Below are 57,671 nucleotides of genomic sequence, written 5' to 3'. Positions count from 1 at the left end.
GGTCGAGTTCGTCGATTGATCCTGGAGCCTGCCCGGCGAAGGGCATGCTCTCCTCCCTCGTGATCCCATCCGGAAGCGGCCCTCCAAGAGTGCGCAAGCAGGCGATTTCCTGATCGCATTTTGCGGCGGCCAGCCGGCATTGCACGTCTTCATGACCTCATGAAACATTGTCATGAAAAACTTTGTGACAATGGTTCTATCACTGGCGAAAAGTTTTCCATCACGATCAATCGGTGCAGGATATGATGGGTTTGCGGCCCTTCTTGTCCCGCTTCGAAGACAAAGGAATGTCCGCAATGGCAACGGAGCGTGCTCTCCCCAACCTCTGGCATGCGACGGCACCGGCCGCGCCTGAAACCGGTCCGCTGACCGGCGACCTGAGCACCGACGTAGCGATCATCGGCGGCGGCTTTACCGGTCTCTCCGCCGCGCTGCATCTTGCGGAAAAGGGCGTGAAGGCAACCGTGGTCGAAGCGCGGATGATCGGCTTCGGCGGCTCCGGGCGCAACGTCGGTCTCGTCAATGCCGGCATGTGGGTAAAGCCGGACGATCTCGTCGCAACTCTCGGCGCTGACGCAGGAAACCGCTTGTTGAAGGAACTCGGCGACGGTCCGTCGCTGGTCTACGATCTGGTCGCGAAACACGACATGCAGTGCGAAGCCGTGCGCAACGGCACGCTCCACATGGCTGTCGGTGCCGAAGGACTCAAGGACATTAAGGATCGCGAGGCGCAGTGGAAGAAGCGCGGCGCGCCCGTCGAAGTCCTCTCGGCCGACAAGACGCATGTGGTTTCCGGCGCCGAGGGCTTTGCCGGCGCCCTCCTCGACCGCCGCGCCGGAACGATCCAGCCGCTCGCCTACGCGAGGGGACTGGCCCGTGCAGCGCTCGCGGCCGGCGCGAGCATCTTTACCGATACTCCGCTCGTTGCCGCCACACGCCAGGGGGATCTGTGGAAACTGAAGGCCGGCCGGGGTACCATTATCGCCCGCCATGTCATTCTGGCGACCAACGCCTATGGCGGGCTCGTTCCCGACGCGCCGTGGAAGGCGCATACGCAGGAATTGACGATCCTCCCCTATTTCCAGTTCGCCACCAATCCGCTTCCCGAAAAGGTCGCAGCACGAATCCTGCCGGAGCGTCAGGGTACCTGGGACACCGGGCTCGTGATGACCTCCTTTCGCATGGACCAGCAGAACCGGCTGATCTTCGGTTCGATCGGCCGCCTCGACGCCATCGCGGAGGGCACGCATCGCGCCTTCGCAGCCCGCTCGTTGCGCAAGCTCTTCCCCTATATCGGCGATTTCCGCTTCGAGTACTGGTGGGACGGCAGCATCGGCATGACGACCAACAACCTGCCCGCCATGCACCTGCTCGCGCCAAACGTCGTTTCGGTGAGCGGCTACAATGGCCGCGGCATTGCGCCAGGAACTGTCTTCGGGCGTGCGCTCGCCGGCCACGTGATGGGCGACGACTCGGCAATCCCGCTTTCAGAAACGCCGATTACGCCCGATCCGTGGCGGACCGTAAAATCGGCGTTTTATCACGCCGGCGCGCAGGCAAAGCACTTCGTCGATCGGCGTTTTTGAAGAGCACCCATTTCTGCTATGACCTCCTGGAGGCCGGTCGCCTGCTCGGCGGTGCCGGTGCGTATTGCGCCGAAGATCGAGCTCGCCTCGTCCACGTGCGCCGGGATCTAAGGAAGCCTCCGCTTGCCAGCCATTCGGCGCAGGGCGGGAACGCTGACTACGCGGCGCGCAATTGCGCCCAGGACGGCACCCGCGCAGCCCAGGACCGCTGATAGCGAACGGGCAGCAGCGCCAGAACCTCCTGAGCGAGCGCAAGCGCATTCTCGCGCGCTTTGTCGAGATTGCTGACGCGGCCGGCGTCCATCGTCTGCAGCGTTCCGCCGCATTCGAAAATCTCGCGGTAGGCGGCGCGTTCGACGATCGGCGTTTCGAGCATCGCAACGCCGCGCGACGCAAGCAGCGTCTTGATGGTCTGGAGCGCACGTGTGGTCACCAGCGAGTTGACGCGCGTGAGCACGACTGAATGCTTGATGCGAACCGTCGCCTTTTGTTCGATGTGGCGGATCAGTTCCAGGATCTGGACGGCGCCCTGCGCGTCCATCGCGCACCCTTGGACCGGGATCAGCACCTGATCGGAAAGGCCGAGCGCCAGTGCGACGATTGCATCCTTGGCTCCGGCGAGATCGATGACGATGAAATCGACCTCGTCCTTCAGTTCGCGGATATGGCAGGGCAGCGAAGCTGGTGTGATGTGCGAAATCACTTCGAGATTGGCGACACGGCCGGAAACTTCCGACCAGCGCGTGATCCAGCGCTGTGGATCCGCGTCGAGCACCACCACCCTGTTGCCCTGTCTCGCCAGTTCCGTCGACAGGATCAATGCCGCCGTCGTCTTGCCGGCGCCGCCTTTTGCGTTGGCAAATGTGATGACCGCCATCTTCCACCTCATTCCGTCATTGTTTCAAAGCCCCGCTCGAAGCATCGACGGCGCCCTTAACAGAGCCTTTCAGAACATGGTTAACGAAATGGAAATTTTTGGCAGGCAAAGATTAACCGCGGATCTGAGAACCGAAGGCAAGGAAATGAAAAGCCCGGAAAACTAAGGCTCTCCGGGCTTCGGAAAAATTAACGCGATTCCGGCTCAGATGCTTTCTCTGAACAGTTTTTTCGCCGCGTCGAGGGTCAGTTCCACCGGGTTGCCGCCGGCAGTCGGGTCGACGATCGCCATTTCCGCCATTTCATCGATGCGGTCGGTGCCGACGCCGAGCACGGAAAGCTTGTCCGGCACGCCGAGTTCTTCGCGCAGCTTCAGCACGTAGTCGTAGAAACCGTCGAAACCGCCGGCGATGCCGAGATAGGCGGCAGCGCGGGCGATCTTGTCCTCGATTGCCGGGCGGTTGAAGCGCAGCACCGGCGGCATTACGACGGCATTGGTCATGCCGTGATGGGTGTTGTAGATCGCGCCGACCGGATGGGAGAGCGAATGGATCGCGCCGAGTCCTTTCTGGAACGCGACCGCACCCATCGCTGCGGCACTCATCATGTTGGCGCGCGCTTCGATATCTGTGCCGTCCTTGTAGGCGCGCGGCAGGTATTCCTTGACGAGCCGCATGCCTTCGAGCGCAATGCCCGCCGACATCGGATGGTAGAAGGGCGAGGAATAGGCCTCCAGGCAGTGGGCGAAGGCATCCATGCCGGTACCGGCCGTGATGACCTTGGGCATGCCGACCGTCAGCTCCGGATCGCAGATCGTCACTCCCGGCAGGAACTTCGGGTGGAAGATCACCTTCTTCACGTGACTCGCCGAATTGGTGATGACGCTGGCGCGCCCCACTTCCGAACCAGTGCCGGCCGTCGTCGGAACAGCGACGATCGGAGCAATCCCTTCCACGCTCGCGCGCGTCCACCAGTCGCCGATATCCTCGAAATCCCAGACCGGCCGCGTCTGGCCGACCATGAAGGCGACGCATTTGCCGAGATCGAGGCCGGAACCGCCGCCGAAGGCAACGACGCCGTCATGGCCGCCGTCCTTGAATGCCTTCACGCCGGCTTCCAGGTTCTTGTCGTTCGGATTCGGGTCGACGTCCGCAAAGATGGCGCGGCCAAGGCCGCCAGCCTCGAGGATATCGAGCGCATTCTGCGTGATCGCCATCGGCGCAAGGCCACGGTCGGTTACGAGCAGCGGCTTTTTCATGCCGAGCGCCTTGCAATGGTCGGCAAGCTCCTTGATTCGGCCGGCGCCGAACTTGACGGCGGTCGGATAGCTCCAGTTGGCGGTGATGGTCATGCGGTTGCTTTCTTCAGGTGATAGGATTTCGGACGGGTAAGGTTGTGGAAGCCGAGGATCGAGAGCGAGCCGCCGCGGCCCGTTTCCTTGACCCCCGTCCAGCAGAGCGCCGGATCGAGATAATCGGCGCGGTTCATGAAGACAGTGCCGGTTTCAAGGTCGCGGCCGATGCGCGACGCGCGGTCGGCATCCTTCGTCCAGAGCGAAACGGTGAGGCCATACTGGCAATCGTTCATCAGCTCGATCGCCTCGGCGTCGTTCTTCACCTTCATGATGCCGACCGCCGGCCCGAAGGTTTCCTCCCGCATGAATTCCATCGAGTGATCAACATCGACGAGGACCTGCGGCGCGAGATAGGCGCCGCCGTCATCCTGCGGGAAAAGCTTGGGATCGATCAGCGTCTTGGCGCCCTTGGAAACGGCATCGGCGATCTGGTGGCGCACGGTTGCAGCAAAGCGCTTGTTGGCCATGGGCCCTAGCGTCGTCTCCGGATCGAGCGGATTGCCGAGTTTGTAGTTGGAAACCCACGCGACCGATTTCTCGACGAAGGCGTTGTAAAGCGATTCATGCACATAGATGCGCTCGATGCCGCAGCAGCACTGACCGGAATTGTAGGTTGCGCCGTCCATCAGCGTGTCGACAGCCGCATCAAGGTCCGCATCTTCCATTACATAGCCCGGATCCTTGCCCCCAAGCTCGAGGCCAAGGCCGGTGAAGGTACCGGCTGCGGCGCGTTCGATCGAGCGCCCCCCTTCGACTGAGCCGGTGAAATTGATGAAGTCGAAGCTCTTGGCCGCTATCAGCGCCGCCGTCGTGTCGTGATCGAGGAATAGGTTCTGGAACACGTCCGCCGGCACGCCCGCCTCGATGAAGGCGCGCACCATGCGTTCGCCGACCAGGATCGTCTGGCTCGCATGCTTGATGATGACCGTGTTGCCGGCCATCAGCGCCGGGGCGACCGTGTTGATCGCCGTCATGTAAGGGTAGTTCCAAGGCGCGATGACGAAGACGACGCCATGCGGCTCGCGCTCGATGCGCCGCTCGAAGCGTTCGCTCTCTTCGACAATGATTGGCTTCAGCGCATCGGCGGCGATAGAGGCGACATAGTTCGAACGCTCGTTGAAACCCCTGAACTCGCCGCCATAGCGCACCGGCCGGCCCATCTGCCAGGCGAGCTCGGGCACGACCTCGTCGACCATCTCGTTGAGCCGCGCGACGCCCGCGAGCACGAGCTGAACGCGCTCCTCGATCGGGCGCTTCGCCCAGCTTTTCTGGGCCAGACGCGCGTGGGCCACGGCCTGTCTGGCGAGTTCCAGCGGCATCGCGGGGCGCTCGGCGTAGACCTCGCCGTTAACCGGGGAAATGCATTTGATCATCGTCATGATCGTCATCCTGTTTCTGCCTAATTAAAACTTTCCCCGCCAGTTTCCCCTCCCCAAGGGGCTTGCTGACGGCATCGCTTTCGCCCAACCCAACGTCTCCACGAGTGGGGACGTTTCGGGCTACCGAAAGGGACGCGGCAAAGGAGCCCCTCCCCTTGTGGGAAGGGGTTGGGGAGGGGTCACATTTACGCTCTTTCGAAACCGCGTGCGACCTCCCAGTCGGTCACCCGCCGGTCATATTCCTCCTGCTCCCAGCGTGCCGCGCGGGTATAATGGTCGATGACGTCGTCGCCGAAGGCGGCGCGCAGCATCTTCGAACCGGTCAGCGCCTCGGTTGCGTCCCTCAGCGTGTGCGGGATCTCGCGTATATCCGTGCCGTGATAGGCATCGCCGACGAACGGCGCTTCGAGTTCCATCTTGCCCTCGATGCCGGAAATGCCGGCGGCGATCAATGCGGCAAAGGCAAGGTACGGGTTGAGGTCGGAACCGCCGACGCGGCATTCGATGCGGATCGCCTTGGTGTCCTCGCCGCAGAGGCGATAGCCGGCGGTACGGTTGTCCTTGCTCCAGATCGCCTTGGTCGGCGCGAATGTGCCCGCCATGAAGCGCTTGTAGGAATTGATGTAAGGCGCCAGGAAATAGGTGATCTCGCTCGCATGGGTCAGAAGACCAGCCACGTAGTGCCGCATCAGTTCCGACATGCCGTAATGCGCGCTCTTGTCGAAGAAGAGCGGCGTCTCGCCCTCGGCACTCCAGAGCGACTGGTGGATATGCGAGGAAGAGCCGGCAGCCGAATAGTTCCACTTAGCGAGGAAGGTGATGGCCTTGCCGCGCTGCCAGGCGATTTCCTTGCAGCCGTTCTTGATGATCGCATGGCGGTCGGCCATGGTCAGCGCATCGGCATAGCGGACGTTGATTTCCTCCTGGCCGGCCGAGGCCTCGCCCTTGGAATTTTCGACCGGAATGCCGGCCCCCTGGAGACCGTTGCGGATCGCCCGCATCACGTCCTCTTCCTTGGTCGTCTGGAAGATGTGATAGTCCTCATTGTAGCCGCTGGCGAGCTGCAGGTCGCGATAGCCGGACTGGCGCGCATCGTCATAGGATTGGTCGAAGAGGAAGAATTCCAGCTCGCTCGCCATGAAGGCCTTTAGGCCCATCGCCTCCAGCCGTCCGATCTGCTTCTTGAGGATGGCCCGGGGCGAATGCGGCACCTCTTCGTGCGTGTGGTGGTCGAGCACGTCGCAGAGCACCAGCGCCGTGCCTTCGAGCCACGGAATGCGCCGAAGCGTCGCGAGATCCGGCCTCATCGTATAGTCGCCATAGCCCTTCTCCCAGCTTGTCGCCTTGTAGCCGGAGACGGTCTCCATCTCGATGTCGGTCGCAAGCAGATAGTTGCAGCTATGCGTTTCCTTCCACGCGCTTTCGACGAAATATTCCGCATGGAAGCGCTTGCCCATCAGGCGCCCCTGCATGTCTACCTGGCAGGCAAGCACCGTGTCGATGCGGCCGGCGGCAACATCCTCTTTCAGTTCCTCGAACGAATAGCTCATGAAAGCACCATCCCATGTTTCGGTGCGGCCGTTCCCGTGGCCGCAAAAATGAGGCGGAAGCCGCAGCCGCGGCCCCGCCCTCTTGTTGTTTGATCAAGCTTCCCCGACAGCCTTTTCGGCTGCGGCGATTTCGGCCTGGCGGCGCGCAACTTCTTCGCCGATCGGCGGCCCACGGAACCGGCGGCTCTCGAAGCCGAACCAGACAATGCCGGTTACGATCAGGAAGCCGACGGTGATGTAAAGCGCCCAATCGTTCGGCGGCTGAATGCCGAGCACGAAGATCAGCACCATCGCGATGATCGACAGGACGGCGAAGAGCTTGAATATGCCTTCGCCGAGGTTCCACGGCCCCATTTTGTCCCACTTCGATGTTCCCCAGGCAAAAAAGCCGAGCGTGATCGGGATCGCGAAGGAGAAGAACAGGAAGATGACCGTGCACGAGACGACGATCGTGTAGACAGGTGTATCGCCGATCGAGACGAGCGACGATCCCCAGACGAAGAGCACGGCAAGGATCGACCCGGTCCAGATCGCCGCAACCGGCGTACGGTAGGTCGGGCTGACCTTGGCGAGCGCCTTCGAGGCTGGCAGGCCGCCGTCACGCGAGAAGGCGAAGATCATGCGCGAAACCGAAGTCACCGTCGCCAGGCCGCACAGCCACTGGCTGACGAAGATGGCGAGATAGAGGATGTCCTTGATGATCGGATGCACCTGTGCGTCCATCGCCCAGAAGAAGACGTTCCATCCTTGCTTGGCGGCCTCGTCCATATTCGGGATCATCAGCACGAAGGCGCACAACATGATGTAACCAAAAAGCGCCGACCAGAGCACCGACGAAACCATGCCGCGCGGCACGGAATGCGCAGCCTTCACCGTTTCCTCCGACGTATGCGCCGAAGCGTCGTAGCCAGTGATCGTGTAGATCGGCAGAAGCAGGCCAAGCAGGAACACCCAGGTCCCCGATGTCTCCGGCCAGACGCTGCCGCCGGCCTCGCCGGAATAGTTCGCGAAGGTGAAGAGCCTGCCGATTTCGTAACTGTCGGCGACTGCGAGGCAAACGACGGCCAGCAGAATCGAGGTCGCGAAGATCAGATAGCCCGAGAAGTCGGTAAGCTTCGCCGTCAGCCCGATACCCATGTGGTTCACGAGCGCCTGCAGGCCGGTGATGATCGCGAGGAAGACGATGCGTGTCGTCGTCGTGTCTTCGAGGCCGAAATAGGGTGTCCCGAACGAGCCCATGAAGAAGTAATAGGTGCCGACGTTGATGGCGCCGAGAACTGTAACGAGACCGAGCAGGTTGAACCAGGCGGTCAGCCAGCCGGTGAAGCGGTTGCCGAGAATCGAGCCCCAATGATAGAGACCGCCGGCCGTCGGATAGGCCGAGCCGATCTGCGCCATGGCAACGGCGAAGACGAGCGAGATGAAGCAGCCGAGCGGCCAGCCGATGCCGATCGAGGCGCCACCGGCGCCGGAGGTCGCCTGCGCCAACGAGTTGATGCCGCCCGACAGAATGCAAATGATTGAGAACGATACGGCGAAGTTCGAGAACTGGCTCATGCGCCGCTCGAGCTCCTGGGCGTAGCCCATCGAATGCAGGACCTGCATGTCCTGCTTCTTATCGACATCGGTATAGTCTGACATCTTCTATCCCCTGTTTCTCCTCGACCTCGCGCGCCATTGCAGGAGGCCCATCACACCGTTCGCATCGGAACGGGACCGCGGCTTTGCCGCTCCCCAGGGTCTTTTTATTGTGCCGGAAGGGCGGCCGCGCTCTTTGCGAGCAGCCCCTCCAGATAATCAGCCATGACCCTTTGGCTGATCTCGTCGCGAATGAGATCGTTTCTGATCTCGATCATCACGTTCGGCAGTCCGTTTCGCACGCCGTACTCCACCAGACTGTGCGTTACGCCGTCCGCTGGCCCATAGGGCTCATTGCGGCGGATGTCGTAGGCGACCTCCCCGTCCGTCGCGATCTCAAGCATGCGGTCGGCAAGCCGGCTGTCGGCATCGTGCAGGATGCCGATTTCGACAGCGCGCGGGTTGCCGAAATAGACGGGCGTGAAACTATGCATGGTGACAAGGACGACGCGCCGCCCGGCGGCCTTGCGCTCGCACACGAACCGCGCCACGGCATCGCGAAACGGCAGATAGATCTCCTCCACCCTCGCCTGCCGCTCTGCGGCCGACATCACCCTGTTGCCCGGCACCTCGTAGATTTCGCTGATGGCCGGCATTGCCGCGTCGGACTCGGGTGGCCGGTTGCAGTCATAGGCGAGGCGCGAAAAGCGTTGATGGATGAGTGTCCCGTCGAGCCTCGCGGCAAGATGCCTCGCCACCGCCAGCGCGCCAGGGTCCCAGGCGATGTGGCTCTCCAGTGCTTCTTTTGAAAGGCCGAGCGTCCCCAGGCGCTCCGGCAGGACGCGCGACGCGTGCTCGCAGACGAAGAGGAAGTCTCCCTTCCCGTCGGCATTGTCGATGGCGACCGGATCGCCCTCTGCCTGCGTCAAAAGCCCCGTCAAAACCGGCACCCCCAAATTGCCTCGTCAGACGATCTTAATGAAGAGAATTCTTCACGAATCAGGGAGTGTCAACGAAAATCTGAAACGATCTCTTCAAAAAGCCGATTGACTCCGATTGTGACAGCGATGTTTAATTCGTCACAAGCTGGCGCAGACCAGTTCAGGGGCAACGACATTGACCAGCAAAGCGGCATCCATGACGGTGTCGGATGTGATCAACGCACATTTCCCGGCGCTGACGCGCGCCGAGAAGCGATTGGCGGAAACACTTCTCGACAACTATCCCGTCTCCGGACTCGGCTCGATCACCACGGTCGCCGAGAACGCCGGCGTTTCGACGCCAACCGTGGCACGTATGGTTCAGAAGCTAGGTTTCCGCGGATTTCCGGACTTTCAGACAAGGCTCCACCAGGAACTCGAGGCGACGATCTCCAATCCGATCGCCAAGCACGATCGTTGGTCCGCGAGCGCCCCTGGCACGCACACACTCAACCGGTTCGCCGATGCGGTCATGGGAAATATGCGCCAGACGCTGTCCCAAATAGAACCGCGCGAATTCGACCAAACCGCCACCCTGATCGCCGATTGCAAGCGCAATATCTATCTCGCAGGCGGGCGCATCACCCGATCGATTGCGGACTACTTCTTCACCCATCTCCAGGTCATCCGCACCGGCGTCACCCAGATTGCCGCCAACCCGAGCTCCTGGCCGCACTACGTCCTGGACATGAAGCAGGGCGACGTTCTGATCCTGTTCGATATCCGCCGGTACGAACAGGAGATGGAAACGCTTGCCCGCTTCGCCCGAGATCGGGGGGTCGAAATCGTTCTCGTCACGGACCAGTGGGGTTCACCGGTCGCCAAATCCTCTTCCAAAGTCTTCCGCGTACAGATCGAGGCGCCCTCGGCCTGGGATAGTTCGGTCATGCTTCTCTTTCTCGTCGAGGCGCTGATCGAAGCCGTGCAGAACACGAACTGGGACGAGACACGGGACCGGATGAAGATGCTTGAAGGCCTGTTCGATTCGACACGCATCTTCCGCAGGCCGGTCTAGGGAGGAACCGGCTGTTTATGGACCAGCCTTCACAGGATACCAGCGGCTGCTGTGCAAATCGGAGCGACCGCCGTCCAGCGACCGACACGCATGGCGCGAACGGGACAGAGCCTGTCACACAGGTTTCATCGCGCCTCATTAACAGCATCGCCGAAATTACAACGAACGAAAGCACATAAGGAGAACGTCAGTGATTTCAAAGACTCAACGCCTGCTCTCGCTTTCCACCGCCATGCTGCTCGCAACGTCGGCGATCGCCGTCGCCGAGCCGAGCGAGGAGCTTATCGCCGCCGCCAAGAAGGAAGGCACGCTGACCACGATCGCGCTTCCGCACAACTGGTGCGGTTATGGCGACGTCATTGCCGGCTTCAAGGCCAAGTACGGCATCGAAGTCAACGAACTGAACCCGGACGCCGGTTCGGGCGACGAAATCGAAGCCATCAAGGCCAACAAGGGCAACACCGGCCCGCAGGCGCCCGACGTGATCGACGTCGGCCTCTCCTTCGGCCCGTCGGCAAAGGCCGAAGGCCTGATCCAGCCCTACAAGGTCTCGACCTGGGACTCGATCCCGGATAGCGCCAAGGACGCCGACGGCTACTGGTACGGCGACTATTACGGCGTTCTCTCGTTCGTGGTGAACACCGACATCGTCAAGGACGTGCCGAAGGACTGGGCCGACCTCAAGAAGTCGGACTATGCAAACTCGGTCGCCCTTGCCGGCGATCCGCGCGCGTCCAACCAAGCCGTGCAGGCCGTCTATGCCGCCGGCCTTTCCGCCGGTGAGACGGATGCCGCCAAGGCTGGAGAGGCTGGCCTCGGCTTCTTCGGCGAGGTCAACAAGGCAGGCAACTTCGTTCCGGTCATCGGCAAGTCGGCCTCGCTCGCCCAAGGCTCCACCCCGATCATCATCGCCTGGGACTATAACGGTCTCTCCTGGCGCGACAGCCTGAACGGCAACCCGCCGGTCGAAGTCGTCGTTCCGGCTTCGGGCGTCGTCGCCGGCGTCTACGTCCAGGCTATCTCGGCCTTCGCACCGCATCCGAATGCTGCCAAGCTCTGGATGGAATACCTCTATTCCGACGAAGGTCAGCTCGGCTGGCTGAAGGGCTATTGCCACCCGATCCGCTTCAACGATCTCGCCAAGAACGGCAAGATCCCGCAGGAAATGCTCGACAAGCTGCCGCCGGCAGCGGCCTATGAAAAGGCCGTCTTCCCGACGCTCGAAGAGCAGGAAGCCGGCAAGACGGCAATCACCACCAAGTGGGACGCCGTCGTCGGCGCCAACGTACAATAATTGCAAGACCGGCCTCCCCTCCGCACGCGCGGCGGGGAGGCTTCCCTTGATGCCGGGACGGCCAAAACGCGATGACCACGACAACAGCAATAGCAGCACCTCGGATCAGCAAACGGGCGATTATCGACTGGCTCGGCATCGCGCCGTTCATGATTTTCGCGCTGATGTTCCTGATCGTCCCGACGCTTTATCTCGTGACCGGCGCCTTCCTGACGCCGGAGGGCGAACTTACTTTCAAGAACATCGCCGACCTCTTCACGCCTTCGATTCTCTCTGCCTACTGGATCTCCATCCGAGTCTCGGTCGCCTCCTCGCTCGGCGGCGCGCTGATCGGTTTCTTCCTCGCCTGGGCGATCGTGCTCGGCGGCGTCCCCGCCTGGGTCCGCTCCGGCCTTCTCACCTTTTCCGGCGTCGCCTCGAACTTCGCCGGCGTGCCGCTGGCATTCGCGTTTCTCGCGACGCTCGGCCGCACGGGCCTCGTCACGGTTTTCCTGCGCGACTGGTTCGGCTTCAATCTCTATTCGACCGGCTTCAACCTCCTGAGCTTCTTCGGCCTGACCATCACCTACATGTATTTCCAGATCCCGCTGATGGTGCTGATCCTGACGCCGGCGCTCGACGGCATGAAGAAGGAATGGCGCGAGGCATCCGAGATCCTCGGCGCCTCGACCTGGCAATACTGGCGCATGGTGGCCCTGCCGATCCTCTGGCCGAGCCTGCTCGGCACGACGCTGCTGCTCTTCGCCAACGCCTTCGGTGCCATCGCCACGGCCTACGCACTGACCGGCAGTTCGCTCAACATCGTCCCGATCTTGCTCTATGCGCAGATCCGCGGCGACGTGCTGCACAACGCCAACCTCGGTTATGCGCTGGCGCTCGGCATGATCGTCATCACCGGCATTTCCAACATTCTTTATATCTGGCTGCGAATGCGCGCCGAACGGTGGCAGAAATGAAAGCACAACGCCTCGGCGCCTGGATCGCCATCGCCATCGGAGCGGGCTACTTCATTATTCCGCTGCTCGGCACGCTGGAATTCTCGCTACGCATGCGGCGCGGCGCCTATTCCTTCGACGCCTATCAGTCGGTTTTCTCCGATATCCAGTTTCGCGAGACCTTCGGCTATTCGATGCTGATGGCGTTTTTGACCATCGTCTTCGGCATGCTGCTCGTCGTGCCGACCGCCTACTGGGTGCGGCTCCGCCTGCCGCAAGTGCGGCCTGTCGTCGAATTCATCACGCTGCTGCCGCTCGTCATTCCGGCGATCGTCATCGTCTTTGGCTATCTGCGCCTTTATAACTCCTCGTCGGTGCTACCGCTGACCGGCTCGACTTCCGGGACGAACGCGCTCCTGATGTTTTCCTATATGACGTTGTCGCTCCCCTACATGTACCGCGCCGTGGATACCGCGATGCGGGCGATCGATGTCCGGACGCTGACGGAAGCGGCCGAGAGCCTCGGCGCCAAATGGCCGACGATTCTCTTCCGCTGCATCTTCCCGAATGTGATGAGCGGCGTGCTGTCTGGCTCCTTCATCACCTTCGCTATCGTCATGGGCGAATTCACGATGGCGGCGCTGCTCAACCGGCCGGCCTTCGGCCCCTACCTGCAGCTCGTCGGCGCCAACAAGGCCTATGAGCCTTCGGCGCTCGCCGTCATCGCATTCGCCATCACCTGGCTCAGCATGGGTCTGATCCAGCTCGTGTCCCGCTTCCAGAAATCCGCTCCGGCCAAGGCTTGATCACATGGCATTCCTGACACTGACCAATATCCAGAAGTCCTTCGGCCCGGTTCAGGTCGTGCACAACTTCAACATGGGCATCAACAAGGGTGAGTTCGTTTCCTTTCTCGGCCCTTCGGGTTGCGGCAAGACCACGATCCTGCGGATGATCGCCGGCTTCGAGACTCCCTCGGGCGGCACCGTCCTGATCGACGGCAAGGACCAGGGCGCACTGAAGCCAAACCAGCGCAACATCGGCATGGTGTTCCAGGCCTATGCACTGTTCCCGAACATGAACGTGCACGACAATGTCGCCTTCGGCCTCAAGGTCGCGGGGGCTCAAAAAACGGAAATTGATCAACGGGTGAAGCAGATGCTCGGGCTTATTAAGCTCGAGCACCTGGCGGACCGCTTCCCCTATCAATTGTCCGGCGGTCAGCAGCAACGCGTGGCGCTTGCCCGCGCCCTCGCCGTCAAGCCGCAAGTATTGTTGCTCGACGAACCGCTCTCCGCCCTCGACGCGAAGATCCGCGTTTCGCTGCGCGAGGAAATCCGGCAGATCCAGCAGCAGCTCGGCATCACCACCGTCTTCGTGACGCATGACCAGGAAGAGGCGCTGTCGATCTCCGACCGCATCGTCGTCATGAATGCCGGACACGCCGACCAGATCGGCACTCCGTTCGAGATCTACAACACGCCGGCGACCCGTTTCGTCGCCTCCTTCGTCGGCACGCTGAACATCATCGAGGGCAAGGTTGCGGATCCGGCAAGCGGTGCCGTCACCATCGGCGGTCAACGGATTTCGCTGAAGGAGCCGGTCGCCGGCATGAAGGGTGGCGACAGCATCTCGCTCGCGCTGCGCCCGGAAGCGGGCTCGATTGCCGAAGGCGCCAAGGGCGACACGGCCCTCATCGGTGAGGTCGTCGCGACGAGCTTCCTCGGCTCCGTCATTCGCACAAAATTGCGCGTCGGTAACGACATCATCTCATTCGACACGTTCAACGATCCGGGCCTCACCCCGCCGGTCTCCGGCGAAAACGTCACGCTACGCTTCGCCGCCAAGGATCTACTCGTCATCCGCGAATAGGTCCCGCTGATCGCCAGAATGATTTGTTCCGGCTAGGGGCCCGCCTTGGAAAAATCTGTCGCGATTTCCCGTTTTTCCGTCGCAGCGCGCGTTTGACCGCGCCCTGCCGGCCTATATAGTCGCAAGCGTTCTCAGGGCGGGGCGAAATTCCCCACCGGCGGTAGCAGCCAAGCGATCCGAAAAGATCATGCGGCTGGAGCCCGCGAGCGCTTCGGAAGCTGCCACGCATCCGAAGGTCAGCAGATCCGGTCAGACTCCGGAGCCGACGGTTACAGTCCGGATGGAAGAGAGCAAGCAGGAGCGGAGTCCCTTCTCGGGCTCTTCGCGCGTGCATGTTCGCCCGACGGGATCATTGGAAAACGCCAAACCCTGAAAGGCTTGAGACCATGACCATTCTTTCCCAACCCTCCGCCAGGATTGCAATTGTCCGCGCCCGCTGGCATGCCGACATCGTCGATCGCTGCGTCGATGCTTTCGTCGCGCAGTGGACGAAGCTCGGCGGCAACTCGGCTGACGTCGAGATCTTTGACGTCCCCGGTGCTCTCGAAATCCCGCTGCATGCACAGACGCTTGCCAGGACCGGCCGCTATTCCGCGATTCTCGGAACGGCCTTCGTGGTCGACGGCGGCATCTACCGCCACGACTTCGTCGCCGGCACGGTGCTCGACGGCATGATGCGCGTGCAACTCGACACTGATGTGCCGGTCCTTTCCGCCGTGCTCACGCCGCATAATTTCCAGGAAAGCGCGCCGCTGATCGCCTTCTTCCGTGATCATTTCGTCATCAAAGGCGAAGAGGCCGCCAATGCCTGCGCCCAGATCCTCGACGCCCGCGCCAAGCTGGCCTTGATCGACGCCTGAGGCTCCGTCCGAACAAACATGTCGAGGGGCACGACCGGTACCGGTCGTGCCCCATTTTTTTCCTGCAAAGCTCGAATGCCTGCTGCGTGGTCGGCGCAATTGAAAATTCCGATGCACTGCGATATCGAAACTTGACTCTAAAGCGAAAGATTATGCACTTCGTTGGGCCGTAAGGCCCAGCGAGCCAGGGATGTGACAATGACATTTCAGCCGCGCATGCAGAACAAGATCAGCGGTTTCTCTGTCGTAGGCGGACTCCACCGGCGTCATTGGAATGGTGTTGTTGCCGATGTGTGGGACGTCGAATGCATTCCTCACGCGGGCGGCTACTACGTCGCGGAAGATCCGCGCCTGTTCATCGTGCTCGACGCCAGGGGCGGAGGCAATTGCCGCGTCAAGCTCGCTTCGAACGGCAGAAGCGCCGTCCAGAACTATCATCGGCAGGCCCTCTCCTACATACCGGCCGGCGTGGAGCTCTGGACCGACGTCGTCGATATCCAGTACCTGCGGCATCTCGACCTGCACTTCAACGTCGATGCGCTCAGCCGACGTCTGATGGAAGATCTCGATCCCAGCGCGGTCGAGACGCCTCGGCTGATGTTTCAGGAGCCTCGTTTTCTCCACCTCGCAGAATTGATCGCGGCCGAATGCCTCAATCCGCAGCCGCTGCACGACCTCTACGGCGATGGACTGACGCTGGCGCTGTTCATCGACCTGATGAAGATCAACAGGCGCGAGAGCCGCAAGCGCAGCCAGTTGGCAGCCTGGCAGCTGCGCCGCGCGGTGGACTACATCGGGGAAAACATCGCCCGCAATATCCGGCTCGAAGAACTGGCAAACATTACCGGTCTGTCGCAATCGCATTTCAGCCACGCCTTCAAGGCATCGACCGGCATGGCGCCGCACCAGTGGCAGACAAACGCCCGGATCGAACGCGCCAAGGAAATGCTGATCAAGGACGACCGGTCGCTGACGACTGTGGCGGCCGAAAGTGGCTTTGCGGATCAGGCACATTTCACCCGCGTCTTCAGGAAGACGGTCGGCACGACGCCGGCGCTTTGGAAAAAGAGCCGTCTCTCCTGAAAACGGCTCCGCCGACCGCCTGGTGCAATGCGGAAATTTGCCCAGGATCGTTCAATTTTCCCGGATCCGGACAAGCCCGGTCGAAATACTTGAGATAAATACTCATCTTATTAATGGGACGACTGTCCAGGTCGCGTTCTTCGGGGGTGAAGCGCGGCAGGGCCGATTTCGGGGCAAGAGATACGATGCAGAACAATGGCAACGGGGTCCGCTTGAAGGACGTCTTGGCGGGCGGCGTGGCATTTGCGGTACTGCTGGTCGCCGGAGCGGCGCAGGCGCAGGGCGGCAGCGCCACCCAGCTTGACAAACTGGTGGTCGAAGGCGGAGCGTCGGGGAACGGCGGCGCAACAGGCCCGGTCGACGGCTACGTGGCCGAGGCAACCGCGACGGGATCGAAGACCGCGACGCCGCTGACCGAAATCCCGCAGTCGGTCTCGGTCGTCGGTCGCGAGGAACTGGACGATCGCGCCGTGGTCAACAAGGTCGATGAAGCCTTGCGCTATACGCCCGGCGTCATGGCCGCGCCCTTCGGCGTCGACGCCGATACGGACTGGTTCTACATCCGCGGCTTCGATGCGGCGCAGACCGGCGTCTTTCTCGACGGCCTCTCCCTCTTCAGTTACGCCTTCGGCAATTTCCAGATCGATCCCTTCATGCTGGAGCGGATCGAGGTGCTGAAGGGGCCTGCCTCCGTGCTCTATGGCGGCGCCAATCCGGGCGGCATCATCAATCTGATCAGCAAGCGGCCGCTCGACGAACCGCTCTACTACACGGAAATCGGCATCAACAGCGATGGCAACGCCTTCACCGGCTTTGACGTCAATGACCGGCTGACCGAAGACGGAACCGTTCGCTACCGCCTGACCGGCAAGATCGCCGGCGGCGACAATTACTCGGATTTCTCCGAAGACCTGCGGGGCTTCATCCTGCCGCAAGTAACCTATGCCCCGGACGACGCGACCAGCCTGACGGTATTCGGTCTGCTGCAAGGGCTCGACCAGGTCCATGTCGGCAACGGCTTCCTGCCCTATGTCGGAACGGTGGTCGACGCCCCATTCGGCAAGATCGACCGGAATGCCTACTTCGGCGAACCCGATATCGACGAGGGAACCTACGCCCAGCAGATGCTCGGCTATGAGTTCAAGCACGATTTCGACAATGGCTGGACCTTTAGCCAGAACGCGCGTTACGCCCACCTGCACAAGCACGAGCGGTACCCATACCCCTACGGCTATGTCGGTCCGGGCTTCGGCAATGTCGAGCCCATCGGTCCGGACTACCTTCTGAACCGCATCGGCTTCGAGGCGACATCGAAAGTCGGCAGCTTCTCGATCGACAACCGGGCGGAGACGGATTTCGATCTCGGCGCAACGAATCACACTTTCCTCGCCGGGCTCGACTACAAATACTACCGGCTCGACCATATCGGAGCGTCGGGAGGCGCTACACCGATCAGCCCCACCGATCCGGTCTATGGTGCGCCCCAGGGGCCGACGGCCGTCTATATCAACCAGATCTTCACGCAACAGCAGATCGGCATCTATGCCCAGGACCAGGTGCGCTTCGGCGACGGCTGGCTCGTAACGCTCAATGGGCGCTACGACTATGTCGACACCGACCTCAAGAACGGCGCGACAGCCTGGGCCGGAGCTTCCAACTTCAGATATGATGACGGCGCGCTCAGCGGCCGGGCCGGCCTCGCTTACGAGTTCGACAACGGCTTCACGCCCTATGTGAGTGTCGCGACCTTCTTCAACCCTCTCGTGGGTTCACGCGACTCCAACCCTGATCCTGCTGTCACGACTTTGGTGCCACTGAAGCCCGAAGAGGGCTACCAGTACGAAGCGGGGATCAAATACGAGCCGACGTTCATCGACGGGTTGTTCACCGCATCCATCTTCGAGATCACCAAGCAGAACGTCCAGGTGACTGAGCCCATCCTTGGGCTCTCCACCCAACGCGGCGAGGTGCGCTCCCGCGGGATCGAGCTTGAAGGCAAAGTCAACCTTGATGAAAACTGGAAGGTCATCTCCGCTTTCAGCTATACCGATCTCGAGATCACCGAAGACACCAATCCGTCGCAGCTCGGCAAGTCGCCCTATCTCATACCCGAAACGCAGGCTGCGCTGTGGCTCGACTACACGGTGACCAGCGGCGCCCTCGAAGGCGTGAGTCTCGGCGCCGGCGTCCGTTACCAGGGCGAATCCTGGGCCGATGCAGAAAACACGAAGAAGGTGCCAGACGCCACGCTCGTCGATGCTGCGATCCGATACGAGAAGAACGATTGGGCCGCCTCCCTCAACGTCGCCAACCTCTTCGACAAGGAATATGTCAAGGGATGCCAGGGACTCTTGACCTGCGGTTACGGCGAAAGCCGGACCTTCACGCTGAAGCTTAGCAAGACGTGGTGATCGGCTATGCCCATAACGCCGGAGCGAATTGAATCACCTCGTGAAGCGCTTGAATCGAATCTACAGGCGTCTCTCGCAAAGCCTTGATGCGACTCGGCAATTGCACGCCGAAGCAGGACCTCAATGCGCGCCCTGCCCGCCACCGAACGCGCGTTCGAGTGCACGCGCCTTATGGCGATGGCCGGCGCGTTCGTAACCGATGACGGTGATCACCGGCGCGAACATCAGGATGATAAGGCAGACCGCCATGTCGATGCCCGCCATCGCCGCCCCCACCGATGCGGCCAGCACGAGGACCGTGGCGCAGAACTGCCAGACGTGGCGACGCTCCATCGCCCTGACCAGATAGACGTACATGGCGTAGATCAAGCCTATGTAGACCGCAACGGGAACGGCGACCGTCATCACCGCCGCCACGGACGAGATATGTGCCTTATGCTCGATGTAGTAGGCAGCGACGTGCAGTCCCGCACCCGTCGCGATGATGGCGGCGAAGATCACCATGTGCCCATAGCCCCAGACGAAGGCGCGCTTGCGAAACTTGTGAAGGATTTCTGCGCTCGGGAGCGTGAAATAGATCCACCACATGCCGAAGGTCAGTCCGGTGCCGGCGATGCAGACAAGGGCGACATCGACATTCCAGCCGCTTCCCTCGACGACGGCCGTCACGGAAGCGACGGTTCCAACCACGCCTTCACCGAGTGCGATGATCGCAAGCAGGCCGTAGCGCTCGGCAATATGGTGCGCGTGCCAGGGGGTACCACCCTGCAGCGACTCCGCAATCACCGGCCCGGCCATTTCGACCAGGGTCAGCACGACGACGAACACGAAGGTGACGAGCAGGGAGAAATCGATGAAGATCAGCACGATCCAGCCGATCTGGGCGATCGAGACCGCCGCCGCATAGGTGGTGCAGGCCTTGCGGCGGAGCGGATCCTCGCGCGCCGCCCTCAGCCACTGGAACACCATGGCGACCCGCATCACGACATAACCGAGCACCATGACGCCGTTATTCAGATTTTCGCCCTTGTCGATCGACTCGAACATCGGCGGCAGCCCGATGGCGAGTATGAGCACGCCGACCATCTGCACCATCGTTACGCAGCGAAACACCCAGTCGTCGGTATCGTAGGCCGAAGCGAACCAGGAAAAATTCACCCAGGCCCAGCAGATCGCGAAGCTCGCGAAACCGAAGCCAATCAGCCCGGCCTTGAAGTGCCCCTCAGCCAGGAGATGCGCGAGCTGTGCGGCAGCAAGACTGAAGGCGATCACGAAGGTCAGGTCGAAGAGCAACTCCAACGGTGTCGCGACGCGATGTCCCTCGTGCGGATCCCGCCCGCTCATTCTGGCGACATGATGAGCAACCGAAGGCGGCTTGTGTTGCGGGATCTCGGACATCGAACGCTCCGGCTCTTCTACACCGCCGTGCGGCTTTTCAGACGCACGAAGGTCGCTGTAGCACTTTGAGTTGCTGCATCTTTCCTTAAACCGCTCCGGTTTAAGGAAAGATGCAGAAGGAAATGCGCGCATCCTCAAATATTCACCGGAAGGCAGTCAAGGCCGCAACGTCGAGACGGGAACCGAAACCAGCTCCTCGCCCCAGGCCTTACTGGCCGAGATTCCTGAGGTAGAGCGAAAGAAGCTGGGTCTGAGAGGAGATGCCGAGCTTGCGATAGACGTTGCGCCGGTGAACCTTGACGGTGCCCGTCGAGATGCCGAGCTTCAGGCCAATTGATTCCGACGAATGCCCCTGAAGCACCAGTTCGATGATCGCCGCCTCCCTTTCGGTCAGGTTCAGGTGTTGCCAGACGCCGTCGGCGGGCGGATGCGTCGCCTTCCGCCGGCCTCGCCCCGTCTTCGCCAGCGCCGCGTCGAAGCGGCGGCCGAGATCGGCCCAGTGGTGGCGTACAAGCGCCGCCACCAAGGGCTCGGCCCTCCTGAGCAAAGCAAATTCCGCTGCGCTGAAGGTGCCGGTCGCCTCGCGTCGCATCAACGAGAGGACGACAGTGATCTCACCGCTGATCGGGACGAAAAAGCCGATCTCCTCCGCAAGCCCGGTCTGGACGTAGTAGGTGCGGTAGTATTCGCTGGAGAAAAAGCGGTCCGGCGCCAGTTCCCGCATCCGCCAGACGCCGGGCTTCGGCGCGCATGCGGCGTGATAGAAGGGGTCGAGCAGATAGGGCCCGGCCTGATAGAGGCTGACGAAGAGAACGTGATCCTTCGCGTCGAAGGTGCTGTAGAGATCGATCGGGCGCTCCTTGCCGCGATAGGCGAAGACGACGACATAATCGAAGTTCATCAGGGTCGACATCAGCCGACGAAATGCGCCACCGACGGCTTGATCCTTCATCGGCACGCCGTCGACCAAGGGTGCCAGCGCCTGAAAAAGTCCATCGAGGTCGATACTCAAATCGCACTCCCCGCCCGTTTTTGCCGCTTCAGGGTATACTCCTTCCACAGGGCAATCCGGGTTGAAATACCTCTCTTGGGGTATATACCAGCGCCACCGCATTTGACTAGGCTGCTTGGCAATGACGGTGGAAGATGGGGCCAGGAGTGCCACATCCTCGAAGAACAACCGCAGGGAACAGACGTGACATCCGCTTCGACGAACGACATCGAATTCCGTTCGGTCGCCAAACGCTATGGCAGCGTGACGGCCGTCTCGGACATCAACCTCGCAGTGCCGAAAGGCGCGTTCGTGGCGCTGCTTGGCCCTTCCGGCTGCGGCAAGACTACCTGCCTGCGCATGATCGGCGGCTTCGAGCAACCGAGCGAGGGCACGGTCTATGTCGGCGGTCAGCCGATGAACGGCGTGCCCGCCTATCGCCGGCCGGTCAACATGGTGTTCCAGCAATATGCACTGTTCCCGCATCTCGATGTCGAGCAGAACGTCGCCTATGGCTTGAAGCAGATGCGCCCACGCATCGCCGCTACGGAAATCGCCCGTCGGGCACAGGAGGCGTTGGAGATGGTGCGCCTCGGCGGCTTCGGCAAGCGCCGCATCCACGAAATGTCTGGTGGCCAGCAGCAGCGCGTGGCGCTCGCCCGCGCTATCGTCAACAAGCCGAAGGTGCTGCTTCTCGACGAGCCGCTGGCCGCCCTCGACAAGAAGCTGCGGACGGCCATGCAGATCGAGCTCCAGAGCCTGCAGCGCGAACTCGGCATCACCTTCGTGTTGGTCACCCACGACCAGGAAGAGGCGCTATCGATGAGCGACCTCGTTTGTGTCATGAGCACCGGCCGTATCGTCCAGATCGGTCCGCCGCAGGAGATCTACGACCATCCAGCGAGCCTCTTCGTCGCCGACTTCGTCGGCAAGACCAACCGCATCGCCGCCACCGTCGACGCGGGCACGAATTCGATCCGGCTGGCGAACGGCGTCGGCCTTGCGAAACCCGCGAGCGCCAACGGCACACTCGGCGCGGCCATGGTTGCACTCCGCCCGGAAGCGATCAGCCTCGTCCGCGATGGCGCGGCGACGCTTCAGGGCACAGTCACCCACCGCATCTTCCTGGGCTCGTCAGTCGAATATTCCGTCGAGGTCGACGGCCTCGGCGACTTTCTGGTGACCGCCGACCGCCGGAGCCTCAACGAAAGCGATCTCGCGGAGCCCGGCGAAAGAATCGGGCTCGCCTTCGATCCCAACGCGCTTCACGTCTTCCCGGCCTGAACCGCCGGACCTGCTGCCATCACTGCACGTCAACGATAAGGGAACAGCATCATGAACAAGTGGTACAGAGAGAATGCCCCGATTACTGCCGAAAAGCTTGCCGACGAGCTGATGCGCCTGAAGCGCGGCTCGGTTACGCGCCGCCACTTCCTCGGCGTGACCGGTCTCGGCCTTGCAGCCGCCGTCTTCGCGCGCCAGCCTGGCCTCTTCAATTCCACGGCCTTCGCCGGCGACCTCGGCACGCAAATGTCGATCGCGACCTGGCCGAACTATCACGATCCCGCCACCTTCGAGGCCTTTACGGCCGCAACCGGCGTTGCCGTCGAGGTCAACGTTTTCGGCTCGAACGAGGAAATGCTGGCGAAGCTCCAGGCGGGCGGCACCGGATGGGATCTCTTCGTCCCGACGAACTACACGATCTCGACCTATGTGAAGCTCGGCCTGATCGACGAGCTCGATATGTCGAAGCTGCCGAAGTACGACGCCTCGACCGAAAACGCCCGCTTCACCAACGAGGGTATCGTCGACGGCAAGACCTATGCCGTGCCGAAGAACTGGGGCACGACCGGCATCGCAGTGAACTCCAGCAAGATCAAGACCCCGGTCACGAGCTGGAAGGAGTTCTTCGACGTGGCGATGACCGAGGCGGACGGCCGCGCCATGGTGCACGACTACCAGCTCACCACCATCGGCAATGCGCTGGTCTCGCTTGGGTTTTCCTTCAACTCCGTCAAGCCGGACGAACTCGCCAAGGCCGAGGAACTGCTGATCAAGGTGAAGCCCCACCTCTATGCGATCAACAGCGACTACCAGCCGTCGATGCGGGCGACCGACGCCTGGATGACCATGTGCTGGACCAATGACGGCGCGCAGCTCAACCGCGACATGCCGGAAATCCAATTCGTGCTCGGCAAGGACGGCGGCGAGATCTGGTCGGATTTCTACGCCATCCCGAAGAGTGCGGCCAACAAGGCCGCCGGCTACGCGCTGCTCAACTACCTGATGACGCCGGAAAACGCCGTCAAGGAGCACATTGCCAACGGCGCGCCGACGACCGACAGCCGCGTCCTGAAACTTCTGCCGGCCGACGTCACTTCGAACAAGATCGTCTATCCGGACGAGGCGGCGCTCACGCCGCTCGAATTCGGCGCCGCCGTGACGCTCACCGATCCCGGCCGCGCCGAGCTGATGGCGCGTTTCAAGTCGGCGTGATTCCGAGATTCGCCCCTCACCCTATCCCTCTCCCCGCCAGCGGGGAGAGGGGACAAGCTAGTGCCATTCGTGCCATTCGTCCCCTTCTCCTCTTCGCCATGGGCGAGAGGGAACGAAGCGGGCGCCACGAGTCACCTTCGCCCCGCTTGCGGGGAGAAGGTGGCCCGGCAGGCCGGATGAGGGCCTTCGATCTAAGTGCATTTTGACGGACCGAACTTCATGCGAGCGGCAATGAACACGAAGAGGAACCTGGTGACGGCGGCGCTGGTTGCGCCGGCGGCGGCATGGCTCTGCGTCTTTCTCGTGCTCCCCTTCATCGCCATGCTCGTCTTTGCCTTTGGCGAACGCGCGCCGGAGGGCGGGTATCAGGCCGCCTTCACCTTCGCCCAGTTCGCCAACCTGCCGACGCGGGCAGCGGCGTTCTGGAACACGCTGGTGCTTGCACCCGCCGGCGCCATGCTCTGCCTGCTGGTCGCCTATCCCGTCGCCTATTATCTCGCCGTCCGGGCGAACCCGCGCTATCGCCTCATCCTCGTTTCGCTGGTGGTCGTGCCGTTCTGGACGAGCCTGCTCGTGCGCACCTATGCCTGGATGTACATCCTCGGTTCGCGCGGCATTCCCAATCTGCTCTCGATGATCGGCATCGAGGACGTGCGGATGCTCAACACGCCCGGCGCCGTGCTGCTCGGCATCGTTTATGGCTATCTGCCGCTGATGATCATGCCGATCTATGTGAGCCTGGAAAAGCTCGACCGCCGGCTCTTGGAGGCCTCCGCCGATCTCGGCGCCAAACCGGTCTCCACCTTCTTCGGCGTCACCTTGCCGCTTTCGCTACCCGGTGTGATGACCGGCGTCGCGCTCGTCACCATCCTGCTCCTCGGCGAGTACCTGATCCCGCAGCTTCTCGGCGGCGGCAAGGTCTTCTTCATCGGCAATGCGCTTGTCGATCTCTTCCTGCAATCGCGCAATTGGCCGTTCGGCTCGGCGATCGCCGTCACCCTCGTCGCCGTCGTCGTCGTGGTGCTGATGGTGGCGATGCGGATCGCCTGGAAGGTCGCGGGCACAAGACAGGTGGACCTCGTCTGATGCGCGCCTTCATCTCCTCCGTCTATCTCTTTCTTTACGCGCCGATCGCGCTGGTCGTGCTGTTTTCCTTCAATGCCGGCCGCAATGCGAGCGAGTTCACCGGCTTCTCGACCGCCTGGTACGGCAAGGCGCTTGGCAACACGTTCCTGGTCTCGGCGCTCGAAAACAGCCTGATGATCGCCTTCACCAGCGCCGCACTCGCCGCCATCTTCGGCACCATGGCAGCACTCGGCATGGAGCGGCTCGGCATGCGTACACGCGCCGTCTTCGACGCCTTGTTCGCCGCGGCGATCGTCGTGCCGGGCGTCGTCATCGGCATCGCCACGCTGGTCGCGCTCGTCGCCGTCTTCTCCTTCGTCAATCCCGCGCTCGCGACGATCTGGCCAGGCGATCAGCCGCCGCAGCTCGGCCTCGGCTACGGCTCGATCATCGCCGCCCACGGGCTCTTCTCGATGGCGCTGGTGACGATGATCGTCAAGGCGCGGATCGCGAGCCTCGGCCGTGACATCGTCGAGGCGTCGAGCGATCTCTACGCGACGCCGCTCACCACCTTCCGCCTGATCGTGCTGCCGCAGATCCTGCCGTCGATCCTCGCCGGTTTCCTGCTCGCCTTCACCTTCTCCTTCGACGATTTCATCATCGCATTCTTCGTCGCCGGCTCGAAGACGACCCTGCCGATCTATGTCTTCGCCTCGATCCGCCGCGGCGTGACGCCGGAAATCAACGCGATCGCGACTCTGGTATTGGTCGCCTCGCTGCTCCTGATCCTGACAGCGCGCCTTCTCATGCGCGAAAAGAAAAGCAAATCCGGGGAGTGAAACAATGATCCTGAAAGACCGGGTCGCGATCGTCACCGGAGCAGGCTCTGGCATCGGTCAGGCAGGCGCTGCCATCATGGCGCGCGAAGGCGCCCATGTCGTGGTTGTCGACCGCAGCCGGAAGGCCGCGGAAGCGACCGTCGCGGCGATCGCCGGCACCGCAGGCAGCGCCGAGCCGCTGGCGATCGACGTGACCGACGACCAGGCGCTTTCCGATGGCATTGCCGACGTGCTTTACCGCCACGGCCGGATCGACATCCTGCACAATCACGCCGGTGCCCAGGTTGCCGGCGATCTCGAAGGCGTCGACGTGGCGGGCTTCGATCGCTCCTGGAGCCTCAACGTCCGCGCCCATTTCATGGCCGCCCGCCTCGTCATGCCATCGATGAAGGCGGTGGGCCGCGGCGTCATCCTCAACACCTCCTCGTCCTCCGGAGTTCTCTACGACCGCGAGATGATCGCCTACACGACGACGAAACACGCCGTCATCGCCATGACCCGCCAGATGGCCGGCGACTATGCGAAATACGGTGTGCGTGTGAATGCGCTCTGCCCCGGCTGGGTGGATACGCCCTTCAACGAACCCTTCATTGCGCAAATGGGCGGGCGCGGCGCGATCGAGGCCTATATCCGCGAGAAGGTGCCGCTCGGCCGTTGGGCGAGCGTCGACGAAATCGCCGAGTCGATCCTCTTTCTCGTCTCCGATCGGTCGTCCTACATGACCGGGCAGATTCTGGTGGTCGATGGCGGGGAGACGGTCGTCTGACACGCCATCGAGGCACCATCAGACCTTCACATGACCGATGCCCTTTGCGGCGATTTCCTCGAAGGACTCGTCGTAGCCCGCATCCGCATAGCGGATGACTCCGAGTGACGTGTCGTTAGTCAGCGCGTGGTCGAGCCGCTCGTCGGCGGCCTTCGTGCCGTCTGCAACGACCGTCACCCCGCAGCTCGTCATGTAACCGGCATAGCCGCCTCCGCCCGAATGGACGACGACGAGATCGGCCATCGAAGAACAGAGCAGCATCGCGTCGAGCAGTGGCCAGTCGGCGATCGCATCCGACCCGTCTTTCATCCGCTCGGTCATGATATTCGGATGCGCCATTGCGCCAGCGTCGAGATGGTCCCGCGAGAAGGCGACGGGCCCCTTGAGCTCGCCGCTTGCGACCAGTTGATTGACGCGCCGTGCAAGCGCCGTGCGTTCGCCGTGGCCGAGCCAGGCGATGCGCGCCGGCAGACCCTCGAAGGGAATGTGCTGCCGCGCAAGCCGGATCCAGTTGGTGATGATGCGATTGTCCGGGAACATTTCAAGGAGCAGGTCGTCGATCACGGCGATGTCGCTCGCCTCGCCGGAAAGCGCCATCCAGCGGAACGGGCCGATCGCGCGGGCAAAGAGCGGCCGCAGATAGGCCTCGGTGAAGATCGGAATATCGAAGGCGTTGGCAACACCCCCTTCCCGCGCCTGCGTGCGGATCAGGTTGCCGTTATCGAAGACTTCCGCGCCCTCTTTCTGGAAGTCGAGCATGGCCTTCACATGCTCGACGATCGAGGCGCGGCTCGCCGCCATCAGCTGCCCCTGCCCGTCTTCGCGCAGCGACCGCACCTGGTCGAGGCTCATGCCCTTCGGCACATAGCCATAAACGAGATCATGAGCCGAGGTCTGGTCGGTGACAACGTCGGGCACGATGCCGCGCCGGGCGATCTCCGGATAGATTTCCGCCGCGTTGCCAATGAGCCCTACGGACAGCGCCCGCTTCTCCTTGACCGCCGCGTCGATCATCGCGAGCGCCGCGTCGAGGTCGGGCGCGATCTCCTGAAGATAGCCGACCTGCTGGCGCTTCTTTGCCCGCTCGGGATCGATGTCGACGCAGAGGATGGCCGCACCCGCCATGCGGCCGGCGAGCGGTTGCGCGCCGCCCATGCCGCCGAGACCCGCGGTCAGCACGAAACGGCCGGAAAGATCGCCGCCGAAGCGGCGCTCGCCAATCCGCATGAAGATCTCGTAGGTGCCTTGGATCACCCCCTGGCTACCGATATATTGCCAGGCGCCCGCCGTCAGCCCGCCCCAGCAGATCAGCCCCTTGCGTTGCAGTTCGTAAAAGACCTCCGCCTTCGCCCATTGGCCGACGATGTTGCAGTTGGCCATGATGACGAGCGGTGCCTTGGCATGGGTCTTCAACAGGCCGACGGGCTTGCCGGACTGGATGACCAGCGTCTGGTCCTCGTCCATCTCGATGAGCGCCTTGACGATCGCTCGGTGTGACGGCCAGTTGCGCGCCGCCTTGCCCAGCGCCGCGTAAACGACGAGATTATCCGGGTCCTCGCCGACCGAAAGGACGTTCTCGAGCAGCCGTAGCAGCGCCTCCTGCCGCCAGCCCCTGGCGCGCAGCTCCGGCCCGCCGGGAATCGGAAAGTTCGGATGACGGGGATTGGATTTGGGCATTGTGGTCGTCCTTTGTTGCGTGGACGCAGAATTTGCCCCTCACCCTAACCCTCTCCCCGCTTGCGGGGAGAGGGGACATCGTGGCCATCGCGTCCGCCGGCACTTGCGGCAACCGGTGCGGCCGTTCCCTCTCCCCGCGAGCGGGGAGAGGGCTAGGGTGAGGGGCAAGCTGCGCCCTCCTTCATTCACTTCGGCGGCAAAGCTTCGACGAAGGCGAGCGCCGCATCCAGCAGGCGCTGGCGCAAGGCGTCGTCGCCATAGGACTCCGCGCTGGCGCGCACCCAGCCGTGCATCCGGCGCTCGCCCATCACCATCTGCACGATGCCGGGCAGCGCCAAGGCCCAATCGTCATTGCCCTTGCCAAGCCGCACCAGCATTCCATCCTCGCGGGCGCCGCAGAGCAGATTGCCGTTCACGAGAAAGGCCAGACCACCGAACATCGGCTTTTCCGAAAGCCCCGGCCGATCGCCGAGGTCTTGCCTCACCAGTTCCTCAAGCCCCGGATCGCGCGCCACATCGCCCTCCCGTCAACGCTTCCCCGCCAAGGCGTAGCGTGCAATCTCGATCCCCATCGCCTTTTCGACCGGCGGATAGACGGACGGGTCGAGCACACTGGAGGCGAGCGGGATCACCGACTTCGGCACATGCAGCACGAAGACCGTCATGCCCACCTGCAACTGCCCGACGCTCAAGGGTTCGCCTTCCGGAGACAGCGTGGTGATGACATCCGGGAAGGTTGCAAGGCGAGTGCCGTCCGGCGTTTCCACGGCCATGTATTCGTTCATCACATGGAGTATCGTTGAGTCATCGCCCTTCCCGAGCGTAACAGTGCCGATATCGAAGGCTTCCTTGGTATAGACGACGGTTTTGTCGGTGATGGTTCCCTCGGCAAGAATGGAGCCGTTGGTGGTGTTTGCGATTGCATCGATGACGGCACTGCCGCCCTTGCCTTCCGCAGCGATAATCGCCTCGCCCAGAGTCAGCGCCATGGAGATGCCGCCGAGCGCGGCATTGGCCTTGACGTAGGACGCGTGGACAGGATTGCGGCAGGAGGCGATAAAGCCGCCTGACATGTCCGCAGCGGTCCTCAGGATCGGCGACACCTTGGCCGTTGCACCCCGGACCACGAGTTCGATATAGCGGTTTTCCTCGCGGTTTCCCCCAACCGCCGTCTGGATCATCGGTTCAGGCGAACCGGCGAGACCGATCGATCCCATGTCGCCTGTCGGATGGGCGCGGATATCGCCGACGGCATCAACCACCTTGGTGCCGAGGATCGCCGAGGGCAGCCAGCCATTCAGCGTCGAGGACTTGCCGTTCTGCCCGATGATCAGGCCAGTAAGCTTTTCGCCGAGCGCCTCCTGCAGCAGTTCAACCGCCTTCACGTAATCGACACCGCGCATCTCCCACGGCGTGGTGGAGGCCGGCGCGCCGATTGCAGCGGCGGTCGCCACCCAATCGTCCGGCTCCAGCTCGTTGATCGAGACCAACTCCGGCTTGCCGATCGAGACCGCCGCAAGCCCCAGCATTCGCCCGTGATCCGCCCAGCCGCCACCGCCCGCCGCGTAGACGGAGCCGCCCTTGACTGCCGCCTCGACATCCTTTTCCGTCAATATTCGGCCCATCTACGTCTTCTCCTGCAATTGTCCGTCGAGCCGGAGCACTGCCTCGAGCAGCACCGCCGCGCCAAGCGCGATATCGTCGTTTTCCGCCCATTCCTCGGGCGCATGCGACCGGCCATCGCGACAGGGAATGAAGATCATCGCGGATCTCGTTATCCGGCCCATCCAAGCCGTGTCGTGCCCGGCGCCAGAAGCCATGAGTCGATGCCGCGCGCCGACGCGCCCGCAGGCCGCTTCCAGCGTCGCGAGAACCAATGGATCGCCAGGTGTCGGGTGATTGTCGGAGATCACCTTCGGCGTGATTGTGACACCGACCTCCTCGGCGATGCGTGCGGCAAGCGCTTCGACCTCCGCGATGAACACGTCCATCTGCGGCCGCAACTCGGCGCGGGCATCGATCAAGAGCCGCGCCCGCGAGGGCACGACATTGGCGGCATTCGGCTCGATTTCGAATTCGCCGACGGTCGCGGTGAAGTGCCCCTCGCCTGCCGCATGGGCAAAGCCGAGCTTCTCGATCTCCAGCACAAGCCGCGAGGCGGCGACAAGCGCATCGCGGCGGCGCCCCATCGGGGTCGTGCCCGCATGATCCGCCTGCCCCTCGACGATGATCTCGATGCGGGTAATCCCGGAGATCGCCGTCACCACGCCGATATCCAGGCGCTCGGCCTCGAGCACCGGCCCCTGCTCGATATGCAGCTCCAGGAAGGCCTTGACGTCGGAGCGCTTGGACGAAGGCAGACGGGAAGGATCACCGCCTACTTTGACGATGCCTTGGCGGAGCGTCAGCTCGTCGTGCGCACGGCTCAGCCAGCCATCCGGAACGACCCCCGCCATGCCGCGGCTGCCGACGCAGGAAACGCCAAAGATCGACACCTCCTCGGCAAGGAAATCGACGATCTCCAGATCATGGTCGAGCTCGATACCGGCGTCAGAAAGGGATCGCGCCACTTCGAGCGCCGCCGCAACGCCGGCGATCCCGTCGAAGCGGCCGCCTTCAGGCACCGTATCGGAATGCGAGCCGAGCATGATCGTGCCGAGCGCCGGTTTGCGACCCTTGCGCCGGCCGATGAGGTTGCCGGCCGCATCGATCCTCGTATCGAGACCCGCGGCGCTGAACCGTTCTTCGAGGAAGGCGCGACCTTCGAGAAATAGCGGCGTGAAGGCGCGGCGGGTGTAGGGGTGGTCGGGCTCGGTTATGCGCTCCAGGCCCCTGACGATATCGGCGATGCGGCGCGCATCGACCGGCAGATTGGTTTGCGATGCGGTCATTGCCGCGGCTCCCGAAGCGGCAGGCTCGGCAACGGCCGCACGAAGGCACCGGTGCCCGGCTCCGCGACGACCCGACTGCCATCACAGACGAGGCGTCCGCGCAGATAGGTGGCGGAGACCCGCCACGGCAGGCGAATGCCGTTATAGGGCGACCAGCCGACGACATTGTTACCGCTTGTCGCCGCATCATAGACATAGGATTCCGGCGTCATGACGATAATATCGGCATCCTTGCCGGCTTCGAGCGCTCCCTTGCAGTGGTTGATTCGGAAATGCCGCGCGGGGTTGAGCGCCATAAGCTCAGCGGCGCGCGTCAGCGGAATGCCGCGCTCCAGCGCACCCTTGACGAACAGCGGCACCATCACCTCAAGGCCCGGCACACCGGACGCATTGGCAAGCATATCCGGATTGGTCTTGCGATCCTCCGACCAGCTCACATGATCGGTCGAAACCAGCGTCACATTGCCGTCAGCCACATGCCGCCAGAGTTTTTCAACCTCCGCGCGCGGGCGGATCGGCGGGTTGATCTTGGCCTTGCCGCCGAGGCGGCGGACGTCGTTCTCCTCGTCCAAAGTGAGATAATGAATGCAGCACTCGATCGTCGCGGCATGGCCCTGCGCCCGATAGGCAGCCGCGATTTCGTAGCCGCGGCCAAGCGAGCAATGCACCACATGCGCTGGACAGCCGGTTGCGGCACCCGTCTCATAGATCTGGTTGGTCGCAAGAAGCTCGGTCAGCGGCGGCCGCGAAAGACCGTGGGCCCGATAGTCGCTGATGCCGGCGGCCTTGACCTTATCGATCGCGGCCCGTACCGCCTCGTCATCCTCATTGTGAACGCCGGCGGTCAGTCCTGTCGGGGCGATCGCCCGGAAGCACTCCTCCAACAATCCAGCGGGAATTCGCGGGAACCGTTTCGGGTCCGTTCCAAACGTCGAGAACTTGAAGGCGGCAACACCGGCCTCCACCATCTCGCCAATCCGCAACGCCCCCTCCTCGGGATCGATGGTACCGTAGAGCGCAAAATCGACGCGGGCCTGCGGGCTCGCATGGGCGATCTTCCGTCTGACCGCTTCCGCCGAGCAGACGAGATTGCCCTCGTCAAAGGGCATGTCGACGATCGTCGTCACGCCGCCGGCGGCAGCCGAGCGTGTCGACCAGATGAAATCCTCCTGGTTCTTCTGCGACAACGAATGCACCTGGGCATCGATCGCACCGGGGAGGATCAGCGCCCTGCCGAGCTCGTGCCGTTCTCGTGCCGACGGGGCTGCTCCCTGCCCGACATGCACCACCTTGCCGTCTCGCACCGCCACATGTCCGCCTTCGACGACGCGATGCGGCAGTACGACGGTGCCCTTCAGAACGAGATCGAAGTCGGACATTGCTCTTCCCTTCCCGTTCATTTTGCCAGTTCATTTGGACAACGCGAAGAAATCGTCGAATTCCGGCATCGGCGCAGACTCGACGAAGGCGCGCAACAGGTCATGGTCGGTGAACGCCGCCTGCAGCGCTTCGATCTCCTTCGAGAGCGGCCGGTCCTTGAGATAGATCGGGCTGACCGAGCGGGTGCGATCATAGGCGAGCCTGACGACGCCTTTTGGTTCGTCGCCGACGAGATCGATGGCTTGTGCCGACAGCATCGCCTCGATCGCCGCCAGTTGCCGGAGGTCGCGAACCTGCGCCTCCATGCGTTCGACGATCAGCGGCAGGAAGGTCGCCTCTTCCTCCAGTCCGCCCGCAACGACGATCGACTGCGCAGACAAGGGTACGGCAAGCGACTGGACACGCATGTAGAGTTCGACCGCGAGCTTCATCAGCGGCCCGAGCCCGGTGGCGACCTCCCCGGGGGCAACGAGATTGACCGAGAGATTGCGCCTTCCGCCGTTCGAAAGCAGGATGCAGCGGTTCAGTACATTGCGCGCCACATGCGAAAAGGCAATCTGCGCCGCCTCGATATAGAGCGTCGTCGTCAGCGGCAGCGACGCGCCGGATGAATGCACCTGGCCGCCGAGCACCACGGGATTGTCGTCCGAGAGATAGGTTGCCTCGACAAGCCGGCCAGCGGCCACCAGCAGCGTGTCGACGACGGCGCCGAAGACCTGGGCGGTCATGCGCAGACTTAGCGGATCGTGGATCGCCGTCGGCAAGGGCCAATCCGCCATGCCCGACTGGCCGTAGAGCCAGGATCCGACGAGTGCCTCGCCGCGCGTCGAAAGCGTCGCCGCCACCAGCCAAGGATCGGCCGAGGCGCCGAGCGCGCGAGACGACATGACGCCAGTCACGAGCAGGACGCGGATCGCTGACGCCGCCTCGCGCAGGACGTCGCCCGCCGCCGCGTAGGAGATGGCGTTGACACTCAGCGCGGCGAGCGCATCGCGCGCCCGCATGACGAAGGGGGTGAGCCCCGCCTCCGTCAGCGCCGACTCCGCCGTCATCAGCTGGCCGTTGTAATAGGCCTCGCCGACGCCCGTCAGAACGGAGGCAACCTGGCCCATCAGGCCGATATCGGCGCAGCCCATCGAGCCATGACGGCGCACGGCCGGGACGATGCCCCGCTCGAGAAGCGCGACGAAGGCATCGATAAGTTCCGGGCTGCATCCCGTGTGCCCGCGCATCGCGGTGTTGACCCGGATGGCGATCGCCTTGCGGATGATCGGCGCGGCAAAGAATTCGCCAGTGCCGAAGTGATGGGCGCGCACGAGCGAAGTGTTGAATTCGGCGAGGTCGTCCGCCGTCCATAGCCGGTCCTTCATCGAGCCGACGCCGGTGTTCGAGCCATAGACCGGCAGGCCCATCGCGACGCGGTCGGCAACAACCTTGTGCGTAGCGGCCACCCGCTCCATGCCGGCATCATCCGCGACCGGTCGCGCCAGCCCGGAGCCGATCTCTTCGAGGAGCCCGAAGTCGAGCGGTTTTCCGCACAGGACGATGGTCTTGACCGATTGCAGCATGTTGAAACGAAACCTCTTTTGCGAGCATGCTATGCGCACAGTGCCGATGCGTGGTATATCCCAAATTCGGAACGAATGATGCCGAAACTCGAACAGATCGATCGGCATCGCTGGTCAAGGCGCGGGTAGGTTCGTGGATATTGCGACGATCGTCCTTGTTGACGCGACGCTGCGGGAAGGTGGCATACGACGTGCGGCGAAGCTCTGCAGGCGCCCGCCGTCGAGCGTCAGCGCCGCCGTCCGGCGCTTCGAGCAGACAATTTCAGTGCCGCTGCTTCGCCGCGAGGGCGCCATGCTCGTGCCGACGCTAGAGGCGCAGGCGCGCATCGCCGACATCGCGGAGGCGGCGGAAACCGCAACGCTTCTCGCCAGCCGCCTCGGGAGCCCTGCGCCTGGCCCGATCCCGCCCGTCAGCCTGGCGGCGCTCGACCGTTTCGTGAAGATCGCCCGCAACGGCAGCATTCGCTCGGTCGCACGGATGCTCGCCCTCGGCCAACCCCAACTGACCCGCCAGATGGCGGACCTCGAACGCCACCTCGGATATCCACTGTTCGAGCGCGCCCATCACGGGGTGGTCTGTACAGAAGAAGCGCTTGCCGCCATCCCTCTTGCGGAAAAACTGCTTCAATGCTGGGGACGCCTGACGCGCGCGTCGGACGACCGTTTTCGCCGCGACGCGACGACATGGCGTCTCGGTGCGGTGATGCCGCTCGGCCCCGAGAGCGAGATCGCGCGCATGCTGGCGGCGCTGACGGCCGCCTGGCATGCTTCCCGCCCCCGTCAGCACCTGTTCATTTCAAGCACCACGGCGGACGAACTCATCGCCGGGCTGAAGAGCCGGCGCTTTGACGCCGCACTCCTCGACGTCGCCGACTTCCCCAGCGAATTCGATGGCCGGCTCGTATCGGAAACGCCACTGGCGCTCGCTGGCGCCGCGGCGATACTTTCCGAAATGGACGGCGACTTCGCGCGCCTGCTGTGCGCCTCCCCGATCGCAATGCCGAGTGCCAAGAGCGGACTGAGGCGCGAGGCGACGCGTTTTCTGGAAGATACGCTGAGCGAAAGCGAGCGGCGGCGCCTGACCCTGATCGATGTAGACTCGATCCCTGTGATCATCAATCTCGTCAGCCACCATGGCTACCTCTCGATATTGCCGGAAAGCTCGCTCTCCCGAGTCCATCGCCCGCCCGCGATGATCCGCCTCGCGCCCCGATACAAACAATCCCTCACCCTCGTCTGGCCCAGAAAGGCGCTTTGGGCCCAGGCTGGCGAAGCCATCTTCCGGATGATGAAGACGGGCACGGCGCGGACCTGAATCGTCTTCTAACGAGGTTGCACGAAGCTGCTGATTCGATTCGCCGATCCGTCGGCGATTGAATCTTCGTCTGAAACTTTTGAATCAACTCTTGAGCTTCAGTCGCCGGCGCGTTTCGCTGGGGCTTTCGCGGTAGTGCGCGCGGTAGCTGCGCGAGAACGAGGATGATGAGTTGAAGCCGGTGATCGCGGCGATATCGGCGAACTCCATTCGCGTCTCGATCACCTTGCGGCGCGCGGCATTGAGACGGAGAGCGAGATAGTGCTCATGCGGAGCAACGCCCATCGTATCCTTGAAGAGGTCCTGTAGATGCCGGGCGCTGACACCGACTCGGCGTGCGAGCCGCGCGAGCGTCAGCGGCGCCTCGACGGTCTCCTCCATCAGCTTCACCGCCGCGCCGACCCGGGCATCGAGAATCCGCATGTTGCCGATCGCCGGAACCTGCAGCAGATCGCCGCGCGTGCGTTCCTGCTCGTAGATGAAGAGGCGCGAGACCTCTAGCGCCAGCGAATAGCCATGCGCCCGGCGGATCAATTCCAGCATCAGGTCGAGCGTCGGCAGCGAGCCTCCGGTGGTAATCCGCTTGCCGTCGATGACGAAACGCTCGCGCACCATAGTCACATGCGGATAGGCGGCGGCGAAATCCTCAAAATCCTCCCAGTGGGTGGTGACGGAAAAGTTGTCGAGTAGGCTGGTCTCGGCAAGCAGCCACGAGCCGGATTCGATTCCCGCCATGACTTCCCGATGCCGCGCCGTCTGCGACAGCAGCATCTTGAGTTGCGAGGTGGCACTGCGCTCCCAGTTGTAGCTCGAAAGCACGAAAAGCGGCGCCGTCTCCCGCTGCGGCCGGAAGGGACCGGAGACTGGAATCGGAATGCCGCTCTTGGTCTCGATCGCCTCGCCGTTCGGGCTGAAGATCGTCCAGGTATAGAGCGCCCGCCCGGCAATCCGGTTGGCGGCACGTAGCGGCTCGATGACGGAAGCGACGAGGATCAGGTTCGTCTCCGGCAGCACCAGCAAATCGATATGCTGCGCCTGCGTAACGATCTCGTCCATGGCAAAACTTCCTCCTCATACTGCCGATAATGTATAGCGTAGAACCGATAATGAAAAGCAATGGCGGCCTTTCTGCCTCGTAATAGCTCCCAACAAAAAGGGAGACAGCAATGCCGCTCAGCATGAACCGCGAGGTATTCATCACCTGCGCCGTCACCGGTTCGGGAGACACCGTTTCCAAATCCAGCCACGTCCCGATTACACCAAAGCAGATTGCGGAAGCCGCAGTCGAGGCCGCCAAGGCTGGTGCGGCGATCGTCCATTGCCACGTCCGCGATCCGGAGACCGGCGCACCCGCCCGTCGCCTCGACCTCTACAAGGAGGTGACCGACCGCATCCGCTCCGCCGACATCGACATCGTACTCAACCTGACCGCCGGCATGGGAGGGGACCTCGTTTTCGGCAATGTCGAAAGCCCCTTCCCCGTCAACGAGAAGGGCACCGACATGGCCGGCGCCACCGAGCGTGTTGCCCATGTCGCCGAATGCCTGCCCGAGATCTGCACGCTCGACTGCGGCACGATGAACTTCTCGCTCGGCGACTACGTCATGACCAACACGCCGTCGATGCTGCGCGAGATGGCGCGCCAGATGACAGCACTTGGCGTGCGCCCCGAGATCGAGGCCTTCGATACCGGCCATCTCTGGTTCGCCAAGCAGCTCGCCGAGGAAGGCCTGATCGAGGACCCTGTGCTGATCCAGCTCTGCATGGGCATTCCATGGGGCGCGCCGGACGACCTCAACACCTTCATGGCGATGGTCAACAACGTGCCCTCGAACTGGACTTTTTCTGCCTTCTCGATCGGCCGCAATGCGCTCGCCTATCCGGCCGCGGCGATCCTTGCCGGCGGCAACGTCCGCGTCGGCCTTGAAGACAACCTCTATGTCGGCAAGGGCCAGCTCGCGACCAATGGCCAGCTCGTCGAAAAGGCGGTCTCCGTCATCGAGGGTATGGGTGCGAAGATTATCGGGCCTAAGGAGGTCCGCGAAAAGCTTAAGCTGACGAAGAGATAAGAAGACCCCTCCCAACCCTCCCCACAAGGGGAAGGGCTTAACGTGCGGCGCCGCCGAACTCCCACCGAAACGTCTGTGTCCGTGGAAGTGTTTGCATCAAGGCGCCGGCGAAGCGGCAGAATAGCTGCCAGAGTGGGATGTACAGGATCCGGAGCCGCTCATCCCTCCCTCATTGGGAGGGTGGCCCGCAGGGCCGAGAGGGGTTCCGCGGCAACAGTTGGATGGAGAGGGAATGAGCATCATCACCAAGGCCGCCTGCGTCGGCGGCGGCGTCATCGGCGGGGCCTGGGCGGCGCGTTTCGCGCTTGCCGGCATCGACGTCAACATCTTCGACCCGCATCCGGAAGCCGAGCGCATCATCGGCGAGGTCATGGCCAATGCCGAGAAGGCCTATGGCATGCTGACCATGGCGCCGCTGCCGCCGCGCGGCAAGCTTACCTTCTGCAAAAGCATTGAGCAGGCGGTCGAAGGCGTTGACTGGATTCAGGAAAGCGTTCCCGAGCGGCTGGAGTTGAAGCGCGGCGTGATCACCGAGATCGACGCCTTCGCCCGCCCCGACGCGCTCATCGGTTCGTCGACCTCCGGCCTCCTGCCCTCGGACCTGCAGGCCGACATGAAATACCCCGAACGCATGTTCGTGGCGCATCCCTATAACCCTGTCTATCTCTTGCCACTGGTCGAACTCGTCGGCGGCAAGAAGACCTCGGCGGCGACGATCAAGCGGGCCGAGGAAGGCGTTGCCGAAATCGGCATGAAGGGCGTCGTCATAGCCAAGGAGATCGAGGCCTTCGTCGGCGACCGTCTCCTCGAGGCTCTCTGGCGCGAGGCTCTCTGGCTGATCCAGGACGATATCTGCGACACCGAAACGCTCGACAATGTCATGCGCTATTCCTTCGGCATGCGCTGGGCGCAGATGGGCCTGTTCGAGACCTATCGCATCGCCGGCGGTGAAGCAGGCATGCGCCATTTCCTCGCCCAGTTCGGCCCCTGCCTCAAATGGCCCTGGACCAAATTCACCGATGTCGTCGACCTCGACGATGCGCTCGTCGAAAAGATCGGGTCGCAGTCGGACGCACAAGCCGCCGGCCGCTCGATCCGCGAACTTGAACGCATCCGCGACGAAAACCTCGTCGGCATCATGCATGCGTTGAAAGCCAGCAACGGCGGCGAAGGCTGGGGCGCCGGCAAACTGCTCGCCGATTTCGAAAAGCGTCTTTGGGCCAAGGGCGGCAACCAGGCGAAAACCCATGACGCCTCCGGTCCGCTGCGCCTCATCGATACCAAGGTCAATGCCGCCTGGGTCGACTACAATGGCCACATGACCGAGCACCGCTACCTGCAGCTTTTCGGCGACACGTCTGATGCGCTGTTGCGGCTGCTCGGTGTCGATTTCGCCTATGTCGAGGCCGGCCATAGCTACTACACCGTCGAAACGCATATCCGCCATCTGGGCGAGGCCAAGCTCGGTCAGGAGCTCTATACGACGCTGCAGCTCCTCGCCTCCGACGAGAAGCGGGTTCAATTCTTCACCAGGATCCACGACGCCGCATCGGGCGAGGTGATCGCGACCGCCGAGCAGATGATGCTGCACGTCGACGCGAAGGCCAGCAAATCCGTACCGGCGCCGACGGAAGTGCTGACGAAGTTGAAGCCGATTGCGGAAGGGCATGCGAAGCTTGAGGTGCCAGAAGGCGCCGGGCGGCACGTTGGACAGAAGCGGTGAAGGTGATGAGGCGGATGATTTGCCCCTCATCCGCCTGCCGGCACCTTCTCCCCGCCTGCGGGGAGAAGGGACTCGCGGCATGCTCCCAGTCCCCTCTCCCCGCTTGCGGGGAGAGGGTCAGGGTGAGGGGCAAATAGCCAAGCACGCCGCAGGCCGATGAGGAGATCGGCCCAGGCAGGCGGACAAAAGAATACGAGGGAGAGCAATGAATTTCGCACTGTCCGAAGAACAGCAGATGATCGTCGACACGGTCCGCAACTTTGTCGAGACCGAGATCTATCCGCACGAAAACGAGGTCGAGCGCACTGGCACCGTGCCGCGCGAACTCGGCCAGGAAATTGCCCGCAAGTGCAAGGAGCTCGGCTTCTTCGCCTGCAATTTCCCCGAAGAGGTCGGCGGTGCCGGCCTTGATCACCTGACGTTCACGCTCGTCGAGCGCGAGCTTGGTCGTGGCTCGATGGGACTGACTGTTTTCTTCGGCCGCCCCTCCGGCATCCTGATGGCCTGCAATGACGAACAGCGCGAGCGTTACCTGCTGCCGGCCGTCAAGGGCGAAAAATTCGACGCGCTCGCCATGACCGAGCCGGACGCCGGCTCCGACGTGCGCGGCATGAAATGCTTCGCGAGACAGGATGGCGACGACTGGATCGTCAACGGCACGAAGCACTTTATCAGTCACGCCGACATCGCCGACTTCGTCATCGTCTTCATCGCCACCGGCGAGGAACAGACGCCGCGCGGCCCGAAGAAGAAAATCACTTGCTTCCTCGTCGATCGCGGCACGCCGGGTTTCCAGATCCGCGACGGCTACAACTCCGTCTCGCATCGCGGCTACAAGAACTGCATCCTCACCTTCGATGACTGCCGCCTGCCCTCCTCGCAGATCCTCGGCGAGGTGCACAAGGGCTTCGATATCGCCAATGAATGGCTCTACGCCACGCGCCTGACGGTCGCCGCCACCTCGGTCGGGCGGGCGCGGCGCGCCTTCGACTATGCGCTTTCCTACGCCGCCGAGCGCAAGCAGTTCGGCAAGCCGATCGGGGCCAACCAGGGCGTCTCCTTCAAGCTCGCCGACATGATCACCGAGATCGACGCGGCCGACCTGCTGACGCTGTCTGCCGCCTGGCGGCTCGATCAGGGCCTGCCGTCAAACCGGGAGATCGCCTCGGCAAAGGTCTATGCCACCGAAATGCTCGCGCGCGTCACCGACGAGGCGATCCAGATCTATGGCGGCATGGGGCTGATGGACGACCTGCCGCTCGCCCGCTTCTGGCGCGACGCCCGCGTCGAGCGCATCTGGGACGGCACCTCGGAGATCCAGCGCTACATCATCAGCCGCGACCTCTTGCGGCCGCTGGGGGCTTGAGCGATGGCGGATTTTCTTCATTTGCTGCGGGTTAAGACCCCTCCCCAACCCCTCCCCACAAGGGGGAGGGGCTACCCCGCCGCACCCTCCGCGGCCTTCCCGAACAGGGGCCTCTCGCCGCGCCGGCGAATTGGGCAAAGCGGCGCCGCGGCTAAGCCCCTCCCCCTTGTGGGGAGGGGTTGGCGAGGGGTCTTTCCCGCACCCAGAGAACAACGAGCGGCATTTTTCGGCAGCGGAGCGCCGGAATGACCACCCCTCCCCGCTCCCTCGACCGGCTGATCCGCCCGCACTCCATCGCCGTCTTCGGCGGCAAGGAGGCGCGTCGCGTCATCGAACAATGCGACAAGATGGGCTTTGCCGGCGAGATCTGGCCGGTCCACCCGCGCGAAGACGAGATTCTCGGCCGCCGCTGCTATCGCTCGGTGGCGGACCTGCCGGATGCGCCGGACGCCTCCTTCGTCGGCGTCAACCGGGCGCTGACGATCGAGATCATCCGCGATCTGGCAGCACGCGGCGCCGGCGGCGCCGTCTGCTATGCTTCGGGCTTCCGAGAGGCAGCCGGCGAGCTTGCCGACGGCAACGATATGCAGGAGGCGCTCGTTGCCGCCGCCGGCGACATGCCGATCGTCGGGCCTAATTGCTATGGCTTCATCAACATGCTCGACGGCGCCCTGCTCTGGCCGGACCAGCACGGCATGCTGCGCGTCGAGCGCGGCGTGGCGATCCTCACGCAGTCCTCGAATATCGCCTGCAACATCTCCATGCAGACGCGCGGGCTGCCGCTCGCCTATGTCATGACCGCCGGCAACCAGGCGCAGACCGGGCTCTCCGACATCGCCTGCGCTGTGCTCGAGGACCCGCGCGTCACCGCCGTCGGCCTCCACATCGAGGGCTTCGACAGCATCGAGGCGCTGGAACGACTGGCGATCCGCGCGCGGGACCTGCGCAAACCCGTCGTGACGCTGAAGGTCGGCAAGTCGGAGGCCGCGCAACTTGCGACCGTCTCCCACACCGCCTCGCTCGCCGGCAACGACCGCGTCTCTTCGGCACTGCTTGCCCGCCTCGGCATCGGCCGGGTCGACACGCTGCCCGAGCTCCTCGAAACGCTGAAACTCCTGCATCTTCACGGCCCGCTTGCGAGCGCCGACATTTCCTCGATGAGCTGCTCTGGCGGCGAGGCCTCGCTGATGGCAGATGCGGGCGTCCGTCGCCGGGTCAACTTCCGGCCATTGCTCGAGGAGCAGCGCCAGCCGCTGAAGGAAAGTCTCGGCGAGATGGTGACGATCGCCAATCCGCTCGACTACCACACCTTCGTCTGGGGCAACCGTGACAAGCAGACGGCCGCCTTCACCGCGATGATGAGGGGCGGTTATGCCCTGAACCTGATCGTGCTCGACTTCCCGCGTCTCGACCGTTGCGACGCCGCCGACTGGGTGACGACCTGCGAGGCGGTCATCGCTTCGGCTGAGGCCACCGGCGCTGTCGCGGGCATCGTCGCGAGCCTCGGCGAGAACATGCCGGAAGAAACCGCCCTGTCGCTGATGGCTGCGGGCGTCGTTCCCTTCTTCGGCATCGACGAAGCGCTCGCCGCTGCGGAGACTGCAGCTGAGATCGGCGCCAGCTGGGCGAGACCTGCTCCGCCGCCCCTCCTCAAGGTCCGCGGCGAAGCGGGCGATGCCGTCACGTTGACCGAGGCGGAGGCCAAGGCGGAGCTTCTCGAAGCTGGCGTTGAGGCTCCCCGGGGCAAAACGGCCGCCACGGCCGAAGAAGCGGCAGATGCCGCCGAAGCCCTCGGCTTCCCGGTGGTGCTCAAAGGCCTCGGCGTCGCCCACAAGACCGAAGTGGGCGCGGTCAAGCTAAACCTCGCGAGCCGAGACGAGGTCTATGCCGCCGCGACGGCGATGGCCGCGGTCGCTTCGGGCTATCTTGTGGAAAAGATGGTCGCCAAGCCTGTGGCGGAACTCATCATCGGGGCAATGCGCGATCCCGTTGCCGGCCCGGTGCTCACCACCGGCGCAGGCGGAATCCTCGTGGAATTGCTCGATGATTCGGCGATCCTGACGCTTCCGACCACCGAGAAAGCGATTTCGGAGGCGATCGACAGTCTCAAGGTCAGGAAGCTGCTCGGCGGCTATCGCGGCGGTCCGAGGGGCGATGTCGCGGCTCTGACCAGGACTGTCGCCGCTGCGGCATCTTATGTCGTTGCAAACGCTTCCAAACTCGATGAACTCGATATCAATCCTGTTATGGTGTTACCGGAAGGCCAAGGAGCCATCGCCGCTGACGCCTTGATCCGCCGGAGGAAATGACGCCTATGACCGGACCGATCCTCACCCGCCGCAAAGGCGGCATTCTTGAAGTCACGATCGACCGGCCGAAGGCCAATGCCATCGATCTGAAGACCAGCCGGATCATGGGCGAAATCTTCCGCGAGTTCCGCGACGACCCCGCCTTGCGCGTGGCGATCATCACCGGTGCTGGCGAAAAATTCTTCTGCCCCGGCTGGGACCTCAAGGCGGCCGCCGATGGTGACGCCGTCGACGGCGACTATGGCGTCGGTGGTTTCGGCGGGATCCAGGAACTGCGCGACCTCAACAAGCCGATCATCGCGGCCGTCAACGGCATCTGTTGCGGCGGCGGTCTGGAGATTGCGCTTTCGACCGACCTCATCCTTGCTGCCGAGCACGCGACCTTCGCGCTGCCCGAAATCCGCTCCGGCACCGTCGCGGATGCCGCTTCGATTAAATTGCCGAAGCGCATTCCCTACCACATCGCCATGGACATGCTGTTGACCGGCCGCTGGCTCGACGTCACCGAGGCAAACCGCTGGGGCTTCGTCAACGAAGTTCTGCCGGCCAACCGGCTGATGGAGCGTGCCTGGGAACTCGCCCGCCTGCTCGAAAGCGGGCCACCGCTCGTCTACGCCGCCATCAAGGAAGTGGTGCGCGAGGCGGAAGGCCGCGATTTCCAGACGACGATGAACAAAATCACCCGCCGCCAGTTCAAGACGGTCGATATCCTCTATTCGAGCGAAGACCAGCTCGAAGGAGCACGCGCCTTCGCCGAGAAGCGCGATCCCGTCTGGAAGGGGCGCTGAGACGATACGCCGCAATGGCCGCGTGACTTTCAGCCGGCGAGAACCGGCAATCGACGTGGCGCGCCGCAAGGAACGGTGCATGCGGCAAAGGGTTCGTCCATAGGCCAAGCTTATGGAAAAGATTTGGAATTTAGGACGTTACAAGCCTGCTCCGAGCGACTAGCCTTATGCATCGGAACAGTCTGTATCGCCCGCCGTAGATCGCAAAGGGAGGAGAAACGAGACGACATCACGGGCAAGCTGGCTTCGAAGCCATTTCGGACGATACGCAAAAGTCTCTACCAATCACAACGAACGGCGAATGCCGACTGAAAGAAGGGAACAGGGGAATGAGCGATTACAAAGACTATCTGACACGACAGGTCATGCTGGGCAAAATGAACCGGCGTGAGTTTCTCGGGCGCGCGGCCGCTTTCGGTATCGCCGCCTCGACCGCCGGAACGCTTTTCGCAACCAGTGCGGCGGCGCAGGAGCCGAAGCGCGGCGGGCACCTGAAGCTCGGCCTCGAAGGCGCAGCTGCGACCGACTCGAGGGATCCGGCAAAAGCTCTCTCGCAATTCATGTTTGTCGTCGGCCGCAACTGGGGCGACATGCTCGTCGAGAGCCATCCGACGACCGGTGCGCCGGTGCCGGCGCTTGCTGAATCCTGGGAACCTTCCGCCGACGCGGCGACCTGGACTTTTACGATTCGCAAGGGCGTCAAGTTCCATGACGGTAAGGAGTTGACCGTCGACGACGTGATCAAGACCCTGCAGCGTCACACCGACGACAAATCGGAATCGGGTGCACTGGGTGTGATGAAGTCGATCAAGGAAATCAAGGCGGACGGCGGCAAGCTGGTGCTCACGTTGACGGAGGGCAATGCCGACCTGCCGCTGCTGCTTTCCGATTACCACCTCATCATCCAGCCGAACGGCGGCCTCGACAATCCCGACGCGATGATCGGCACCGGCCCGTACAAGGTGGCGAGCTTCGAACCGGGCGTTCGCGCCACTTTCGAAAAGAACACCGACGACTGGCGTACGGACCGCGGCTATGTGGATTCGATCGAACTGATCGCGATGAATGACGCGACCGCGCGTATCGCGGCGCTTTCCTCCGGTCAGGTACACTATATCAACCGTGTCGATCCGAAGACCGTCAGCCTTCTGAAGCGGGCACCCACCGTTGAGATTCTCAACACCTCTGGTCGCGGCCACTACGTCTTCATCATGCATTGCAACACCGCGCCGTTCGACAACAACGACCTGCGCATGGCGCTGAAATACGCGATGGACCGCGAGACGATGGTGCAGCGTATCCTCGGCGGCTACGGCAAGGTCGGCAACGACTTCCCGATCAACGATACCTATGCCCTTTTCCCGGAAGGCATCGAACAGCGCGCCTATGATCCGGACAAGGCCGCCTTCCACTACAAGAAGTCCGGCCATTCGGGTCCGGTGCTGTTGCGCACGTCCGACGTCGCCTTCCCGGGGGCCGTCGATGCCGCCGTTCTCTATCAGGAGAGCGCCAAGAAGGCCGGCATCGAGATCGAGGTCAAGCGCGAGCCGGGCGACGGGTACTGGACCAACGTCTGGAACGTCCAGCCCTTCTCGACCTCCTACTGGGGCGGCCGCCCGACGCAGGACCAGATGTATTCGACCGCGTACCTCTCGAATGCCGACTGGAACGACACCCGCTTCCAGCGTCCGGACTTCGACAAGATCCTGCTCGAAGCCCGCTCCGAACTGGACGAGGCCAAGCGTAAGGACATGTACCGCACCATGGCGATGATGGTGCGCGACGAAGGCGGCCTGATCCTGCCGATGTTCAACGATTTCGTGAACGCCTCTACCAAGCAGGTGAAGGGTTATGTCCACGACATCGGCAACGACATGTCGAACGGCTACGTCGCAACCCGCGTTTGGCTCGACGCATGATGACGGAAAGCGGACCAATGACTGGTCCGGTTCTGACGGATGGGACCGCGGGTGAACAGCCGCGGTCTGCCGACCTTTCCGGAGTGCCAGCGAAACCAAACCCCACCGGCGCCGATGGCGAGATCGGTGGCAGCTTCTGGCGGCGTTTCGTCTTTCGCCGTCCTCTCGCGGCGCTGATCCTTCAGCGCCTCGGCTTGAGTGTTGGATTGCTTTTCGCCGTTTCGCTGATGATCTTCGGCGGCATCGAGGCGCTGCCCGGCGACTTCGCCACCACCTATCTCGGCCAGTCGGCGACACCGCAGGCGGTCGAAAACATCCGCAAGGACCTCGGCCTCGACCGGCCCTGGAGCGAACGCTACCTCAATTGGCTTGGCGGCGCCGTCAAGGGTGATTTCGGCACCTCGTGGGCCAGCAAGAATTCGGTCAGCGAGCAGATCGGCAATCGGCTCGGCAATTCGCTGTTCCTCGCCTTCTTCGCCGCGCTCATCTCCGTGCCGCTCGCAGTCGGGCTCGGCATGCTGGCCGTGCAGTTCCGAAACCGGATGCCAGACAAGATCATCAACGTGATATCGCTCGCGGCGATCTCGCTGCCGGAGTTCTTCATCGGCTATCTGCTGATCATGTTCTTCGCGGTCAAATGGGGCGTCGCCACCTTCCCGGCGACGGTCTATGACAGCATGAGCTTCACCGAACGGCTCTCGGCGATCGCGCTTCCGGTCGCAACCCTCGTTCTCGTTGTTCTCGCCCATATGATGCGCATGACGCGGGCGGCGATCCTGAACGTCATGTCGTCGGCCTATGTCGAGACCGCCGAGCTCAAGGGGCTCGGCACCTTCCGCATCATCGCCCGCCACGCCGCGCCCAACGCCGTGGCCCCGGTCATTAACGTCATCGCGCTGAATCTGGCCTATCTGGTCGTCGGCGTCGTCGTGGTCGAAGTGGTCTTCGTCTATCCGGGCATGGGGCAATATATGGTGGATGCCGTGACCGTGCGCGACATGCCGGTCGTCCAGGCCTGCGGCCTGATCTTTGCGGCCTTCTACATCTTCCTCAACATGGCGGCAGACATTCTCGCCATTCTCGCCAACCCGAGACTGAGGCACCCGCGATGAACCTGAGATCCATCCCCTTGAGCGCCTGGATAGGCATCGCGGGCATCGCGATCGCCATTCTCTGCGCGATTTTCGCACCGGTCATCGCGCCCTATGGCGAGCGGGACGTCGTCGGCGATATCTGGCTTCCGGCCGGCGGCGACTTTCTGCTCGGCACCGACAACCTCGGGCGCGACCTGCTCTCGCGCCTGATCTATGGCGCCCGCACCACCATCTTCGTGGCGCTGGCGGCAACCGTACTCTCCTTCTCGCTCGGCATGATCTTGAGCTTTGCCGCGGCGGTCATGGGCGGTTTCGTCGACCAGCTCTTCTCGCGCTTCAACGATCTGATGATGGCGATCCCGACGCTGATCTTCGCTCTCGTCGTGCTCGCGGTGCTGCCGCAGCATCTCTGGATCCTTATCCTCGTGATGGCAGTGCTCGATTCCACCCGCGTCTTCCGCATCGGCCGTGCGGTCGCGCTCGACGTGGCGGTGATGGAATTCGTCGAGGCGGCACGGCTGCGCGGCGAAGGCTCGCTATGGATCATTTTCCGCGAGATCCTGCCGAATACGCTGTCGCCGCTCTTGGCCGAATTCGGCCTGCGCTTCGCCTTTTCGATCCTCTTCCTCTCCACCCTCTCCTTCCTTGGCCTCGGCATCCAGCCGCCGGCCGCGGACTGGGGCGGCATGGTCAAGGACAACAAGGACGGCATCATCTTCGGCATTTCGGCGGCGCTCGTGCCGGGTGCGGCGATCGCGACCCTCGCCATCTGCGTAAACCTCGTCGTCGACTGGCTGATGAAGCGGACCTCGAGCCTGAAAGGAGGGCGCGGCGATGCCTGAGCTTCTTTCCGTCAAAAACCTGAAGATCGAGGCGACGAGCTATCCGCCGGGCGAACCGCCCAAGGTCGTGACCCTGGTGGAAGGCGTGTCTTTCGACCTGCAGAAGGGCAAGGTGCTCGGTCTCATCGGCGAGTCCGGCGCCGGCAAGTCGACGATCGGCCTCTCGGCACTCGCCTACGGCCGCGGCGGCTGCCGCATTATCGGCGGCGAGGTGCTGCTCAATGGCCGCGACATCCTGAAGCTCGGCCGTTCCGGCATCAACACGGTGCGCGGCGCTCAGGTCTGCTATGTGGCGCAATCCGCAGCAGCCGCCTTCAACCCCGCCCACAAGCTCGGCGACCAGGTCATCGAAGCCTCGCTTCGCCATGGCCTCATGAGCCGCGACGAGGCAAAGCAACGCGCGCTTTATCTCTTCCGGGTGCTCGGCCTTCCCAATCCGGAAACCTTTGGTGATCGCTATCCGCACCAGGTGTCGGGCGGCCAATTGCAGCGCGCCATGACGGCGATGGCGCTCTGCCCCAACCCCGAACTGATCGTCTTCGACGAACCGACCACGGCGCTTGACGTCACCACCCAGATCGACGTGCTTGCCGCGATCAAGCACGCCATCGAAGAAACGCATACGGCGGCACTCTACATCACCCACGATCTCGCCGTCGTCGCGCAGATTTCCGACGACATCATGGTGCTGCGCCACGGCAAGACCGTCGAATACGGCACCACCAAGCAGGTGATCGAAGCTCCGAAGGAAGACTATACTCGCGCCCTCGTCAGCGTCCGCCAGACGAAGCGCGACGAAGCGGCGGACCAATCCGGTACGCTTCTCAAGATCGAGCATGTCCATGCCGCCTACGGCAGTGGTTTCAAGGTGCTGCACGACGTGTCGATGCACCTGCCGAAGGGCCAGACACTGGCAATCGTCGGCGAATCCGGTTCCGGCAAGTCGACGCTCGCGCGCGTCATCACCGGGCTCCTGCCGCCGAGCGAGGGCCGGATCACCTTCGAGGGCAAAGAGCTGCCGAAGGCTTTGAAGGGCCGGACGCGCGATGAACTACGCCGCATCCAGATGATCTATCAGATGGCAGACACGGCGATGAACCCGCGCCAGACGGTGCGCGACATCATCGGCAGGCCGCTCTCCTTCTATTTCGGCATGCACGGCGCCAAGAAGACCGAACGCGTCAGGGAACTGCTCGACCAGATCGAGATGGGATCGCGCTTCCTCGACCGCTACCCGGCCGAGCTTTCCGGCGGCCAGAAACAGCGCGTCGCGATCGCCCGCGCGCTTGCCGCCAAGCCGGAGCTCATCCTCTGCGACGAGCCGACCTCGGCGCTCGATCCGCTGGTGGCCGAAGGCATCCTGAATCTGCTTCTCAGGCTTCAGGAGGAAACCGCTGTTTCCTATGTCTTTATCACCCACGACATCGCCATCGTGCGAGCCATCGCCGACAGTGTCGCGGTCATGCACCGCGGTCGCCTGGTGCGCTTCGGACCGAAGTCGAAGGTGCTCTCGCCACCCTTTGACGACTACACCGACCTGCTCTTGAAGTCGGTGCCGGAGATGGAAATCGGCTGGCTGGAAAAGGTACTGAAGACGCGGCGCATGGAGAGCGCCGGCAATTGATGCGTTTTCTCTCCCTGAACTCGGGGAGAGAGAGACCGGCGTCGCCGACTCTAGTACTCCGCCGGTATGGTCAGCACTTCGGCCTCCCGCGTCTCCAGAAAGCGTCTGACTGCAGACGGCAAATGCCGTGATCCGAAGGGAAGCAGCCCGCAGCGCGAAAGCATCTGACGCTTGTCCGGACCCTGCCCGAGATGCCGCCAGATCATGCGCGAGGCATAAGGCAGGTTCTCCTTCCGCCACGAGACCCCCATCGTGGTGCCGCGCAGATAGACCCGTTGGTGCACCTCGAACGGCATTAGGATTGTCTGCGCCAGCATTGACGCGTGCCCCACGGTACGCTCGGCAATGAAGATGCGGTTTCGCCAGAAGGTGACAAGGCCGACATATTTCGAAAACTGCTGGATCTCGTTTGCCGCATCGCGAATGCGCTCGATCGATTTCACCCGGATCGAGCCGCCTTCCTCGTAGATATGCGCACAGGAACAGACGATGAAGCCAGGCCAGGAGAGCGAAAGATGATAGGTCTGGTAGTAGCCGAGATGGCGGCGGAGGGCCGCGGCATCGCCCGGAAATCCTTCAAGGAGTTGCCCCGCTTCCAGGCGATGGCGCTCGGGCCGTGTCATCCGCGCTTCGAACAGCCTCGGCGACAGCGAAAAATCCTGCGTCGAAAGCCCGAAGAACGCCGCGATCCGCGCGACATTGTGTGCCGACGGCCGCGCCTCGCCGCTGATGTAGCGATTAAACTGCTGACGATTGATACCGATTTCGCGGCAAATCTGCGAGATCGAGCGCCGGGTCGCGCAGGCGAAACGCAAATTGGTGACGAATGCATCGTCCTGCTCCACATCGGCCTCCTGACCTCTTGATATCGAGGAGCGTAAACTAGCGTAAATCAGCGTCAAGTCGCGAAATTGTGTCGCGTGAGGCAGGCGCTAGGCTTCCATCGAACAAACACACAAGGGGAACTCTGAAATGACGGAATTCACGAAGCGTCCCGACGGCCTTATCGTCCCGACTGGCATCAACCGCCGCGGCTTCCTTGCAGGGACTGCGGCGCTGGGTCTCGCCGCCGGCCTCGGCGGCACAATGATAGCGGGCGCAGCGCAGGCACAGGAGCCGAAACGCGGTGGTCACCTGAAACTCGGCCTCAAGGGCGGCGCGACGACGGACTCCCTCGATCCGGCCGCCTATACCGGCTCCGTGTCCTTCGTGATCGGCCATCTCTGGGGCGACAAGCTCGTCGAATCCGATCCGGTTACCGGAGCGCCCCTGCCCTCGATCGCCTCTTCCTGGGAGCCTTCCGCAGATGCTTCGGTCTGGACTTTCAAAATCCGTAACGACATCGCCTTCCATGACGGCAGCAAGCTGACGGTCGCTGACGTCGTCGCGACGTTGAAGCGGCACTCTGACGAGGGCTCCAAGTCGGGCGCCCTCGGACTGATGCGATCGATCAAGACGATCGAGGAAAAGGCCGGCGATCTCGTTCTGACGCTCTCGGAAGGCAATGCGGACTTGCCTCTGCTGCTGACCGATTACCACCTGATCATCCAGCCGGGCGGCGGCGTCGAAAATCCTGCCTCGCCGATCGGAACGGGCCCGTACAAGCTCATCAGCTACGAGGCCGGCATCCGCGCGACCTTCGAAAAGAACACCGCCGACTGGCGCTCCGATCGCGGCTTTGTCGACAGCGTCGAGATCATCGTCATGAACGACAACTCGGCGCGCATCGCGGCGCTTTCGTCTGGCCAAGTGCATTTCATCAACAACGTCGACCCGAAGACCGTCTCGCTTCTCAAGCGCGCGCCTCGCGTTCAGATCCTTCAGACGCCAGGCAAGGGCTTCTACAGCTTCCTGATGCATTGCGACACGGCGCCCTTCGACAACAACGATCTGAGGCTCGCGCTGAAATATGCGATCGATCGGCAAGGCATCCTGGATCGCGCCGTTGGTGGCTACGGCAAGCTCGGCAACGACTATCCGGTCAACGAGAACTACGCGCTGGCGCCGACGGGTATCGAGCAGCGCGTCTACGATCCGGATAAAGCGGCCTTCCACTACAAGAAATCCGGCCATGACCGGCCGATCCTGCTGCGTACATCCGATGCCGCATTCCCAGGCGCGGTCGACGCGGCGGTGCTCTTCCAGGAAAGCGCCCGCAAGGCGGGCATCGAGCTAGAAGTCAGGCGCGAGCCGGAGGATGGGTATTGGACAAATGTCTGGAACGTCCAGCCGTTCTGCGCCTCTTACTGGGGCGGGCGGCCGACGCAGGACTCTCGCTATTCCACTTCCTATCTCTCGAGCGCGGAATGGAACGACACGCGCTTCAAGCGCGAGGATTTTGACAAACTGCTCTTGCAGGCACGCTCCGAACTTGACGAAGCCAAGCGCAAGGAACTCTATCATACGATGGCAATCATGGTACGCGACGAAGGCGGCCTGATCCTGCCCGTCTTCAACGACTACGTGAATGCCGCCTCCGCCTCGCTGAAGGGCTTCGTGCACGACATCGGCAACGACCTTTCGAACGGCTATGTCGGAAGCCGCGTCTGGTTCGACAGCTAAAGTATTTTGCAGGCAGGTGGAATCACCTGACGTCGCACAAATGCGGCTAAACAAACAGATGGGGCGGTGGCGCGAACGCACGTGAGCGTATCCCACCCCAAAGCGGAACGAGGAAAAGTGTGGGCGGTTTTTCCGCCCGCATCCTGCATGTCAATCGTCGCAAATGGATCGGGAGGTACACAATGGCCGATCGCAACTTTACCGTCCTCGAGAACGAATGGATCACGCTCAAGGACGGGACGCGGCTTGCCGCGCGCGTCTGGATGCCGGAGGGCACGGAGCAGAATCCCGTGCCGGCCGTTCTCGAATATCTGCCCTATCGCAAGCGCGATGGAACGTGTGCCCGCGACGAATCCACCTATCCGGTCTTTGCGGCTGCAGGCATTGCCGGCGTGCGCGTCGACATCCGCGGCTCGGGCGAATCCGAAGGCGTGATCGACGGGGAATATACGCCGCGCGAGCTTTCCGACGGCTGCGAGATCATCGAATGGATCGCGTCGCAGCCGTGGTCAAACGGCAAGGTCGGGATGATGGGCATTTCCTGGGGCGGCTTCAATTGCCTGCAGGTGGCGGCCCTGAAGCCGCCGGCGCTCAAAGCGGTCATCTCGATCGCCTCGACCGTCGACCGCTACAACGACGACATCCATTACAAGAACGGCTGCCATCTCTCGGCGCAGCTCTCCTGGGCGGCGACCATGCTCGCCTATCAATCACGCTCGCCGGATCCCGAGCTTGTCGGCGAACGCTGGAGGGAAATGTGGCTGGAGCGGCTCGAAAACGAACCCTTCTTCCTGGAGGAGTGGCTCGAGCACCAGCGCCGCGATGATTTCTGGCGCCATGGCTCGATTTGCGAGGATTTCGAGGGCTTCCCGATCCCTGCACTGGTGATCGCGGGATGGGCCGACGGTTACCGCAACACGCCCATCAAGGCCGTCGAGGGCCTCGGCAGTAAGGCCAAGGCTCTGATCGGGCCCTGGGTGCACAAATATCCGCATTTCGCCTGGCCGAAGCCGCGCGCAGATTTCCACAGCGAGGCGATCCGCTGGTGGAACCGCTGGCTCAGGGATGAGAAAAATGACGCGGAACATGTGCCGCAAATGCGCGCCTACATTCTGGATGGACCGAGGCCTGCGCTCAGGCGAAATGAAGACCCAGGGCGATGGGTCGCCAAGGACGTTTGGACGACGCCGGAAATGCGCAAGTTTGCCATCGCCGGCGACGGCAGCCTGACAGCTGGCGCCTCGGCGGCGAAGGGCATCGGCGATGTGTATCTCCGCTCACCGCTCGATACCGGCACAGCCTCCGGCGAATATTTCACACTGAAACCGGATGCCGAAATGGCGGGCGACCAACGCATCGATGACGCTGGATCGCTCACCTTCGAAACGCAGCCGCTACTCGAAGCGCAGGATTATCTCGGGCAGCCGGTACTCAGTCTCGACGTGTCCTGCAGCGCCGAGACCGCGAACCTCGTTGCCCGTATCGTCGATATTCATCCCGACGGCACCGCGACGCGCGTCGCCTTCGGCGTGCTCAATCTCGCCCATCGCCACAGCAATGCGACGCCGCAGCCTATGGAGAAGAACCGCAGGACGCGCGTCACTATGGTGCTCGACGCCTGTGGCTATCGCTTCCGCGCCGGCCACCGCATCCGCCTGTCGCTGTCGACGTCCTACTGGCCGATGATCCTGCCGCCGCCGACCGATCCGGGCCTGACGATCGACACGGCCAGCCTGTCGCTCTCTCTGCCGCTTCTCGGCGACCATCGCGAGGTCGTCGTTCCGCAGCCGGCCGATCCAAATCCGCTGCCCCACTACATCGAGCATTCACCGGCCCAAACGCGCCGCACGGTCGAACGCGACATGACGAAGGGCGTGACTCACTACCGGATCTATGAGGATACCGGCCTCGTCGAGCATCCCGGCACCGGCAACGCGACGCAGGACATCCGCGACGAAACCTGGTCGATCGCGCCCGGTGATCCGCATTCGATGACGGGCGTTTCCACCTGGACCTGCATTGCGCGGCGCGGCGATCAGGTGGTGAAGACGGCCTCGACGGCTCGCTTGGCCTGCACTGAGACCGAATGGATCACTTCGGCCAAGGTCGAGGCTTTCGAGGGCGATGAGAAGATTTTCGAAAAGACATTCGAAAAGCGCATTCGGCGAGATTTCATGTGAGCGACCGGCGCGCGTCGGGGCTGTGCGGCCCCTCATCCCGCTGCCGCGACCTTCTCCCCGCAGGCGGGGCGAAGGGACCCGCGGGGCCAAGCTTCCCCTTCTTCGCCTGTAGCGAAGGCTGGCCGATGGTGACATGGAAGGCGGGACCCGCGACGGCGTCCCCTCGCGGAGAGAGGGCTAGGGTAAGGGGCAGGTCCACCCACGGACCACCTATGTCCCACTCAATCCCTGCAACGCTGCCACCGCCCGCTCCGCATCGGCGGCCGGAACAAAGACGTGATCATGATAATAGGCCGCTACCACATTGGCGCTAACGCCCTCGCGGGTGAGAGCGGCCGATACCGCTGCCGTCAGCCCACGGCCTCGAGCGCGGAGTGCACGCTGAGCGTGATGAGCCGCAGGACGGGACCATAGGAAAGCCCGGCCGCTTCCGCGCGCGACCGTTCGAGAATGAGCGTCAGGCCTTCCGCCTCGCGAAAGGTGCCGATCGGTTCCAGCGCAAGCGCGGACGCCGTATCGTCCTGAACGGTGCAGTAGACATATTCGCCTTCCCGCAGGATCGGGTTCATCTCCGCCAGAAGGCGGGCGAGATCGGTTACTCCGCTCACGGGGCCCTCACCTTGTCCCGACCAACCGCGCCACGCCGTGGACGAGGTGGAGAAAGCCTTCTTCTGCGCCCGGACTCATGTGCCGGGCCCGGAGCCACGCATGGATCATCTGCGGCTCTTCACGGTAGGTGACATCGACGCCGGCCTGCGCGAGCCGTGCCGCATAATTCCGCGCATCATCGCGCAAGGGATCGAAATTCGCTGCAGTAATATAGGCCGGCGGCGAGCCGGAAAGATCGCCAGCCTTCAGCGGATGGGCGAAAGGATTGTCCGCCGGCGCCTTCAGGGTGTCGCGGTAATAAGCTACGTCGGCCGTCGTGAGACCAGGCGCCTCGGCCATCTCCATATAGGAGCCGCTGACAAGATCGCCGCCAAGAGCCGGATAGATCAGCACTTGGCCGATAATACCGGAAAGCCCTTCGGCCTTCGCCTTGAGCACGATGCCCGCCGTGAGATTGCCACCTGCACTGTCGCCTGCGACAACCACTGGACTGCGTCCCGCAAGCAGCCTCTGCAACACCTCATAGCAGTCATCGAACGCCGCCGGCCAGACGTGTTCCGGCGCAAGCCGGTAGTCCACGGAGACGAGTTCCGCCCGCGCGCCATGCGCAAGCTCCGCACAGATCGCATCATGGCTGTCGAGCGAGCCGACGACGGAACCGCCGCCATGGATGTAAAAAATGCACGTTTCGGTAGCCACCTCGGCCGGGCGATAACGTCGAAGCGGGATGCGGCCGCCGACCTGCTCGTCCCGCCGTATCAGTCCTGCCGGAGACGGTGCATCGAATTCGGCGCAAAGCGCATCGTACCACTGGCGCTGCTGCTCAATCGAGGCGTTGACCGCATCGGCAGGATAGAATGCCTCACAGCGTTCGTGAAAGGCAAGAATGCTCGGCTCAGTCGGCATTGGTCGCGGTGTCTTCGAATCCATCCTGCTCTCCCGATTGAAGGAAACATGCCGCAATTCAAAGTGCTACAGCGTCTGAGAGGACGCACGGCGCTGTAGCAGAGACCTTACCATCGGCATCTCCTCGCGCACGACAAAATGCGGCACGGCATGGCGCAGCCTCACTGCCTCGCTTGCCATCGGGTCGCTGCCCGGTGTTAAGTCCGTTCATGGCATTCACACTCCGGCAATTGCAGTATTTCATCGCCGTCGCCGAGCAGGGCTCCGTCACCCGCGCGGCGCAGAACCTTTCGATTTCGCAGTCGTCGATTACCGAAGCGATCAAGGAACTCGAGACCGACCTCGGCGTCGAACTTTTCGACCGCCATCCGCGCGGTCTGTCGATCACCCACAACGGCCACCAGTTCCTGCGCCACGCAACAAAGATCCTGGCCGACGTTTCCGATGCGCGACGCAGTTTTTCCGACAGCCGCGAGGAACTCGGCGGCAAGCTCAATCTGGGCGTTACCTCGCTTGTCGCAGGCTATGTTCTCTCCGACCTGCTCGCCCGTTACCGTCGTGCCTGTCCCGGCGTCGAGGTGAGCGCGATCGAGGACAACGGCTCCTATCTCGAACATCTGTTGATCGGCGGCGAACTCGACGTCGCCGTGATGGTGATCTCCAACCTGCGCGACCGCATGGCGCTGCAGGCCGAAATCCTCGAAACCTCGCCTTATCGCGTCTGGCTTCCGATCGGCCATCCGCTCGTCAGCGCCGACATCATCTCGGTCGACGACATCGCCAAGGAGCCGCTGATCATGCTGACTGTGGACGAAATCGAGGAGAACACCGGCAAGCTCCTGACGGCGCTTGGCGCTCGCCCGCACGTCGCCTTCCGCACCCGCTCCGTGGAGGCGGTCAGAAGCCTGGTCGCGACCGGCGCCGGGATCGCGCTGTTGCCCGATCTCGTCTATCGCCCCTGGTCGCTCGAAGGCGACCGGATCGAAAGCCGCGACGTATCCGGTGCCCTGCCGGTGGTGCAGGTCGGCATGGTCTGGCGCAAAGGCTCCAGCCTGCCGCAATCGGCACGCGATTTTGTCGGAATCGCCGAAGCCCTTCGCAGCGCCCGCCCCCGCTAAGGTTGTGCTCGGCCTGGGAAATGCGCACGGAAAGCCGTTTTAGCACTACGGTATCGGAAAAAGCGATAGCGACATTCTGATTAATGAATTTGCGAATGCGGAGAAATCAAGGCACGCTTCGATCCGGGAACAAAGCTGCAGAACGCGGCATAAACTGGGGAGACTTCCGATGAAGCAGATCTTGAAATCCTGCACGGCGCTTACTCTTTCGCTGGCACTCGTCGCCCCTGCGCTCGCGCAGGAGCCGCTGAAGGAGTTGGGCAAGGGCGAAGGGGAGCTGTCGATCGTCGCCTGGGCCGGATACATCGAGCGCGGCGAAACCGACAAGAACTACGACTGGGTCACCGACTTCGAGAAACAGACAGGCTGCAAGGTCAGCGTCAAGACCGCAGCCACCTCGGATGAAATGGTCGCGCTCATGAACGAAGGCGGCTTCGACCTCGTCACTGCCTCTGGTGATGCCTCCCTGCGCCTCGTCGCCGGCAAGCGCGTTCAGCCGATCAACACCGACCTCATCCCGAGCTGGAAGACGATCGACGAGCGCATGCAGAATGCGCCGTGGCACACGGTCGCCGGCGTCCACTACGGCACCCCCTATGTCTGGGGCCCGAACGTGCTGATGTACAACAAGGATGCGTTCAAGGGCGAAGCGCCCAAGAGCTGGAACGTCGTCTTCGAGGAAATGACGCTGCCTGACGGCAAGTCCAACAAGGGCCGCGTCCAGGCCTATGACGGCCCGATCCACGTCGCCGATGCTGCCAACTACCTGATGGCACACAAGCCCGATCTCGGCATCAAGGATCCCTACGAGCTCAACGAGGACCAGTACAAGGCCGCGCTCGACCTGCTTCGCACCCAGCGCACCCTCGTCGGCCGCTACTGGCACGACGCGATGATCCAGATCGACGATTTCAAGAACGAAGGCGTCGTCGCTTCCGGCTCCTGGCCGTTCCAGGTCAACCTGATGGAAGCCGAGAAGCTGCCGATCGCCTCGGTCATCCCGGAAGAAGGGGTGACGGGCTGGGCGGATACGACCATGCTGCACGCCGACAGCGCGCACCCGAACTGCGCCTACATGTGGATGGAGCATACGCTTTCGCCGAAGGTGCAGGGCGACGTTTCCGCCTGGTTCGGCGCGAACCCCTCGGTCGGCGCCGCCTGTAAGGGCAATGAACTTTTGACCGACGCAGGCTGCAAGACCAACGGCTACGAGGATTTCGACAAGGTCAAGTTCTGGAAGACGCCGGTGACGAAGTGCGAGAGCCAGGGCGAATGCGTGCCCTACCACCGCTGGGTTTCCGACTATATCGGCGTGATCGGCGGGCGGTAAGCCAGCCGCCGTTCTCCCTCCCCCTAGTGGGGAGGGTGGCCCAAAGGGCCGGGAGGGGTTTCTTTGCCAAGGG

At 62.9% G+C, this 57,671-nt stretch carries 47 protein-coding genes, 1 pseudogene and 1 riboswitch (1 of these 49 running past the window's edge); of the genes and pseudogenes, 30 read left to right on the top strand and 18 right to left on the bottom strand.

Annotated features, from left to right (window positions below; translation table 11 throughout):
- Positions 1–19 carry the 3' end of a L,D-transpeptidase family protein gene (locus GHK62_RS00285; protein WP_153436372.1) on the top strand. The gene continues 1,379 nt to the left of window position 1, outside the view, so 19 of the gene's 1,398 nt are visible here — the last part of the coding sequence; its start codon lies off the left edge, out of view; it ends in the stop codon at positions 17–19.
- A gap of 277 nt (positions 20–296) precedes the next feature.
- On the top strand, positions 297–1,586 hold the full coding sequence (locus GHK62_RS00280) for an NAD(P)/FAD-dependent oxidoreductase (RefSeq protein ID WP_153436371.1): 1,290 nt from the start codon (positions 297–299) through the stop codon (positions 1,584–1,586).
- Between the two features lie 157 nt (positions 1,587–1,743).
- On the opposite strand, the gene GHK62_RS00275 is transcribed toward GHK62_RS00280, so the two are convergent.
- Entirely contained in the window at positions 1,744–2,463 is a 720-nt protein-coding gene (locus GHK62_RS00275; protein WP_153436370.1) for a ParA family protein, read from the bottom strand.
- Here GHK62_RS00275 and GHK62_RS00270 point away from each other — a divergent pair.
- Complete coding sequence (locus tag GHK62_RS00270; protein WP_153436369.1) at positions 2,453–2,629, top strand: hypothetical protein; 177 nt, start codon at positions 2,453–2,455, stop codon at positions 2,627–2,629. The two genes, GHK62_RS00275 and GHK62_RS00270, sit on opposite strands and share 11 nt — an antisense overlap.
- A 38-nt stretch (positions 2,630–2,667) precedes the next feature.
- On the opposite strand, the gene GHK62_RS00265 is transcribed toward GHK62_RS00270, so the two are convergent.
- The 5 genes from GHK62_RS00265 to GHK62_RS00245 form a co-directional block, all read right to left on the bottom strand.
- A complete protein-coding gene (locus GHK62_RS00265; RefSeq protein ID WP_153436368.1) occupies positions 2,668–3,813 on the bottom strand; it encodes an iron-containing alcohol dehydrogenase in 1,146 nt (381 codons plus the stop codon).
- Positions 3,810–5,195: an aldehyde dehydrogenase family protein gene (locus tag GHK62_RS00260; RefSeq protein WP_153436367.1), complete on the bottom strand. Its 1,386-nt coding sequence runs from the start codon at positions 5,193–5,195 to the stop codon at positions 3,810–3,812. Before GHK62_RS00260 ends, GHK62_RS00265 begins: the two co-directional genes overlap by 4 nt.
- 185 nt (positions 5,196–5,380) lie before the next feature.
- Positions 5,381–6,745 (bottom strand): glutamine synthetase family protein, encoded by a 1,365-nt coding sequence (locus GHK62_RS00255; RefSeq protein ID WP_153436366.1) that lies wholly within the window; start codon positions 6,743–6,745, stop codon positions 5,381–5,383.
- Positions 6,746–6,838: 93 nt separating this feature from the next.
- Positions 6,839–8,386, bottom strand: coding sequence for an amino acid permease (locus GHK62_RS00250; protein ID WP_153436365.1), 1,548 nt, complete (start codon positions 8,384–8,386; stop codon positions 6,839–6,841).
- Between the two features lie 104 nt (positions 8,387–8,490).
- Positions 8,491–9,264, bottom strand: coding sequence for an N-formylglutamate amidohydrolase (locus tag GHK62_RS00245; RefSeq protein ID WP_153436381.1), 774 nt, complete (start codon positions 9,262–9,264; stop codon positions 8,491–8,493).
- Between the two features lie 196 nt (positions 9,265–9,460).
- Here GHK62_RS00245 and GHK62_RS00240 point away from each other — a divergent pair, with 196 nt between their 5' ends.
- The 8 genes from GHK62_RS00240 to GHK62_RS00205 all read left to right on the top strand — a co-directional run bounded on the left by GHK62_RS00240 (position 9,461) and on the right by GHK62_RS00205 (position 18,773).
- Positions 9,461–10,318 carry a MurR/RpiR family transcriptional regulator gene (locus tag GHK62_RS00240; protein WP_153436364.1) on the top strand — a complete coding sequence of 286 codons (858 nt, stop codon included), beginning with the start codon at positions 9,461–9,463 and terminating at the stop codon, positions 10,316–10,318.
- Between the two features lie 190 nt (positions 10,319–10,508).
- The gene (locus tag GHK62_RS00235) at positions 10,509–11,612 is read left to right on the top strand and encodes an ABC transporter substrate-binding protein (RefSeq protein WP_184108541.1); all 1,104 of its coding nucleotides are present in this window, start codon (positions 10,509–10,511) and stop codon (positions 11,610–11,612) included.
- Positions 11,613–11,683: 71 nt separating this feature from the next.
- Positions 11,684–12,568 carry an ABC transporter permease gene (locus tag GHK62_RS00230; RefSeq protein ID WP_153436363.1) on the top strand — a complete coding sequence of 295 codons (885 nt, stop codon included), beginning with the start codon at positions 11,684–11,686 and terminating at the stop codon, positions 12,566–12,568.
- Positions 12,565–13,353, top strand: a complete 789-nt coding sequence (locus tag GHK62_RS00225) for an ABC transporter permease (protein WP_153436362.1) — start codon at positions 12,565–12,567, stop codon at positions 13,351–13,353. Before GHK62_RS00230 ends, GHK62_RS00225 begins: the two co-directional genes overlap by 4 nt.
- 4 nt (positions 13,354–13,357) lie before the next feature.
- The gene (locus GHK62_RS00220) at positions 13,358–14,419 is read left to right on the top strand and encodes an ABC transporter ATP-binding protein (RefSeq protein WP_153436361.1); all 1,062 of its coding nucleotides are present in this window, start codon (positions 13,358–13,360) and stop codon (positions 14,417–14,419) included.
- 123 nt (positions 14,420–14,542) lie between these two features.
- Positions 14,543–14,715, top strand: a riboswitch (FMN riboswitch).
- Positions 14,716–14,805: 90 nt separating this feature from the next.
- Entirely contained in the window at positions 14,806–15,279 is a 474-nt protein-coding gene (locus tag GHK62_RS00215; protein WP_167528111.1) for a 6,7-dimethyl-8-ribityllumazine synthase, read from the top strand.
- A gap of 198 nt (positions 15,280–15,477) precedes the next feature.
- Positions 15,478–16,362 carry a helix-turn-helix domain-containing protein gene (locus GHK62_RS00210; RefSeq protein ID WP_153436359.1) on the top strand — a complete coding sequence of 295 codons (885 nt, stop codon included), beginning with the start codon at positions 15,478–15,480 and terminating at the stop codon, positions 16,360–16,362.
- A 185-nt stretch (positions 16,363–16,547) separates the two neighbouring features.
- Positions 16,548–18,773 carry a TonB-dependent siderophore receptor gene (locus GHK62_RS00205; protein WP_153436358.1) on the top strand — a complete coding sequence of 742 codons (2,226 nt, stop codon included), beginning with the start codon at positions 16,548–16,550 and terminating at the stop codon, positions 18,771–18,773.
- Positions 18,774–18,893: 120 nt separating this feature from the next.
- Here the strand turns inward: GHK62_RS00205 and GHK62_RS00200 are convergent, their stop codons facing one another.
- Together GHK62_RS00200 and GHK62_RS00195 are read right to left on the bottom strand one after the other, a co-directional pair.
- Positions 18,894–20,171: a low temperature requirement protein A gene (locus tag GHK62_RS00200; RefSeq protein WP_234886727.1), complete on the bottom strand. Its 1,278-nt coding sequence runs from the start codon at positions 20,169–20,171 to the stop codon at positions 18,894–18,896.
- 208 nt (positions 20,172–20,379) lie between these two features.
- The gene (locus GHK62_RS00195) at positions 20,380–21,183 is read right to left on the bottom strand and encodes a helix-turn-helix transcriptional regulator (RefSeq protein ID WP_153436357.1); all 804 of its coding nucleotides are present in this window, start codon (positions 21,181–21,183) and stop codon (positions 20,380–20,382) included.
- 183 nt (positions 21,184–21,366) lie between these two features.
- On the opposite strand from GHK62_RS00195, the gene GHK62_RS00190 reads away from it, so the two are divergent.
- The 5 genes from GHK62_RS00190 to GHK62_RS00170 all read left to right on the top strand — a co-directional run bounded on the left by GHK62_RS00190 (position 21,367) and on the right by GHK62_RS00170 (position 26,328).
- Positions 21,367–22,446 carry an ABC transporter ATP-binding protein gene (locus tag GHK62_RS00190; protein ID WP_184108540.1) on the top strand — a complete coding sequence of 360 codons (1,080 nt, stop codon included), beginning with the start codon at positions 21,367–21,369 and terminating at the stop codon, positions 22,444–22,446.
- A 51-nt stretch (positions 22,447–22,497) separates the two neighbouring features.
- Positions 22,498–23,658, top strand: a complete 1,161-nt coding sequence (locus tag GHK62_RS00185) for a polyamine ABC transporter substrate-binding protein (protein ID WP_153436356.1) — start codon at positions 22,498–22,500, stop codon at positions 23,656–23,658.
- Positions 23,659–23,877: 219 nt separating this feature from the next.
- Positions 23,878–24,744: an ABC transporter permease gene (locus GHK62_RS00180; RefSeq protein ID WP_153436355.1), complete on the top strand. Its 867-nt coding sequence runs from the start codon at positions 23,878–23,880 to the stop codon at positions 24,742–24,744.
- The gene (locus GHK62_RS00175; protein ID WP_153436354.1) at positions 24,744–25,562 is read left to right on the top strand and encodes an ABC transporter permease; all 819 of its coding nucleotides are present in this window, start codon (positions 24,744–24,746) and stop codon (positions 25,560–25,562) included. The genes GHK62_RS00180 and GHK62_RS00175 overlap by 1 nt, the downstream gene beginning before the upstream one ends.
- Before the next feature lie 4 nt (positions 25,563–25,566).
- The gene (locus GHK62_RS00170; RefSeq protein WP_153436353.1) at positions 25,567–26,328 is read left to right on the top strand and encodes an SDR family NAD(P)-dependent oxidoreductase; all 762 of its coding nucleotides are present in this window, start codon (positions 25,567–25,569) and stop codon (positions 26,326–26,328) included.
- Between the two features lie 18 nt (positions 26,329–26,346).
- On the opposite strand, the gene GHK62_RS00165 is transcribed toward GHK62_RS00170, so the two are convergent.
- The 6 genes from GHK62_RS00165 to GHK62_RS00140 form a co-directional block, all read right to left on the bottom strand.
- The gene (locus GHK62_RS00165) at positions 26,347–28,005 is read right to left on the bottom strand and encodes a urocanate hydratase (RefSeq protein WP_153436352.1); all 1,659 of its coding nucleotides are present in this window, start codon (positions 28,003–28,005) and stop codon (positions 26,347–26,349) included.
- Positions 28,006–28,190: 185 nt separating this feature from the next.
- The gene (locus GHK62_RS00160) at positions 28,191–28,520 is read right to left on the bottom strand and encodes a TfoX/Sxy family protein (protein WP_184108539.1); all 330 of its coding nucleotides are present in this window, start codon (positions 28,518–28,520) and stop codon (positions 28,191–28,193) included.
- Between the two features lie 12 nt (positions 28,521–28,532).
- The gene (locus GHK62_RS00155; protein WP_153436351.1) at positions 28,533–29,630 is read right to left on the bottom strand and encodes a DUF917 domain-containing protein; all 1,098 of its coding nucleotides are present in this window, start codon (positions 29,628–29,630) and stop codon (positions 28,533–28,535) included.
- Positions 29,631–30,896: a Zn-dependent hydrolase gene (locus tag GHK62_RS00150; RefSeq protein WP_153436350.1), complete on the bottom strand. Its 1,266-nt coding sequence runs from the start codon at positions 30,894–30,896 to the stop codon at positions 29,631–29,633.
- Positions 30,893–32,275, bottom strand: coding sequence for a dihydroorotase (locus GHK62_RS00145; protein ID WP_153436349.1), 1,383 nt, complete (start codon positions 32,273–32,275; stop codon positions 30,893–30,895). The genes GHK62_RS00150 and GHK62_RS00145 overlap by 4 nt, the downstream gene beginning before the upstream one ends.
- A 30-nt stretch (positions 32,276–32,305) precedes the next feature.
- A complete protein-coding gene (locus tag GHK62_RS00140; RefSeq protein WP_153436348.1) occupies positions 32,306–33,844 on the bottom strand; it encodes an aromatic amino acid lyase in 1,539 nt (512 codons plus the stop codon).
- Between the two features lie 133 nt (positions 33,845–33,977).
- Between GHK62_RS00140 and GHK62_RS00135 the strand changes: the two genes are divergently transcribed.
- Positions 33,978–35,159: a LysR family transcriptional regulator gene (locus GHK62_RS00135; RefSeq protein ID WP_153436347.1), complete on the top strand. Its 1,182-nt coding sequence runs from the start codon at positions 33,978–33,980 to the stop codon at positions 35,157–35,159.
- A gap of 84 nt (positions 35,160–35,243) precedes the next feature.
- Here GHK62_RS00135 and GHK62_RS00130 read toward each other — a convergent pair whose 3' ends face one another.
- Positions 35,244–36,215 carry a GlxA family transcriptional regulator gene (locus GHK62_RS00130; RefSeq protein ID WP_153436346.1) on the bottom strand — a complete coding sequence of 324 codons (972 nt, stop codon included), beginning with the start codon at positions 36,213–36,215 and terminating at the stop codon, positions 35,244–35,246.
- A gap of 110 nt (positions 36,216–36,325) precedes the next feature.
- Here GHK62_RS00130 and bcoG point away from each other — a divergent pair, with 110 nt between their 5' ends.
- The 9 genes from bcoG (at position 36,326) to GHK62_RS00085 (ending at position 48,893) form a co-directional block, all read left to right on the top strand.
- Positions 36,326–37,228 carry a 3-dehydrocarnitine:acetyl-CoA trimethylamine transferase BcoG gene (gene bcoG, locus GHK62_RS00125; protein WP_153436345.1) on the top strand — a complete coding sequence of 301 codons (903 nt, stop codon included), beginning with the start codon at positions 36,326–36,328 and terminating at the stop codon, positions 37,226–37,228.
- A 232-nt stretch (positions 37,229–37,460) separates the two neighbouring features.
- Positions 37,461–38,951 (top strand): carnitine 3-dehydrogenase, encoded by a 1,491-nt coding sequence (locus tag GHK62_RS00120; protein WP_153436344.1) that lies wholly within the window; start codon positions 37,461–37,463, stop codon positions 38,949–38,951.
- 205 nt (positions 38,952–39,156) lie between these two features.
- The gene (locus GHK62_RS00115; RefSeq protein ID WP_153436343.1) at positions 39,157–40,317 is read left to right on the top strand and encodes an acyl-CoA dehydrogenase family protein; all 1,161 of its coding nucleotides are present in this window, start codon (positions 39,157–39,159) and stop codon (positions 40,315–40,317) included.
- Positions 40,318–40,562: 245 nt separating this feature from the next.
- Complete coding sequence (locus GHK62_RS00110) at positions 40,563–42,626, top strand: acetate--CoA ligase family protein (protein WP_153436342.1); 2,064 nt, start codon at positions 40,563–40,565, stop codon at positions 42,624–42,626.
- Between the two features lie 5 nt (positions 42,627–42,631).
- Complete coding sequence (locus GHK62_RS00105; protein WP_153436341.1) at positions 42,632–43,414, top strand: carnitinyl-CoA dehydratase; 783 nt, start codon at positions 42,632–42,634, stop codon at positions 43,412–43,414.
- Positions 43,415–43,743: 329 nt separating this feature from the next.
- On the top strand, positions 43,744–45,333 hold the full coding sequence (locus GHK62_RS00100; RefSeq protein WP_153436340.1) for an ABC transporter substrate-binding protein: 1,590 nt from the start codon (positions 43,744–43,746) through the stop codon (positions 45,331–45,333).
- Positions 45,333–46,445, top strand: coding sequence for an ABC transporter permease (locus tag GHK62_RS00095; protein ID WP_153436376.1), 1,113 nt, complete (start codon positions 45,333–45,335; stop codon positions 46,443–46,445). Before GHK62_RS00100 ends, GHK62_RS00095 begins: the two co-directional genes overlap by 1 nt.
- Positions 46,442–47,269, top strand: a complete 828-nt coding sequence (locus tag GHK62_RS00090; protein WP_153436339.1) for an ABC transporter permease — start codon at positions 46,442–46,444, stop codon at positions 47,267–47,269. The genes GHK62_RS00095 and GHK62_RS00090 overlap by 4 nt, the downstream gene beginning before the upstream one ends.
- A complete protein-coding gene (locus tag GHK62_RS00085) occupies positions 47,262–48,893 on the top strand; it encodes an ABC transporter ATP-binding protein (protein WP_153436338.1) in 1,632 nt (543 codons plus the stop codon). Before GHK62_RS00090 ends, GHK62_RS00085 begins: the two co-directional genes overlap by 8 nt.
- A gap of 50 nt (positions 48,894–48,943) precedes the next feature.
- Here GHK62_RS00085 and GHK62_RS00080 read toward each other — a convergent pair whose 3' ends face one another.
- Positions 48,944–49,738, bottom strand: coding sequence for a helix-turn-helix domain-containing protein (locus tag GHK62_RS00080; protein WP_184108538.1), 795 nt, complete (start codon positions 49,736–49,738; stop codon positions 48,944–48,946).
- Between the two features lie 127 nt (positions 49,739–49,865).
- Here GHK62_RS00080 and GHK62_RS00075 point away from each other — a divergent pair, with 127 nt between their 5' ends.
- The gene (locus GHK62_RS00075; protein WP_153436337.1) at positions 49,866–51,455 is read left to right on the top strand and encodes an ABC transporter substrate-binding protein; all 1,590 of its coding nucleotides are present in this window, start codon (positions 49,866–49,868) and stop codon (positions 51,453–51,455) included.
- Positions 51,456–51,637: 182 nt separating this feature from the next.
- The gene (locus tag GHK62_RS00070; RefSeq protein ID WP_153436336.1) at positions 51,638–53,635 is read left to right on the top strand and encodes a CocE/NonD family hydrolase; all 1,998 of its coding nucleotides are present in this window, start codon (positions 51,638–51,640) and stop codon (positions 53,633–53,635) included.
- Between the two features lie 210 nt (positions 53,636–53,845).
- On the opposite strand, the pseudogene GHK62_RS00065 reads toward GHK62_RS00070, so the two are convergent.
- Positions 53,846–54,243 (bottom strand): annotated as a pseudogene (locus GHK62_RS00065) (ACT domain-containing protein).
- 7 nt (positions 54,244–54,250) lie between these two features.
- Positions 54,251–55,174 (bottom strand): alpha/beta hydrolase, encoded by a 924-nt coding sequence (locus GHK62_RS00060; protein ID WP_153436335.1) that lies wholly within the window; start codon positions 55,172–55,174, stop codon positions 54,251–54,253.
- 185 nt (positions 55,175–55,359) lie between these two features.
- Between GHK62_RS00060 and GHK62_RS00055 the strand changes: the two genes are divergently transcribed.
- Entirely contained in the window at positions 55,360–56,268 is a 909-nt protein-coding gene (locus GHK62_RS00055) for a LysR family transcriptional regulator (RefSeq protein ID WP_136506594.1), read from the top strand.
- Positions 56,269–56,437: 169 nt separating this feature from the next.
- Complete coding sequence (locus GHK62_RS00050) at positions 56,438–57,598, top strand: ABC transporter substrate-binding protein (protein WP_153436334.1); 1,161 nt, start codon at positions 56,438–56,440, stop codon at positions 57,596–57,598.
- The last annotated feature ends 73 nt before the right edge of the window (positions 57,599–57,671 follow it).

The sequence above is a fragment of the Sinorhizobium terangae genome (assembly GCF_009601505.1).
In the GTDB taxonomy this organism is placed as follows: Bacteria; Pseudomonadota; Alphaproteobacteria; order Rhizobiales; family Rhizobiaceae; genus Sinorhizobium; species Sinorhizobium terangae.
The sequence above is the reverse complement of the archived record's forward strand: the minus strand, read 5'-3'. Positions and strand labels throughout refer to the sequence as shown.

Coding starts and splice junctions, on each gene's coding strand:
- GHK62_RS00280 (WP_153436371.1), top strand. CDS start 297: ATGGCAACGGAGCGTGCTCTCCCCAACCTCTGGCATGCGACGGCACCG.
- GHK62_RS00270 (WP_153436369.1), top strand. CDS start 2,453: ATGACCGCCATCTTCCACCTCATTCCGTCATTGTTTCAAAGCCCCGCT.
- GHK62_RS00275 (WP_153436370.1), bottom strand. CDS start 2,463: ATGGCGGTCATCACATTTGCCAACGCAAAAGGCGGCGCCGGCAAGACG.
- GHK62_RS00265 (WP_153436368.1), bottom strand. CDS start 3,813: ATGACCATCACCGCCAACTGGAGCTATCCGACCGCCGTCAAGTTCGGC.
- GHK62_RS00260 (WP_153436367.1), bottom strand. CDS start 5,195: ATGACGATGATCAAATGCATTTCCCCGGTTAACGGCGAGGTCTACGCC.
- GHK62_RS00255 (WP_153436366.1), bottom strand. CDS start 6,745: ATGAGCTATTCGTTCGAGGAACTGAAAGAGGATGTTGCCGCCGGCCGC.
- GHK62_RS00250 (WP_153436365.1), bottom strand. CDS start 8,386: ATGTCAGACTATACCGATGTCGATAAGAAGCAGGACATGCAGGTCCTG.
- GHK62_RS00240 (WP_153436364.1), top strand. CDS start 9,461: ATGACGGTGTCGGATGTGATCAACGCACATTTCCCGGCGCTGACGCGC.
- GHK62_RS00230 (WP_153436363.1), top strand. CDS start 11,684: ATGACCACGACAACAGCAATAGCAGCACCTCGGATCAGCAAACGGGCG.
- GHK62_RS00225 (WP_153436362.1), top strand. CDS start 12,565: ATGAAAGCACAACGCCTCGGCGCCTGGATCGCCATCGCCATCGGAGCG.
- GHK62_RS00220 (WP_153436361.1), top strand. CDS start 13,358: ATGGCATTCCTGACACTGACCAATATCCAGAAGTCCTTCGGCCCGGTT.
- GHK62_RS00215 (WP_167528111.1), top strand. CDS start 14,806: ATGACCATTCTTTCCCAACCCTCCGCCAGGATTGCAATTGTCCGCGCC.
- GHK62_RS00210 (WP_153436359.1), top strand. CDS start 15,478: ATGACATTTCAGCCGCGCATGCAGAACAAGATCAGCGGTTTCTCTGTC.
- GHK62_RS00205 (WP_153436358.1), top strand. CDS start 16,548: ATGCAGAACAATGGCAACGGGGTCCGCTTGAAGGACGTCTTGGCGGGC.
- GHK62_RS00200 (WP_234886727.1), bottom strand. CDS start 20,171: ATGTCCGAGATCCCGCAACACAAGCCGCCTTCGGTTGCTCATCATGTC.
- GHK62_RS00185 (WP_153436356.1), top strand. CDS start 22,498: ATGAACAAGTGGTACAGAGAGAATGCCCCGATTACTGCCGAAAAGCTT.
- GHK62_RS00180 (WP_153436355.1), top strand. CDS start 23,878: ATGCGAGCGGCAATGAACACGAAGAGGAACCTGGTGACGGCGGCGCTG.
- GHK62_RS00175 (WP_153436354.1), top strand. CDS start 24,744: ATGCGCGCCTTCATCTCCTCCGTCTATCTCTTTCTTTACGCGCCGATC.
- GHK62_RS00170 (WP_153436353.1), top strand. CDS start 25,567: ATGATCCTGAAAGACCGGGTCGCGATCGTCACCGGAGCAGGCTCTGGC.
- GHK62_RS00165 (WP_153436352.1), bottom strand. CDS start 28,005: ATGCCCAAATCCAATCCCCGTCATCCGAACTTTCCGATTCCCGGCGGG.
- GHK62_RS00155 (WP_153436351.1), bottom strand. CDS start 29,630: ATGGGCCGAATATTGACGGAAAAGGATGTCGAGGCGGCAGTCAAGGGC.
- GHK62_RS00150 (WP_153436350.1), bottom strand. CDS start 30,896: ATGACCGCATCGCAAACCAATCTGCCGGTCGATGCGCGCCGCATCGCC.
- GHK62_RS00145 (WP_153436349.1), bottom strand. CDS start 32,275: ATGTCCGACTTCGATCTCGTTCTGAAGGGCACCGTCGTACTGCCGCAT.
- GHK62_RS00140 (WP_153436348.1), bottom strand. CDS start 33,844: ATGCTGCAATCGGTCAAGACCATCGTCCTGTGCGGAAAACCGCTCGAC.
- GHK62_RS00130 (WP_153436346.1), bottom strand. CDS start 36,215: ATGGACGAGATCGTTACGCAGGCGCAGCATATCGATTTGCTGGTGCTG.
- bcoG (WP_153436345.1), top strand. CDS start 36,326: ATGCCGCTCAGCATGAACCGCGAGGTATTCATCACCTGCGCCGTCACC.
- GHK62_RS00120 (WP_153436344.1), top strand. CDS start 37,461: ATGAGCATCATCACCAAGGCCGCCTGCGTCGGCGGCGGCGTCATCGGC.
- GHK62_RS00115 (WP_153436343.1), top strand. CDS start 39,157: ATGAATTTCGCACTGTCCGAAGAACAGCAGATGATCGTCGACACGGTC.
- GHK62_RS00110 (WP_153436342.1), top strand. CDS start 40,563: ATGACCACCCCTCCCCGCTCCCTCGACCGGCTGATCCGCCCGCACTCC.
- GHK62_RS00105 (WP_153436341.1), top strand. CDS start 42,632: ATGACCGGACCGATCCTCACCCGCCGCAAAGGCGGCATTCTTGAAGTC.
- GHK62_RS00100 (WP_153436340.1), top strand. CDS start 43,744: ATGAGCGATTACAAAGACTATCTGACACGACAGGTCATGCTGGGCAAA.
- GHK62_RS00095 (WP_153436376.1), top strand. CDS start 45,333: ATGACGGAAAGCGGACCAATGACTGGTCCGGTTCTGACGGATGGGACC.
- GHK62_RS00090 (WP_153436339.1), top strand. CDS start 46,442: ATGAACCTGAGATCCATCCCCTTGAGCGCCTGGATAGGCATCGCGGGC.
- GHK62_RS00085 (WP_153436338.1), top strand. CDS start 47,262: ATGCCTGAGCTTCTTTCCGTCAAAAACCTGAAGATCGAGGCGACGAGC.
- GHK62_RS00075 (WP_153436337.1), top strand. CDS start 49,866: ATGACGGAATTCACGAAGCGTCCCGACGGCCTTATCGTCCCGACTGGC.
- GHK62_RS00070 (WP_153436336.1), top strand. CDS start 51,638: ATGGCCGATCGCAACTTTACCGTCCTCGAGAACGAATGGATCACGCTC.
- GHK62_RS00060 (WP_153436335.1), bottom strand. CDS start 55,174: ATGGATTCGAAGACACCGCGACCAATGCCGACTGAGCCGAGCATTCTT.
- GHK62_RS00055 (WP_136506594.1), top strand. CDS start 55,360: ATGGCATTCACACTCCGGCAATTGCAGTATTTCATCGCCGTCGCCGAG.
- GHK62_RS00050 (WP_153436334.1), top strand. CDS start 56,438: ATGAAGCAGATCTTGAAATCCTGCACGGCGCTTACTCTTTCGCTGGCA.